This is a genomic window from Devosia nitrariae (assembly GCF_030160115.1).
Lineage (GTDB): Bacteria > Pseudomonadota > Alphaproteobacteria > Rhizobiales > Devosiaceae > Devosia > Devosia nitrariae.
The window spans coordinates 1-56,780 of the sequence record NZ_BSNS01000022.1 but is presented as its reverse complement, the minus strand read 5'-3'; the positions used below and the strand labels follow the sequence as shown (position 1 = coordinate 56,780).

Sequence of the window (56,780 nt, the reverse complement as noted above, 5' to 3'; positions counted from 1 at the left end):
CCCGTTCCTGTCGCCGGAGCGGGCGGTCGAGATCGGCGTCGAGAAGGTCGAGCTCGACGAGCTCCTGGCGCGCGCGGACTTCATCACCCTGCACACCCCCCTGACCGAGCAGACCCGCAATGTGCTGTCGGCCGACGCCATCGCCAAGACCAAGAAGGGCGTCAGGATCATCAACTGCGCGCGCGGCGGCCTCGTCGACGAGGCGGCGCTCGCCGAGGCGCTGAAATCGGGGCAGGTGGCCGGGGCGGCGCTCGACGTCTTCCTCGACGAACCGGCGACCGACAATCCGCTGTTTGCGCTGCCCAACGTCATCTGCACGCCGCATCTGGGCGCTTCGACGACGGAGGCGCAGGAAAACGTTGCCCTGCAGGTGGCCGAGCAGATCTCGGCCTACCTCATGACCGGCGAGATCACCAACGCGCTGAACTTTCCTTCGATCTCGGCCGAGGAGGCGCCACGCCTCACCCCGTTCGTCAGGCTCGCCGAAATGCTGGGTTCGTTCGCCGGCCAGCTCACCGAGACCTCGATTCACGGCATCAGGATCGAGTTCGAGGGCAATGTTGCCGAAATGAACACCCGCCCGATGGTCGCCGCGGCGCTGACCGGCGTCCTCAAGCCCCTGCTCGCCGACGTCAACATGGTCTCGGCCCCGCAGATCGCCAAGGAGCGCGGCGTGCAGGTCGAGACCGTGACCCGCGAGCAGCAGGGCGCCTACGAGAACTACATCCGCCTGACCGTCATCACCGAGCGGCAGGAGCGCGGGGTGGCGGGCACGGTCTTTGCCAACGGCAAGCCGCGCATCATCCAGGTCAAGGGCATCAATATGGAGGCCGAACTGTCGCCCTCGATGCTCTATGTCACCAACGAGGACAAGCCCGGTCATATCGGCCGCCTCGGCACGCTTTTGGGTGACCTCGGCATCAACATCGCCAACTTCAACCTCGGCCGCATGGATGTCGGGGGCGACGCCATCGCCCTCGTCTCCATCGATGCCGAGCTGACCGAAGAACAGCTCGGCCGCATCGTCGCCCTCGAAGGGGTCAAGCAGGCCAAGGCGCTGAAGTTCAACGCCTGAGGCAGCCGTACCGAAGCGATTGGGGAAGGCCGGCAGCGATGCCGGCCTTCTTTCATGTCAAGGACGCTTTACATGCTTCGCGCTGATGGATAGTGTCAAGGACACTTTACACTGCCCATGGAGGTCGAGATGACCAACGAACAGGCTACGCGGCGCTACTTCACCGTCCTGGTCCCTGCAACCATCATGTTCCTGGGGTCGAGCTTGGCGGTCAAGCTGTTGGACGAAGCCGGTGTATTGCCCTTGCCAGGTCTTTATGCCGTCGCCGTCATACCTATCGTCGCAATGCTTGTGCCGTTCTGGGCACATTGGCGATACATGAGCGAGATCGACGAGTTCCTGCGTTCTGTCCAACTCAAGGCCATGTTCGCTGGCCTTGCCCTGGTGATGAGTCTCGCGTCTTCCTGGGGATATCTCGAGTTTTACGCCGGGGCACCCGAACTCTCCGTGTTCTGGCTCAATCCGATTTACTGGATAGCCTATGCAGTTGCGGCGGCGGCCCTTACGCTTCGCTACGGTGCGCCTTGAGGAACCGGATCAAGCATTTGCGCGGCGAACGGGGATGGTCCCAGGCAGTTCTCGCTGAAAAGCTCGAAATTTCCCGGCAATCGGTCAACGCCATAGAGACGGGTCGGTACGATCCGTCACTACCGCTTGCCTTCAGGATTGCCCGGCTGTTCGATCTGCCGATCGAGGCGATCTTCGAGGACGAGACCTGACCGCGTGTCCCCGGGGTGCTTGCTCCACGCCTGCCTAGAGAGCGCTCAGGCTACCGCGCCTGGCCCGGCAGGCCCTCGGCCTCGGCATGCTTTGCCGAGGCACGCCGCGCCGTCCATTCGGCGAGAACGATGCCGGCAACGATCAGGGCGCCGGCAATGAGATGAAAGGTCTCGAGGCGCTCGCCGAGTACGACGACCGAGCCCAGCGTGCCAAAGAGCGGAATGAGGTTGATGAAGAGGCTGGCGCGGTTGGGGCCGATGAGTTCGACGCCGCGCACATAGAGCATCTGCGAGCAGACCGACGGGAAGATCAAAACGTAGAGGACGATGATCCAGCCGCGTGGCGTGATCTCGGGCAGCGTCGCGACGAAATTGCCGATGCCGCCATCGAGCAGGGATTGATAAACGATCGCGGCAAGGATGGCGCCCAGGAACGTGCCGACGAGAAAGCTCATCCAGCCCATGGGCGGACGGTAGCGCAGGGTGAGCGAATAGGTCGCGTAGGCGGCGCTTGCCAGGAGCACCAGGGCGTCGCCGAAATTGATGTCGAGATCGAGCAACCGCTTCAGGTCGCCATGCGTGGCGGTCATGGCAACGCCGACGATGGTCATCACAACGCCGACGACCTGCAGCGCCTTCACCCGCACGCGGAACACCACGAAATTGCCGATCATCACGAAGATGTTGACCGCAACCTGCTCGATGGACGCGTTCACGCCCGAGGTGAAGTAGACCGAAACGTAGAGCAGGATGTTGAAGGTCGTGTAGCCGAGAGCGCCGTAGAAGAGCAGCAGCGGAAGATAGCGGCGAAACGTCACGCCGTCGCGCTTGAGCTGGCCAATAGCGAAGGGCAGGACGAAGAGCAGGGCACCGGTCCAGCGCAGGATCGTCAGCGAATAGGGGTCGATATGCCCGACCGCAAGCTTGCCGGCAACGACATTGCCGCCCCAGAAGGCGGTGGTGAGGACGAGGATCAGGACGGGCTGATCCAGGAGCCATGCCGAGATGCCGCGGTGCTCCTGGGAAGGCGGCTTGGTCATCGTTACTCCGGCAAATCTCCAAAGGGCGCCTGGGTTTTGCGCTGAAGAGTTTGCGTCAAGCAAAAGGGGTGATGTAAGGAACGTTGCACTTACCAGCAAATCAGCCGGCGTCAAATCGCAAGAGCGGCTGAGGGGGATCAATTCCATTGCCGGATCGGTGCGGTGGCAGGTCCACCGGATCTGATCGGGCGCGCCTTAAATCAAGGGATACGCAATGGCAAACGTGGTTGTCGTCGGCTCGCAATGGGGTGACGAGGGCAAGGGCAAGATCGTCGACTGGCTCTCGGAGCGCGCCGATGTGGTGGTGCGCTATCACGGCGGCCACAATGCCGGCCACACACTGGTCATCGACGGGGTGAGCTACAAGCTGGCGCTGCTGCCGTCGGGGCTCGTCCAGGGCAAACTTTCGGTCATCGGCAACGGCGTCGTGGTCGATCCTCACCACTTCGTTGCCGAGATGGCAAAGCTGCGCGGGCAGGGGGTCGAGATCACCCCCGACGTGCTCCGCGTCGCCGACAATGCGCCGCTGATCCTGTCGCTCCACCGTGAGCTCGATGGTGTTCGAGAGGACGCCAATACCGGCCTCAGGATCGGCACCACGCGCCGCGGCATCGGTCCGGCCTACGAGGACAAGGTCGGCCGCCGCGCCATCCGCCTGGTCGATCTCTCCGAACCCGAAACGCTCATGCCCAAGATCGAGCGGCTGCTCACGCACCACAATGCGCTGCGCCGCGGCATGGGCCTCACCGAAATCGAGCCGCAGGCGATCCATGACGAACTGATGGCGGTGGCCGCCGATATCCTGCCCTTCATGGACCAGGTCTGGCGCGTCCTCGAGAACAAGCGCAAGCAAGGCGCACGCATCCTCTTCGAAGGCGCGCAGGGCGCGCTGCTCGACAACGATCACGGCACCTATCCGTTCGTCACCTCGTCCAACACGGTGGCAGGGCAGGCCGCGGCCGGTTCGGGCCTCGGTCCTACCGCGATCGGCTATGTGCTTGGCATCACCAAGGCCTATACGACGCGGGTGGGCGAGGGGCCCTTCCCCTGCGAGCTCGACGACGACATCGGCCGGCATCTGGCCCGGGTCGGCCGCGAAGTCGGCGTCAATACGGGCCGTCCGCGCCGCTGCGGCTGGTTCGACGCGGTCCTGGTGCGCCAGACGGTCAAGACGTCGGGCATCACCGGCATCGCGCTCACCAAGCTGGACGTGCTCGACGGTCTCGACGAGATCAAGGTGTGCGTCGGCTACGAACTCGACGGCTCACGCATTGATTATCTGCCTGCCTCAATGGGGGCACAAGCACGGGTTAAGCCCATCTATGAAACGCTCGAGGGCTGGACGGAAACCACCGCCGGGGCCCGCAGTTGGGCTGAGCTGCCCGCCCAGGCCGTCAAGTATGTCCGTTACATAGAAGAGTTGATCGGTGCCCCGGTGGCGATGCTGTCCACAAGCCCGGAACGGCTGGACACGATACTGGTGCATGACCCGTTCCAAGACTGAGTTTTTTTGTTACAAGTTGACGGCAAGCGTGAGTACCAAGTAGCCGATGGCCGATTACAGAGAGCTGTTGCGCAGGGCGATCGGCGCCCTGCCGGAGAACAACGGGGCTGCGCGTCGCGCCGTCTACGAGAAGGCGCGTACGGCCCTTGTCGGTCAACTGCGCGCCATCACTCCACCGCTCCCGGCCCGCGAGATCACCCAGCACCGCCTGCAGCTCGAAGATTGCATCCGAGAGGTCGAGCAGGAGGCGAGCGAGGCGGTCATCAAGCTCAGCCGCAGCCAGCATGTGGCCGCGACGCCCCGGCAACAGGAGGCTCCGGTAGGCGAGGCTTTGCCGCCGACCCCGCCCGAGCCTGAGCCGCCGATCCCGCCCGAGCCCACACGGGAACCGGAGCCAGAAGCCGGATACACACCCGAGCCTGAGCCTGAGTCCGAACAGCAGCTTGAGCCTGAGCCCGCGTTCGCGCAGGAGGTGCAGGAGACCGAGCCTGCGCCCGAGCCCGCGCAGGAGCTCGAGCCTGAGCCTGAGCCTGAGCCTGAGGGTGTGGCGGCAGGGCCTTCCGCCGAATCGCATCAGGCCGAAGGCCAGTCGATTGAGGACATCATCGCGCAGGCCGAGGAGGCATCGCAGGACAAAGCGGAGCCCGACGAGCCCGCAGCGTTGCATGATGAAGAAGAAGCCGAGGTCGAGGCGGAAGTGGCTGCCGCGGACGGCGAGCCGACGGCGGATGCCGAGGGTGAGAGTGGCGACGAGACCGGCGAAGCAGGCGAGCCGGACGACGAACTCCCGAAGCCCGCGGCGCGGCCGGATCTGCGTGTCTTCACCTCTCCAGGCAACCGTGAGGCACCGGAGGCTGCCCCGCGCGCGCCGGTGGGCGAGATGCGTGGGGAACCGTTCCGCATCACCGCCGTAGCCGGCAACGATCAGCCCAAGAGCGCGCGTATGGAAGCGGCGATCGGCGGCCAGGCGGCGGCGCGCAAGCCGGTACCGGCGTTCGAGCCCTTTGTCGTCATCGAAGACCAGCCTGTCGAGGCGGCGCTCTCGAGTGTGCGAGAAGTCGAGGTCGAGGCGGCTGGCAGCACCGAGGCGCGCGAGGCGGAAGGCGCCATCGAGCGCGCTATCGAAACGCTGGACCGAGAGGCGCGCGGCGAGATCTCTCCCGAGCCCGAGCCCGAGCCCGAGCCCGAGCCCGAGCCGGCGTCCGAGGCGGGCACGCCTGCGGTCCCGCTGACCCTCGCCAGGGGCGAAGAGGCGAGCGCCGCTGATGCTTTGCCGGACAAGGATTTCGAGCCGGCGACCGAGGAGCGTTCGAGCAGCGGCCTCACGATCTTCCTCGTGGTCTTCGCTCTGCTGCTGGCCGGTGTCGGAGGCGGTGCATACTGGGCCTGGCAGGAAGGCTATGTGGATCTCGACCAGATGTTCGGCCGCAGCACCGCCACGGCAACCAACGAGCCGCCGGCCACGCCGACGCAGACGACACCTGAAGTTTCGACCGCCGATGCCGGGGGCAATCCGTCACAGCCGGCCCCGGAACTGACGGGACCGGGCAATACCGCGACCGAGACGACGGCTAACGAGCCGGCGACGGCTCTCCAGGGCATCGAGACCCAGGAACGCCTGGCGCCGACGCCCGAGCCGGCACCGCCGGAGGTGGCTGCGGTCGAGGAAGGAAACGCGACCGACAACCCACTCGCCGAGGAGCGGTTGCCGAGTTCATCGGGCGAGCTGGCGCTTGCCGACGATCCGTCGGCCTCCGTCGATCCGGCTGTGCTGGCCGGCAGCCAGTCGCTTCTGCTCGAAGCCTCCGACAGCGGCACAGGCGCCGTGCCCTTCTCGGGAACGGTCGAATGGAGCCGGGGTGTCGACGAAGTCGGCCTGCCCACGCTCGTGGCCCAGGCCGACATCCCGGCGCGTAATCTTGGTGTCGAGCTCACGATCCGTCGCAACGCTGACCCAAGCCTGCCAGCCAGCCATCTGGTGGAAATCGTCTTCGACGTTTCCGATACGTTCGTCGGCGGCGCGATTGCGAGCGTGCCGGGTATCCTGCTCAAGAACGAGGAACTGGCCCAGGGTGGACCGCTCGCCGGCGCCTCCGTGCGTGTGGTGGAGAACTCCTTCCTTTTCGCACTGAGCGCTACCGAGCAGGATGTCAGCGCCAACCGCAACCTCATCACCTCGCGCAAGTGGATGGATCTGACGATGGTCTATGCCACGGGCAAGCGGGCGATCATCACGCTCGAGAAGGACGACGAAGCGCAAACGCTGTTTACCGAGGTACTCGCCGAGTGGGATGAGGCGAGTAGCGAGTAGCTCTCATTTCGCCTGCAGCGTCTTGCCGACGATGACGTAGCGCCGGTTAGCCAGGGCCTCCACATCATCGCGGTGATGGCTGACGAGCAGCGTGATCCAGCCATGCCGCTTGGTCAGGTTGCCCACCAGGGCGCGGATGACTTTGCGTGTATCGTCGTCGAGCGCCGAGAACGGCTCGTCGAGCAGCAGGACCTTACGGTCGCGCAGGAGCGTGCGGGCCAGCGCCACCCGCTGCTTCTGACCCCCCGACAATGTCGATGCCCGTTGCTTGCCCACGCCGGAAAGGCCCGCTTCCTTGAGCGCTCGAGCGATGCGGGGGGCCGCATCTGGCGTCCCTGACGGCAGGCCAAGGGCAACGTTGCGCTCGGCCGACAGATGCTCGAAAAGGCTTTCCGACTGCAGCAGCAGGGAGACAGGGCGGTGCTCCGGGTCGAGCGGGATGAGGTCTTCTGCGTCGAGGGTGAGGGTGCCGGCGGTCGGCGCGAGGAAGCCGGCGACGAGATCGAGCAGCGTCGACTTGCCGGAACCGCTGGGGCCGGAGACTGACGTCACCTCGCCGGGCAGAGCCTCCATCGAAAAGACATAGGGCTCCCTTTGACCGGGGTGGGCGAAGGTCAGGCGGTCAAGCGCGAGCATTGGAGAGCCTTTCCACCAGGCGCGGCAGGCCGACGAACGCGACGATGGTGAGAACGAGGAGGATGGCGGCAATGGCCGCCGCGTCGTTGGAGCGGTAGGAACCGAGGGCACGGTACATCATCAGGGGCAGGGTCTGGAAATCCTGGGTGCCGAAGAGCGCGATGACGCCGAGGTCGCCCAGTGAGAAGCAGAAGGCGAGGGCAAGAGCAATGCCGATGTCGCGGCCGATGAGCGGGTATTCGACGGCCAGGAACTGGCGCAATCCGGAAATCCCGAGGGAGCGGATCAGCTTGCCGCGCGTGCGCGCGATCGCCTCGATCGGTGGGCCGAGCGTTGCAGCGGCGAAGGGAAGCGACAGCAGTGCGTTGGCGATGACGACGACATAGGGTGCGGCGCTTCCCGGCGCCACGCCCAATGCGCGCACCAGGAGGAAAAAGCCAAGGGAGAGGACGACTGCGGGTACGGCGAGATAGGCAAAGACCGGCAGGCTGAGACCCGTGCGCAGCAGCGGTTGGCTGCTGGCGGCGCGACCCATGCCGAGGGTGAGGGCGAGGGTGACGGCGAGCAGCGCCGAAAGTGTCCCGATGACGAGGCTGGCAGCGGCAGCGCGCCAGAAGTTAGCTTGGGCGAGAACGCTCAGTCCGGCGCTCACTCCGTCGGCCAGCACGGCAAGGAGCGGCGCGAGGAAGCCGACGAGGCAGACCGCCAGCACCAGCCATTGAACCAGCTGCGCGACCGGCCGGTCACGCCAGCGCTGGCCGGCAGTCGGGCCGAGGCTGGTCGGCACCGGCGGCAGTGCGGAGGCGGCAAGGATAACGAAGGAGCAGGCGGCGATCTGGACCAGGGCCAGCAGGACTGCGCCGTTGAGGTCGAAATCCTGCCGCACCGCGGCATAAATGGCGACCTCCAGCGTTTGGTTGGCCGGCCCACCCCCGAGCAGCAGGACAATCGGAAAGCTGGTGAACGCCAGGAGAAAGATGATCGCCGCGAGGCCCGGAAGCGCGCCGCTGATCGCAGGCCAGTCGATGAGGGCGAAGCGCCGGAACGGGCCGAGGCCGAGGCTCTGGCCGATCTTGAGGCGTGCGTCCGGCACCGCATCGAGCCTTGCCAGCAGCACTCGCGCGGCAAAGGCGGCATCGAGCACCACATGGGCAAAGAGAATGCCGCCGAGGCCGAAGGCGATGTTGCCGATGGGCGCACCCAAGAGCGTTTCAGCCGTGCGGTTGATCCAGCCATTGCGGCCCCAGACCGACAGAAGCCCGAAGGCGACGACGATTCCCGGGGTAACGATGGCGGCCGAGAACAGCCCGATGACGAGGCCACGCCCGGGAAAGCGAAGCCGGTTGAGACACCATGCGAGCGCGACGCCGACGGCGAGCGACAGCACCGTCGTCAGCCCGGCCTGCAGCGCCGTCATGCGCACGAGGTGGGCGATGTCGAGACGCGATCCGGCCGCTGCCGGTTGTCCGGCGGCGGCCGAGACGATCGCCCAGAGCACGGCGGCGATGAGCAGGCCCACCGCGGCCGCAAGGAGAGCGGCCGCGCGAACCCGCCACGGGCGGGGCGGCAGGATGTGACGAACCGCCTTGGGCGACACGGCGCTAGAGCGCGACACGATTTGACGGAATCAAATCGTGTCGCGTCTCAATCTTTTGTTGTCGCGGTATTTTTCGCGAAAAACCGTTTCGCACTTTTTCGCATCCCGCTCTATTGCATCGCAGCCAGCATCTCGGCGATCCAGGCGCGCGAGTCGGCGGCGATCTCCTCCTCGGCAAGGCTCAGGGACTTTTCCGGCTGGGGGAGCGTTGCGAAGACCGGGTTCAGCTTGCCACCGAGGTCGACGACCGGAAACATCCAGTTGGTGGTCGGGATCACTGCCTGACCTTCCTGCGAGGTGAGATATGCAAGGAAGTCGCGCGCCAGATCCTGCTGCTCGGACGATTTGAGGATGCCGGCGACTTCGATCTGGGGCAGGTGTCCCTCCTCGAAAAGGGCCGCCTTGATCGTCTCGTCGTCCTCCTCGAGGATATGGTAGGCGGGCGACGTGGTGTAGGAAAGCACCATGTCGACCTCGCCTTCGAGGAAGAGCGAATAGCTCTCCGACCATTCGCGGGTGACCGTCAGGATATGCGGCGCCAGTCCTTGCCAGATCTCGCCGGCGCGGTCGCCATAGGCGGCTTTCACCCAGAGCACGAGACCGAGGCCGGGGGTGGCCGAGCGCGGGTCCTGTATGGCGATCTTGACGTTCTCGGGCAGCGCGATCAGCTCCTCGAAGGACGTCGGCGGCTCCGGCATCGAGTCGGTGTCGTGCATGAAGGCGAAGTGGGAATAGTCGAACGGCACGAACTGCGCATCCGTCCATTGACCGGGAAGCACGAGGTTGTCGAGGGCAAGGCCATGCTCGGCAAAAAGCCCGGTCGCACGCGCCTCTCCGGCAATGGCGGTATCGAGGCCGACGATGATGTCGGCCTCTGTGGTTTCCCCTTCGAGCTGCACGCGGCGGAGCGTGCCGATGGACGAGTCGGCGGCGACCCAGTTGACGGTGCAGCCGCAGGTCTTCTCGAAGCCCTCCTTCAGAGGAACGCCCGGCCCCCATTCGGAGGCGAAGCCATCATAGGTATAGATGGTGAGGGTGGGCTTATCCTGCGCGAGGGCCGCCGAAGAGGCGAGCCCGGCAAGGACCGCAAGCGCCAGACGGGTGAATGTGACCATCGGTCAGTCCCTTTCGTGGCGGAACGCCAGGAGCAGCGTTCCAGTTGCGGTCACACGGGAAGGGGGACGCGTCAAATGGACGGGGCGGGGGAGCGCCCTTGCCATCTCGAACTTCCTCCGCCAGCATGACCTGGTTCAGGTTCAATGGGTAATTCTCAGCTCCGGCTATGGAGCACCCCAGCGAGACGCCAAGAGACATAAAGAGAGTTGTGGCACCGTGCAAGATGCAAACCTGAACACCATCCCGCTGGTCTTTCCCGACATCCTGGTGATCGTGGGCGGCGGCGAAGTCGACGTCCCGCTGCTCGAGCAACTGTCGCACGAGGGGGCGCGGCTCATCGGTGCCGACGGCGGGGCCGACGCAATCATGGCGGCCGGCCTGGTGCCCGACGCTATCGTGGGGGACATGGATTCGGTCTCCGACCCAGAAGGCTGGCCGGAACCGGTCCGGGTCATCCACATCGGCGAACAGATCACTACGGATTTCGAGAAGTGCCTCTATTCGACCCGCGCGCCGATCACCATCGCGCTCGGCATGACCGGCAGGCGCTTCGACCATACGCTTTCGGCGATCAGTGCGGCGACGCGCTTTGCCCGTGAGCGCCATATCATCCTTGCCGATGAGCACGACGTGGCGCTGGCCATCAGCGGTCCTTTCCATTTCAGCGTGGCGCGCGGGGAGCGGGTTTCGGTCTATCCATTGGCGCCGATCCGGTTCCTGTCGTCGAAAGGACTGCTCTATCCGCTCGACGGGCTGCACCTGGAACAGGGCGGACTGATCGGCACCTCGAACCAGGCGGTCGAAGGTGCGGTGGATATCGTTCCCGAGGGCGATACGCCCTGGCTTCTCGTTGTCGAGAAATCGCATCTGCCGGCCCTGACGGCCGCTTTGCGGGAGCAGCCGGCAGGTCTATGATGCATGAGCTGTCTCGTTCTGTCAGAACGAGACAGCTTAAAGTTCCTGAGTTATCGCGCTTTCGAACCGCAAAAGTGGTGTCCATCCTGGATCAAGTCCAGGACAGGCTTTTTGCTGAAAACGCTCTAGGATCGGGCGGAACGGCCATGGATGTGGACGTCAGCAACGAGATCGTAATCGATAGGCCCGTCGAGGCGGTGGCGCGCTATGCCATGGAGCCTGACAATGCGCCGGCCTGGTACAAGAACATCGAGTCGATCGTCTGGCGTACGCCGCGGCCGCTGGCCGTCGGCACGCAGCTCGATTTCGTCGCGTGGTTCCTCGGCCGGCGTCTCGCCTATACCTATGAGATTATCGAACTTGTCGAGAACGAGCGAATGGTGATGCGCACGGCGCAAGGGCCGTTTCCGATGGAAACGACCTATGCGTTCAAACCGGTGTCACCGGACAAGACGCGTATGCGCCTGCGTAATCGCGGGCGCCCCCAGGGCTTTGCCGGAGTGCTCGCACCGGTGATGGCCGGGGCGATCAACGCCGCCAACCGCAAGGATCTCGAGGCGATCAAGACAATAATGGAAAGCGGGGCCTGATGGCCCCGCTAGCGGTGATTGTGAGCGTGTTCAGAAAGCTCTAGGCCGCTTCGCCGGCCCGATCACGGGCCGCATGCTGGACGGCGTCCTGCACCTTCTCGAAGGCGCGCACCTCGATCTGGCGGATGCGCTCGCGGCTGACGTCATATTGCTGGGCCAGCTCTTCGAGGGTTGAAGGATTGTCCTGCAACCGGCGGGCCTGGAAGATGGCGCGCTCTCGGTCGTTGAGCACGTCGAGGGCGCCGGTCAGAAGACCCATGCGCTCATCATACTCCTGGCTCTCGCCGAGGATCGTTTCCTGGTCCGGCGTATCGTCGACGAGCCAGTCCTGCCATTCGGACGAGCCTTCGTCCGCCCGCATGGGCGAGTTGAGCGATGCATCGCCCGACAGGCGCGAGTTCATCGAGACGACCTCGTCCTCGGTGACGTTGAGGGTCGTGGCGATCTGCTTGATCTGGTCAGGATGGAGTGAACCATCCTCGAGCGCAGCGATCTGTCCCTTGACCTTCCTGAGGTTGAAGAACAGGCGCTTTTGCGCAGCGGTGGTGCCGATCTTGACCAGCGACCAGGAGCGCAGGACGTATTCCTGGATCGCGGCGCGGATCCACCACATCGCATAGGTAGCAAGGCGGAAGCCCTTGTCGGGCTCGAAGCGCTTGACGGCATGCATCAAGCCCACGTTACCCTCGGAAATGACTTCCGAGATCGGCAGGCCATAGCCGCGATACCCCATCGCGATCTTGGCGACCAGACGCAAGTGAGACGTGATCAGCCGCTGCGCTGCTGCCGGGTCTCCGTGTTCTTTGTATCGCTTGGCCAGCATGAATTCTTCATCCGGCTCCAGCATCGGAAATTTGCGGATTTCCTGAAGATAGCGGCTCAAGCCTCCGTCCGAGGACAGGACGGGCAGATTGGACTGGGCCATTGGCGCACCCCTTTCATTGTCCCCCGCATGACGCGGGCAGATCATCGCGCTTTCATCCTTAACGGCATGAAGGCGGATATCGATGCTTTATATAGGTGGGAAGTTGCCGTTTATAAGGGTCGACAACCTTACAAAACGTTCATGCTGCGGAAGGGTTCCAATACTTTCCGCGGTCAGCCGGCAAACGCACGATCATATGCGTGCAGCGCATCATCGAGCATTTGCAGGTCAGGCGGCAAGGGGCTTTGGAAAAACATTTCCTTGCCTGTACGCGGGTGCTCGAAGCCCAACTCGGCTGCATGCAGGGCCTGCCGCCCCAGGGCCTCGATCGCTGCACGCGGTTCGGCCGGCAGTCGGTTAACCTTGGTTGCAAACCCGGGTGCATAGACGGGGTCGGCCACGAGCGGATGGCCGATATGGGTCATGTGGACGCGTATCTGGTGGGTCCGCCCGGTCTCGAGTTCGCATGAGAGGCGGGTGATGTCCCAGCCCTCGCCGCCGAAGCGCGCCTCGACCGCGTAGTGGGTGATGGCCTCGCGTCCCTCGCGGCGCACGGCTTGCTTGAGCCTGTTGTGCTGGTCCCGCCCGAGCGGGGCATCGATGGTGCCGGCCGCGGTCTGGGTCGAGCCCCAGGCATAGGCGATATAGGCGCGGTGCAGCGGACCGGTGCGGCCGTGGTCGGCGAACTGGGCGGCAAGGTGCCGCATAGCTCTTTCGGTCTTGGCGACGACCATGACGCCGGAAGTGTCCTTGTCGAGCCGATGGACGATGCCGGGGCGCTTGACGCCGCCGATGCCGGGCAGGCTCTCACCGCAATGGTGGAGCAGCGCATTGACGAGGGTGCCGCCGGGGCTGCCGGGCGCCGGGTGCACAACCATCCCCGCGGGCTTGTCGATGACGATGAGATGCTCGTCCTCATGGAGGATGTCGAGGGGGATCGGCTCGGGCTTGGGCTCAGGGTCTTCCGGGGGCGGAGCGACGAGAACGATTGTCTCGCCGGCCTTGACGCGATAATTGGGCTCGGCGACGGTTTCGCCAGCGATAGTGACGGCGCCTTCGAGGATCAGGTCCTTGATCCGATTGCGACTGAAGGCGTCATGAGCCTTGGCCAGAACGGCGTCGAGGCGGCCGCCGGCAATCTCGCCGTCGACCACGACCACGACTTCCATTTCTTCAACGGGCACATCCTGCATGAGCGATCCTTCTACCGACGAAGCCAAGCCAGAGGCACTCACTCCCGAGGCACAGACGGTGCTGAGGCGCGCGCGGCGCTCCTTCGGGGTGTCGGTCGGCATCTTGTTGCTGGGCTTTATGGCGATTGCCTTTGCCCTTGTCTATCGTGTCATGCGCGACGCGCCGCCGCCGGCGGTGGCCGAAAGCGTCGCGGTGCCGGCCGGTGCCGAGGTCGTTTCCGCACTCGTCATGGATGGGACGGTCAACGTCACCTATGTGCTCGATGGACTGACCGTGCTCGCGCTCTACGACGCGGCCAACGGGGAATTCGTCCGCCGGATCGACATCGAGAGCGAGTAGGTCAGCTACCCAGGATTTCGCTCAGGGCCGTCATGCGGTCGGAGAGCTTACCCGCCGGCTTGCCGGTTCTGGGCGGACGCGCGGCCTTGGCCGGCAGCGTCTCGACGCCGACCCCGTCGTCGGCGAACCGCTGAACGCGCTCGAAGAGGCTTTCCTCGTCCTGTCCGGTTTGCGTGCCGCTTTCGGCCGTGTAGACGATCCGGCTGACGTCGGAGGCAATTTCGGAGAGGAGGCTGCGCAGGCCATCCTTGTCGGTGCCGGCACCGTTCCAGCCGGAGAGGATCGCGCCTTCGACGGCGTCGATCCTGGCACGCAGCGCCGCCAGTTGCTCCTCGAGGCCCAGTTCCTCGGCCAGCGCGCGCTCGGCGCGGCCTGCCGGCGCACCTTCGGTCGCGCCCGTCTCGGCGAGGATGGCATTGAGGCGGGTTTCGGCGCTGGCGATGGTGGCTTCGGCGGCGATCAACTCCTGTTCGTCCGGGTCTGCTGCGCCATTGCGGGAGTCGAGCGCCTGGCGCATGCGGGTGATGGCGGCGGCCCGCTCGCTGCGGCGGCTGGTTGCCTCGAGCCGGTCGACGAGCGTCTTGGCCTCGGTCTCCAGGAACCTCGAGCGCTTGCGCTCGATGGCGAGGGCGGTGGTCAGCCGGGCAGTATCCTCGTCATAGTCACCGGTCAGGGCATCGCGCTGAAGTTGACCGCCCTCGGGCAGGCCCGCCTCCAGCGCCTGGCGCAGTTCGGCTATCTCGGCAACTTTGGCGGCCAGTTCGCGCTCTCGCATGCGCAGGCGCTGGGAGATGTCAGTGTACTCGCGTTCAAGGGCGCTCACCTCCTCGCGCAGCTCCGCCTGGCGTTCCTCGAGCTGGCGCGTGACCGCCAGGTGCGTTTCGCGTTCGGACTTGATGCTGGCGAGGTCCGCCTGGCGGGTGCCGGCATCCGAGAGTTCTTCGGTGAGGCGCGCCCGCAACTGCTCGATCTGCATTTCGAGCCGGCGGGTCGACAGCGCGAACTGGGCGCGCAACTGATCCTTGTCGGCACGGAATTCGGCCATGGTCATGGGCGTCGCCGCTTCGATGCGGCGCTTGGTCAGCCGTACCGCCCGCCGCCAGACCGCCGGGAGCACGATCAGCGCCAGCAGCGCCGATATCAGCGCACCGAGGGCGAAATACATGACGTTCTCGATAGGCATCGATCCCAGTTCCGGCGGGCCAGTGCCAGCCCAGCGTCCAACCATCCGACATCGGACTCGCCTTTCAGACGCCGTCCATGTCGACACATATCCGTAAACCGGTCGTCTGCAAAGCTTGCGCGACGGAGCGGGGTCCGCCGACGAGGCCGGTCGCGTTGAACAAATGGTGATCGCTTAGAACGGGTTCCAGGTCGGTTCCTGCGTGAACTTCAAATAGCCGACATTGATGCCGAGGCGGGCGCCGACGCCGGAACGGATTGGCACCATCACCACATGGCGGTCCTTGAGCACGGTCATGCCGAAGCCGCCGATGATGTAGGCGGAGCCGTCGACGCCGGGGAAGCGCCCGAAGACGTCCTGAGTGGTCGAGAGGTTATAGACCAGCATCATCACCTTCGAGCCGGCCCCGCCGACGTCGAGCCCGAGGCTCGGGCCCTGCCAGTAGACCGGGAATTCGCCGGCATTGCGCGTATAGACAATGCCCTCGCCGTAGCGGGCGCCGGCAAAGAGGGCGCCGCCGGCCTCTTCGCCCAGGATATAGCCGTTGGGCAGCCCGAACTGGCTGACCGCTTGCTCGACGACGGTGGCCAGACCCTGCGCCGCCGAGCCGAAGAACTCTCCGCCCTCGCGCACCAGATCCTCGCCGGAATAGGTATCGCTGAGCGATCCGTTCTGAGCGACGGCGGGCAGGGGCGCAACAAGGGCCGCAAGGAGCAGCAGGAGAGGAGCGAAGCGCTTGAGCATGGTTCAGTCTCCGGTCAATCGGATGGACACGTTGGCGTCTACGTTACGACGAACTTAAGGTTGTCGCGCTAGCCTCGGGATGCCCCAAACCGATTCCGGCGCGCCGATTATTGCTCACATCATGAAGCAAATCTCTAAACAATTCTTAACCATGCTTGCCTTGGTTCTGCCCCTTTTGGCTCCGGTGAACGCCGCGCATGCCGCCTCGATCGTCAGCATCGTCAGCACCGATCCGCTCACCGGCATCGCCATCGGCGGGTGGGATCCGGTCTCCTATTTCACCGAGGGCGAGCCGCAGATAGGGCGGGGTGATTTCGAGCTCGTCTGGTCGGGGGTTCCCTGGCACTTTGCCAGCGCCGGCAATATGGAGGTCTTCCGCCGGGCGCCGGAAATCTACGCGCCCCAATATGGCGGGCACGGGGCCATGGGCGTGGCGCGCGGCTACGTCTCTGACGGCAACCCCCGCATCTACACAGTCTTCAAGCAGCGCCTCTACTTTTTCTATTCACCAGCCAACCGTGAGGCGTTCCTTGCGGCGCCCGACACGGCTGCAAGCGAAGGCGCGGAGCAGTGGCAAACGCTCTCGCAACAGCTTTCGGTGCGCTAGCTCGATTGTGCGACCGTGCGATCCGGCTAATGTTGGCCAATTGATTCTGGACCCAAGCGGAGAAAACTCATGGCCGACGTCATCGAGCTCAACGCAACCGATCTCGCCGCTATGCTCTGCTCGCGGGTGTGTCACGACCTCATCAATCCGATCGGTGCGATCGGCAACGGGCTCGAGGTCCTCAGCGATCCGAGCCAGGCCGAGATGGCCGAGGGGGCGCGCGACCTCATTGCCAGCGCCGCCAAGCAGTCGCGGGCAAAGCTCGAGTTCGCCCGGCTCGCCTACGGCGCGTCCTCGACCGCCGGCACCGACATCGATACGCGCGAATGCGAACGCGTGGCACGGTTGTTCTTCGAGATCGAGAAGGCTGACCTCGACTGGCAGGTGCCGCTGATCCTGTTGCCCAAGCTCAAGGCCAAGCTCTTCATGAACATGCTGCTGATCGCGGCAGGTTCGGTGCCGCGTGGCGGCACGGTCATGGCCCGGATCTCCGGGGAGGCTGGCAGGGAGAGCTTCGAGTTCAATTCAAGCAGCGATCCGGAGAAGCGCCAGAAGACACTGGTGCCATCCGGAGCGGCCGAGCTTTTGTCCGGCGCTCCGCCCGAAGGGGTCGACGCGCGTGGCATCCAGCCGTTCTATACGGGGCTCCTGTCGCGGATGACGGGCATGGATGTCAAGATCGGCCTGGAGGACGAGCGCTTCGTCTTCACCGCCAAGCCACAGGCGAATGACTGAAGTTTTGCTAACCATTCCGTAGCCGTTTGCCCGGATAATCCTGCGCGAACGCAAACCCGTGGTGCGGCCATGAAATCCTGCCTCATCGTCGACGACTCCAGCGTGGTGCGCAAGGTTGCGCGCCGCATTCTCGAGGATCTCGACTACGTGGTCGAAGAGGCCGAGGACGGGCAGGAGGCTTACGACAAGTGCCGGCAGGAAATGCCGGATGCCATCCTTCTCGACTGGAACATGCCGATAATGAGCGGGCTGGAGTTCCTGAAGCTCCTGCGCGCCTATGTCGGCGGGGAAAAGCCCAGGGTCGTCTACTGCACGATCGAGAACGAGGTCGGCCATATCGCCATGGCGCTCAAGGCCGGCGCCAACGACTACATGTTCAAGCCCTTTGACCGGGCGCTCCTCGAGGCAAAGTTCGAGGAAGCGGCCTGACCAAGATCACCGTCGCTCGAAGGTGCTCCCGGAAAGAACGCATCCCTCGGCGTCACCCACGGCGAACGAGCCCTGCTGCTGCTCGAGCGGACAGGTCATCGGGAAACGGGCGTTGCCCACGCTTCCCGAGACGTCTGCCAGGGTTAGGCTGCCATCCACAAGCGTATAGCTTCCCGTGACTTCGCGATTGTTGGCACCCGTCATGGAAAAGGTGCCATCTTCGTTGAAGACTGCTCGGAGGCCATTTCCCTTTGCCTCGTAGGTTCCCGAAAAGCCTTCGTCTGCCTGAGCGTTGCTATCCTGGCCGCCTGCGGCAGCGACCTGCTCCTCGATCTGGGCGAGTTCCCCACCACGCTGAGAGATCGTTTCCGCCAATTCGGTGACTTGCTGCTGAAGCTGGTCGCGCTGGGTGCGGTATTCGGTGACCTCACTCTGGAGGCCAGATTTCTGAGCTTCGAGATCGGCGACAGTCTGCTCGAGTTCGGATTGCTGAGCTGTGAGCTCGGACTGCGTCGCCTCAGCATCCTCCATTTGCGCAAGGGTGGCAGTTTCCTGTTCTCGGGCAGAGCGTAACGCCTGCTCGGCCTGAGAAAGGGCCTCGGCATTCTGCGCCGCTTCTTCAGTCAGCTCGGCGATAGTCTCCCGTGTCGTTGCTTCCTCGGCTCGTGCGGCCTCGAGCCGCTCGGTAACCGCCTGCAGTTGATCGCGCGCTTCGGTGAGCCGCAACTGCGCCTCCTGGGCAGCGGACTGGGCCTGCGTCTGCTGCTCGAGCGTTGCCGCCAGATCCTGCTCTGCCTGACCCAAGGCTTCGTTGCGGGCTGTCAGGGCCTCTGTAACTGACTGCAACTGAGCCTGCGCCGCCTCGACTTCGTCGGCGAGAGCCTGACGCTCGGTGTTCAATTGCTCCATTTCCTGACGGGTGCCGGCCAATTCCTCGTTCAGCGTCTGCAATTCGCCCGACGCCGCCTGCTGCTCCGTCAGCTGATTTTCCAGATTCATGCGCTGGGTCTCGGCCTCAGCAAGGCGAGCCTCCAGGTCGGCGGATTGGCCTGCGGAGTTGGCCCACATAATAATTAACGCGAGCCAGCCAAGGGTTGCAGCTATGGCCAATCCGAGGACCAGCGGGTCCCGGAAACGGCGAGCCATCACATTGGCGTCGCGATCTGCGACCGTGTTGGTGTCGTGATCTGTCATGCGTCGCCCCCAAAACTTCGTTCCCCGTGCAACGCGGCGGGCCAAGGGCGAGTTCCGAGCAAGAGCACAGCCCCGTTCGAAATGCTGCACGGGGCTGTGATGTTGGCAATGTGGCCGGCTGGCTACATACCCATGAACGATGCGGGCGTCTCGCCCTCAAGGAAAGGCTCGATGAGGGCCTTGAGCAGGTCGGGCTGGCTGATGACGGCCGTATGGGAGGTTGCCGGCAGGATGGCAAGTCGGGAGGCCGGAAGGGGCTCGCCCATGTCCCCCATGACGCCGCCGCCGAGGAGGCGGAAGAGGGCAACGTTGTGCTCGAGCGTTGAGACATCGGCGTCTCCGGCGATGATGAGGACGGGCGTTTCGAGCTTCCTGACGTCCTCTTCCCAGGCCATCGGCTCGTGCTCAAGGGCGATGAGTTTCTCGGCCAAGGCCTGGAACCCGTCCGGATTAACGGCCAATTTCCGGTATTCGTCTTCCATCGGCCCGCCGTTGAACATCTCGGGGCTCATCTGCGGGATGAATTCGCGGAACGCGGGTTGCCAGCCTTCGATGTCGTAGGCGACAGAGGCGGCCACGAGCTGATCGACCTTCTCGGGATGGCGGATGGCGAGCTGCAGGCCGGCTATGGAGCCCATGGAATAGCCGAAGACGTCGGCGCGCTCGAGGCCGATGGCGTTCATGAAGGCGGCAACGTCGTCGGCAAGGTTTGGATAGGTGATGGGGCGGTCGATGTCGTTGGTGCGCCCGTGCCCCTGGAATTCAATGGCGATGACCTGCCGGCTTTCGGCGAGTTTGGGGATGATTTCGCCCATGGCCGGAATGGTCATATAGGCGCCGTGCAGGACGATCAGCGGTTCGCCTTCGCCATGGGTCTCGTAATACATCTGCATGCCGTTGACCTCGACGGTCCGGCCAGCATTATCGGACTGGGCGAAGGCGGCGGTGGTCATCAGCATGGTTGCGGCCATGACAATCGTACGGATCATCGTTTGTCTCCTCGGTTACGTGCAGGCTGACCCGCCCGCATCTCGCCTTCGCAACGAGCGGCGGTCGGCCGTTTCGACATTTGCCCGCACTTTTTTCGCTCACTCTCAGTCGTCGCGGGATTTTCGCGAAAAACCGGTTCCCCTACCGTATCAAGTCCGGGACAGGCTCTTTTGGATCCCGCCCATAGCAAAAGCCCCATGCGGTGGTCGCACGGGGCTTCGTGTAGGTCGACAGGAAGAGGCGGCGGTCAGGCGCTTTCGGAATAGACTTCCTCGTCGGGCTCGCGCAGCACATAGCCGCGTCCCCAGACGGTCTCGATGTAGTTCTTGCCGCCGGTTGCGACCGAAAGCTTCTTTCTCAGCTTGCAGATGAAGACGTCGATGATCTTGAGCTCAGGTTCGTCCATGCCGCCGTAGAGATGATTAAGGAACATCTCCTTGGTGAGGGTCGTGCCCTTCCTCAGCGAGAGGAGCTCGAGCATCTGGTATTCCTTGCCGGTCAGGTGCACGCGCTGGCCCATGACCTCGACGGTTTTGGTGTCGAGGTTGACGTTGAGGTCGCCGGTCTGGATGACCGACTGGGCGTGGCCCTTGGAGCGGCGCACGATCGCATGGATGCGGGCGACCAGCTCGTCCTTGTGGAAGGGCTTGGTCATGTAGTCGTCGGCGCCGAACCCGAGGCCGCGCACCTTGTCTTCTATGCCTGCGAGACCGGACAGGATGAGGATCGGGGTCTGGACCTTGGCGACGCGGAGCGTGCGCAGCACCTCATACCCGCTCATATCGGGCAGGTTCAGATCGAGAAGGATGATATCGTAGTCATAGAGCTTGCCGAGATCGACACCTTCCTCGCCGAGGTCGGTGGTGTAGACGTTGAAGCTCTCGGACTTGAGCATCAGTTCGATGCTCTGCGCGGTGGCGCTGTCGTCCTCAATAAGGAGTACCCGCATTATTTTCCCCTTGCCAAACCGTTCCTGCTGGAACTTGCGAGGCGGGGCATCCGGGACGCCGCCTCGATCCAACCCTACTGGGTATGACTGAACCCTAAGCCCAAATAGTTAACAAAGTTTAATTCTGATCCGCAATACGCAATCGTCGGTAACCTCAATTAAGTCTAAGCCACTGATATCAAACAGCTTCACCGGCTGAACTTTCTTAAGAAAATAGTTTAAGAGACAGGGTTAACCGACTCTCTGGACTCAAGCAATTGTGGCTGGATCGGAAATGGCGCGGCCGACGGTTACCAGCGGCTGGAATATCGCCAAATCTGCCATTAACCCTTTTTGCCTTAACGTTCGGTTACCGAAGTGATTCGCAATTTTTCGATTCGCGAACGGAGCGGTCGGCGGCCCGTTCCAATCGCCTGCCTGGAGCGGATACGCCCATGAAAGCCCTTATCTCTGCGATAGAGGCCATTGACGACGTCGAGGTGTTCGGGCGCGTCAAGTCGGTGCAGGGCCTGCTCATCGAGATCGTCGGGCCCGTGCGCGAGCTCAAGGTCGGCGGGCGGGTCCTGGTCGAGACCTCGAGCGGCTGGATGCTTGCCTGCGAGATCATTGGGTTCCGAGACGGACATGCACTCTGCCTGCCCTTTGGTCAGCTCTCGGGGGTCCGGCTTGGTTGCAAGGCGGTGTTCCAAAGGCATGCCGGTGAGGTCTACCCTTCCGAAGGCTGGCTCGGCCGGGTGATCGATGCCAATGGCGAGCCCATCGACGGCAAAGGGCCGCTGCCGGGCGGCTCAATGGCATATGTCCTGCGCGCCGACCCGCTTGCCGCGCACGATCGCATGCGGGTCGGGGATCCGGTCGACCTCGGCGTGCGCGCGCTCAACACCTTCACGACCGTCTGCGAAGGGCAGCGCATGGGGATTTTCGCGGGCTCGGGCGTCGGCAAGTCCGTGCTGATGTCGATGCTGGCGCGCAATACCGATGTCGACGTGGCGGTGATCGGGCTCATCGGCGAGCGCGGGCGCGAAGTGCAGGAGTTCGTACAGGAATATCTGGGCGAGGAGGGGCTGAAGCGGGCCGTGGTCATCGTCGCCACGTCCGATGAAGCGGCGCTGATGCGCCGCCAGGCGGCCTATCTGACCCTGACGCTTTCCGAATATTTCCGCGACCGGGGGCAACGGGTTCTGTGCATGATGGACAGTCTCACCCGCTTTGCCATGGCCCAGCGCGAGATCGGTCTTGCCATCGGCGAACCGCCGACGGCCAAGGGGTATCCGCCGACAGTCTTTACCGAATTGCCGCGCCTGCTCGAACGTGCCGGCCCTGGAACGCAGTCTACCGGTTCCGTTACCGGCTTGTTTACCGTTTTGGTGGAAGGTGATGATCACAATGAGCCCATAGCGGATGCCGTGCGCGGTATTCTCGACGGGCACATCGTGATGGAGCGCGCCATTGCCGAACGGGGTCGCTACCCGGCCGTCAACGTGCTCCGGTCCATTTCGCGCACCATGCCTGGCTGCGTGCCACCGCACATGCGGCCGGTCCTGGCCAGGGCGCGCGAGTTCATGTCGGTGTTTGCCGACATGGAGGAGCTGATCCGGCTTGGGGCTTACCGGAAAGGGTCAGATCCGAAGGTGGACCGCGCGATCGCCCTCTACCCGGCATTCGAGGCCTTTCTGGGCCAGGAGCGGGAAGAGACGACGACGATAGCCGAGAGCCATGCGATGCTCGAGGCGATCGTCACCGAGCCGGCGGACGCGCAGGTCTGATGGGGCGCCGCGGTGCAGGCGTCCCGGGTTTGACTTGATGTGTAGGGAGTACAGGTCGTGAAGTCGCGCAGCGAGAGCCTGATCAGGCTCAAGAAATTCCAGGTCGACGAGAAGCGCCGCCAGGTCACGCAGATCGAGATGATGGTCGCCGACTTCGAGCGGATGGCCGCAGAGCTCGACCAGCAGATCGAGATCGAGCATCAGCGGACCGGCATCTCCGACGTGGCCCATTTTGCCTACTCGACTTTTGCCAAGGCAGCCTCCCAACGCCGCGATAACCTGCTGGCGTCAGCCCATGACATGCGTGAGAAGCTGGAAAGCGCCCAGGACGCATTGGCCGAGGCCATCGAGGAGCTGAAGAAGGTCGAACTGCTCGACCAGCGCGAACATGTGCGCGAGGCGGCCGAAGAGGCCAAGACCGAGCAATCCGAATACGACGAGATCGGCCGGCTGCGCCTGCGTCGCTAGAGCGGTTTGCCGTTCGAAATACGCGATCAATAATTCAGAGGCTCTCGTTCTGATTCAGTCAGAACGGGGCTCTAACATCGAGGGCCGTCTGGTCAGTTCGCTGCGGCTTCGTCGGGCCGGCGGAAGACGGGGGCAAGCGTGAGCGCCTCCCGTGTCGTCTCGAGCACCCAGCGCGTCTCCCCGTCGGTCCTGGGCACAGGCACGAGCGCCTGGAAGTCGACAGCGATGCTCTTGCCGGGGGTATCGAGGAAGCTGCCGACGTCGAGGATGACGCTCGATACCGTGCCGGACGGCGCGATCACCAGATCCTCGACGGTGCCGATCATCTCGGCGTTTTCGGCGTCGCTGGCAAAGATGCTGCGGCCGAAGAAATCGAGCGCCAGGATTTCGCCCGAGGCCATGGTGTGACCTTCCGACAGGATCGTGGGGGGCGTCAGGCCCACCGCCTCCAGCTCGCTTGTTTCACCCGAACGCGGTGCGGACGGCAGCGGAGCTTCCTGGGCAGCGGGCGACGAAGAGATTGCCGCCAACAAGGCCAAGGCACAGAGAATTCTTGGGGTCATACTCACCTCTCGACAAGCATCCGGCTGCCCATTGGGCAGCCGGATGGCACCATTTGTGCGCGCTGCATCCGTACCGGACGAACCGGTCGGACTGGGCTATTACTGCGTGGCCGGAGCGGCGGGTGCCGCCCCATCGGCCGGCGCAGCCGGTGCCATGCCGTCGGCCGGGAGCGCGGGATCGACCGGTTCGTCCTCGGCCCACACGAATTCGGGGGCCGCCTCGAGAGCCTCGGAGGTGGTCGGAAGAACCCAGCGTTCGGTGTTGTCGGCGGCGACGGTGAACTCGAGCGCGCTGAAATCAGCCGCGACCCGCTTTTCGCCGATGCCGAGGAAACCACCCACACCGATGATCACCGCCTCGATCTGACCGTTCTCGGAAAAGACCAGGTCGCTGACATTGCCGATGTTCTCGGCATCTTCGCCCGAGGAGGAATAGACGGGCTGACCGATCAGTTCGGTTGCCAGGTTGTCGCTATCGGCAGCGGTATAACCTTCCGAGATATCCCAAGGTTCGTCGACCTCGGTGGTCTCGGCGGCGCCGGTGTCGACTTCCTCGCCTTCAGTCACTTCACCGGCAGGAGCAGCCGGCTCTTCGGCTGGCGCAGCATCGGTAGCGGGAGCATCAGTAGCCGGGGCATCCGTAGCCGGAGCATCGGTAGCGGGAGCATCGGTTGCGGGTGCGTCGGTTGCCGGGGCCTCGGTCGCGGGTGCGTCGGTCGCCGGTGCCTCGGGGGTTGCCGGGGCATCCTGCGCGATCACGGCCGTGCCCATGAGCGCCGCGAGCGCGGTGGTGGTCAAAAGGGTGCGGATCATTGTAGACTCCGTTGGTTCAGTGCCTGGACAGGGCCGCGCGGCGCAACGCTTGCCGGTGGAGTGCCGTGCGGTCTGTCGTGCATCGTCAACGCCAGAACGGCGTAGATGTTCCCCAAGCGATGTTGCCCGATCGGAGCCGGGAACGCGCTGCCACGACAACATAAAAGGCCGGCGCCTGTCGGCACCGGCCCTTCCGCCTCCCCGGCGGTATCGTTGGAGCGGGCGGCGCGGCGCGCAACCCGGATCGTCGGATACCTTATCGAAGCCTTGAGGGCTGTGCACGCCGGCGATGCCCGTGCGGTTAACGGGTTGCTAAACGGTTAATCCGATCAAGCGCTTTGCGTATAGGTGCGCATAGCCAGATGCGGCATGCCGGCGTCCATGAACTGCTCGCCGAAGGCGGTAAAGCCGAGCTTTTCATAAAAGCCGAGCTTGTCGGTCTGCGCGGTAAGGTAGAAGCGATCCTCGCCCCTGGCGCGGCAATGGTCCATGGCAGCGAGCATCAACCTGCGTGCAATGCCGCGTCTGCGCCAGTCCCGGTCGACGGCGACGCGACCGATCTTGGCATGTTCGGGCTTGAAGACGACGCGCAGCGTGCCGACCACCTCGCCGGCGGCAACGGCAACGAAATGGGTTGCGGTCAGGTCGTCGGCATCGTGCTCCTCATCCTCAGGCACCTTCTGCTCGAGGACGAATACGTTCCGGCGCAACCCGAAGGCGGCGTTGCAGAGGGTGGAGAATACGGGGACGTCGAAAATCAGGATTTCGGCTGGATCGGTCATGAGAATTTGAGTGTTGGCATGCCGATCGATCCGCTTCAAGCAGTAGCGGCGGCATGCGGCAGGAATGCGAAGTGCTCTTCGTCGAGTTGCTGCAGGATCTTCATCATCAGCCCGCGAAAGACCGCCTCCTTCTCATCGACCTGGGCGACGACCTCGGGGAGGCCGGCGACCCGGCCCACCAGGGAGGCGGAAAGCGCGGTTTCGATCTCGGCGCGCATCAGGTGATATGCGCGCGCGCCGGGGCCGAGGATGCGGACGTGCGTGGCATCGACCAGCGAGATGACCCGGCTCAGCCCATAGCCGATCGCCCGACCAGCAAGATTGAACGCGTGCAGTGTGGCGCGGTCGCCGGCTTCAGCGCGCGCGATCAGTCCCTCGTATTGGCTGGCGGGGACCGATGCGGCGGGTGGCGCCGTCTCGGGTACCGAATAGGCGGTGCGGAGGACGGCATAGTCGGCGGCATAGGCTTCGATGCATCCGCGCGCGCCGCAACGGCAGAGCGCACCACCGGGCAGGTGGATCATGTGGCCGAACTCGGTGGCGCCTCCGTTGCCGCGCCCGACCGCGTCGCCGCGGAAGGTCAGGCCCATGGCGACGGTCGAGCCGACGAACACGGTTGCAACGCTCGCATCTTGCAGCTTCGGGTCGAGCCAGCGTGATCCCTCGGCGAGAAGCCGGCCGCGCTTATGCAGGGATACCGGCACTCCGAAGGCTTGCGCGATATCGTCGGCGAAGGGTCTGTCGGCCATGTGGACGATGGGCGACCATCTCAGGTGCCGCCCGTCGCGATCGAGGATGCCCTGTACCGAAACGGCGATGTACAGCAGCGCCTTCATTTCCCTGCGGTTGCGCTCCCGGAACAGGGTAAGGTGGCGAACGAGAAACTCGGCCGGTGTCGTACGCTTGAATTCGTCCGGGGCGACGGCAAGCTCGAAACGGTCGATGAGCGTCCCGCCATAATCGACAAGGGAGAACTGGGCGCGGTTGACCTCGAGCTCGACGAGCGCCACACAGCCGGCGGTCCTGTTGAAGCCGACGCGTACGGCGGGGCGTCCGCGCAGGCGAGCGGGGTCGGGCTCGTCGCGCATCTCGGCAAGGATTCCTTGCGCCAGCATGTCCTGGCCTATGGCGGTGATCGAGGCATGGCTGAGCCCGGTCTCTGCGGCCAGATTAGTGCGCGCCAGCGGGCCCTGCCGGCGCAGGGTGGACAGCACGAGAGCGCGGTTTTGCCGCCGTACGCTGTCGCTGTCGCTTACCACACGAGTCAAAGGCTGGCACCGGTAGAGGTGATTCAACGGTCTCCACCCTACAGGACGACGACATTTATTTCGAGCTTCGAAATTGGCGTTGACAGTGGTCGAGCACCATGCCAGTTCTTTTTTCGAGCATCGAAAATAATGCTCGCGCGATGATGCTTGCCCTGAAGCGGGCGAGCGGCGCAAATCGGGCGATTGGGCCCACTGGGAGGAAAAGATGAAACATATCATGACGGTCCTGCTGTGCACGACCGCGATGTTCGGCGTGGCCGGGAGTGCCGTGGGGCAGGACGAGGTGGTCGTGGGCGTCTCCTGGAACAACTTCCAGGAAGAGCGCTGGAAGACGGACGAGGCGGCGATCAAGGCCGTGCTTGAGGAGAGCGGGGTCCGCTATATTTCAGCCGACGCCCAGTCTTCCGCGTCCAAGCAACTGACCGACATCGAGAGTCTCATCGCCCAAGGCGCCGATGCGCTCATCGTCCTTGCCCAGGACAGCGACGCCATCGGCCCGGCCGTGGCTTCGGCCGTCGCCGAGGGCATTCCGGTGGTCGGCTATGACCGCCTCATCGAAAATCCCGATGCCTTTTACCTGACCTTCGACAACAAGGAAGTCGGGCGCATGCAGGCGCAAGGGGTGTTCGAGGTGCAGCCGGAAGGCAACTACGTCTTCATCAAGGGCAACTCTGCCGATCCCAATGCCGACTTCCTCTTCGAGGGTCAGATGGAGGTCCTGCAGGAGGCCATCGATTCCGGCGCCATCGTCAATGTGGGCGAAGCCTATACCGACAACTGGAACCCGGAAGTGGCCCAAGCCAATATGGAGCAGTTCCTGACGGCCAACAACAACGAGGTCGACGCGGTGGTTGCATCCAATGACGGCACGGCGGGCGGCGCCATTGCGGCGCTCGCGGCCCAGGGCCTTGCCGGATCGGTGCCGGTCTCGGGTCAGGACGGCGATCACGCCGCACTCAACCGCATCGCGCTCGGCACGCAGACCGTCTCGGTCTGGAAGGACGCGCGCGAGCTCGGCAAGAAGGCGGCGGAGATTGCCATCGTGCTGGCAGAGGGCACGGCGCTCGATGCGGTCGAAGGCGCGAACAGGTTCTCGGACGGTCCCAACGGCGTCGAGATGAACGCGGTGCTGCTGGCGCCCGTGCCGATCACCAAGGACAACCTCGATGTCGTCATCGATGCCGGCTGGGTTTCCGCGGACGTGGTCTGCCAGGGTGTGGCGGCAGGCAGCGTCGCTGCCTGCGATTGATCTGTTTTTGAGCGTATAGTCACGTCCCGAGAGGGTGTCGCGGTAATTACCGCGGCGCCCGCGGCGGCCATGCCGCACGCCGGGTGTGACGGGGGAGCCAGATGAGCGAGCAGAACGTCCTGTTGAGGGCAACGCATCCGAGCCAGGGGGCGCAGAACCCATTGAAGCGATTTCTCGCAGCGACAGAACTCGACACGCGCCTCCTCGGCATGGTCGGGGCCCTGATCTTCATCTGGGTCGGTTTCAACATCTTTTCGGGCGGGCTGTTCCTCACGCCGCGCAATCTCTGGAATCTTTCGGTGCAGACGGCCTCGGTCGCGGTGATGGTGACCGGAATGGTGCTGGTCATCGTCGCGCGCAACATCGACCTGTCCGTCGGCTCCATCCTCGGGCTCGTCGCCATGGTCATGGGGGTCTTCCAGACCGACATCCTGCCGGTGCAGCTGGGGCTCGGTTTCGGGCATCCGGCGGTCTGGGTGCTGGCGCTGGGCGTTGGCCTCTTGATGGGCGTCGGCATCGGCGCCATGCAGGGCCTTATCATTGCCTATCTGAAGGTGCCGGCCTTCATCGTCACGCTCGGCGGGTACCTTGTCTGGCGGGGTGCGGCCTGGTGGGTCACGGCGGGACGCACTGTTGCACCGCTCGACTCGCGGTTCCAGCTCATGGGCGGGGGGCCGTCCGGCGCCATCGGCGCCTTCTGGAGCTGGGTCGTCGCCGTCATCATCTGCCTCGGTATCCTTGCCATGCTCTATCTCGGGCGCCGGCAGCGCCGCCGCTTCAACTTTCCGCTGCGTCCAGTCTGGGCCGAGATCGCCCTCGGCGTTATCGGCTGCGGCATCGCGATCCTCGCCATCGCAATCGCCAATTCCTATCCGTGGCCCATACGCATTGCCGAAAATTTCGCCGAGGCTCACGGCATTCCCGTGCCCGAGGGCGGGCTCTTCATCTCACACGGCGTCGCCGTGCCGGTGCTGCTCGCGCTCGCGGTGGCCGTGACCATGACCTTCATTGCCACGCGCACGCGCTTCGGGCGGTACGTCTTTGCCATGGGCGGCAATCCGGAAGCGGCTGAGCTGGCGGGGATCAACACGCGCTGGGTCACGGTCAAGATCTTCATGCTGATGGGCGCGCTCTGCGCCATTGCCGCGGCGATCTCGTCGGCGCGGCTCAACGCGGCGACCAATGCGCTCGGCACACTCGACGAGCTCTACGTCATTGCCGCGGCAGTCATCGGCGGCACGTCGCTGTCGGGGGGTGTGGGCACTATCGCCGGCGCAGTGCTGGGCGCGGTGGTCATGCAATCGTTGCAGTCGGGCATGGTGCTGATGGGGCTCGACAGCCCCCTGCAGAGCATTGTCGTCGGCCTGGTGCTGGTCTTTGCCGTCTGGCTCGACACGCTCTATCGGCGCAACAAGGTTTAAGGAACCCGCTGATGTTGGACAGGAAGATACCGCTCGTCGAGATGAACGACATCTCGATCTCGTTTGGCGGCATCCATGCGGTCGAGAACGCGTCGATCGATCTCTACCCCGGCGAAGTGGTCGGTCTTCTCGGCCATAACGGTGCGGGCAAGTCGACGCTGATCAAGATCCTCTCGGGCGCCTACAAGCGCGATACGGGCACCATCCGCATCAACGGCGAGGAGGCCACGATCAACAACCCGCGCGATGCCAAGGCCTATGGTATCGAGACCATCTACCAGACGCTGGCGGTGGCCGATAACGTCGATGCGGCGGCTAACCTCTTCCTCGGGCGGGAACTGACCACCGCCCTCGGCACGCTCGACGATGCAGCCATGGAGTCGAAGGCCCGCGAGGTGATGGGCCGGCTCAATCCAAGTTTCCGCCGCTTCAAGGAACCGGTGAAGGCGCTTTCCGGCGGCCAGCGCCAATCGGTCGCCATCGCCCGGGCGATCCTTTTCAATGCCCGTATCCTCATCATGGACGAACCGACCGCAGCGCTCGGGCCACAGGAGACGGCGCAGGTCGGCGACCTGATCAAGCAACTGAAGTCCGAGGGCATCGGCATTTTCCTCATCAGCCATGATATCCACGACGTCTTCGATCTCGCAGACAGGGTCTGCGTGATGAAGAACGGCAAGGTCGTTGGCACCGCGCGTACCAAGGACGTCACCAAGGATGAGGTGCTCGCCATGATCATCGTCGGCAAGGTGCCGGCAGGCGCCACGCCCGGGCCCGGCGCGCTCAGCGAGCACCGGCCGGTGGGCTGATCCAGCTCCGTCGGCTACCGCTTTCTCCCGTAGGCGGCGAGGAAGACCCTAACACCTTCGGCGGCGTGCCGGCGCAATTCGCTGGTTTTGGGGATCGCGTCGTCGCCCAGCAGCATCGCCTGGTTGAGAGCTGCCGACATCACCAGCCAGTTGAAATGGGAGGCCGCCATCATCGGGTCTTCGATCTCGAGCTGGCCGCGCTCCGCCATGCGCTCGAACATTTGCGCCAGTATGCCAAGGGCGCGCTTGGGGCCGCGCTCGTAGAGCACGCGCGCCAGTTCGGGAAAGCGGGCGACTTCGCCGATCACCAGGCGGCGCAACTGCATGATGCGCGGCGTCAGGACGATAGTGAGCTGGCGATAGGCATAGGTCTCGAGATACTCGGCAACATCGCTATCGGCGATGTCGGGCATTTCGTTGTGGACCATGTCGCCGGCCTGATTGGTCATGCTGGTGACGATCTCGACGAAGAGCGCCTCCTTGCTGGCGAAGTGCTTGTAGACGGTCTGCTTGGAAACGCCGGAGAGAGCGGCGATCTCGTCCATGCTGGTGCCAAGGTAGCCATCGCGCAGAAAGACGACCGTTGCAGCGGTCAGGATCGCCTGGCGCTTGCGCGCCGAGCGGCTCGCGTCCGCCGTGTCCTCTGCTTTGGTTGAACCCGATGCCGTCATCAAACCTTCATCCCGATTCCCGTTGACACACAGTACTGGACAGTCTAGTTCGTTGCAAGATGAGAACTGGACGGTCCAGTTCTGAGGTCGAGGAGAGGTCTCCCATGCACGTTCAATTCGCAGAGCTTCCCGTTTCCGATCAGGATCGCGCCAAGGCTTTCTATGTCGAGCATTTCGACTGCGAGGTCGTCGCCGACGTGCCGATGGGACAGGACGGCTGGCGCTGGGTCGAACTGAAATTTCCGGGCGCGGAGACCAATCTCCATTTCGTCCGCCGCGCGAGCCAAGCCCCGTCCGAGGAGCCGGACATGATGCTGGTGGCGGACGATGTTTCGGCAGTGATCGAGGCGCTGCGGGCGAGGGGCGTGGAGATCCTTACCGAGCCCCAGGACGCGCCTTGGCAGCCGGGCCGGACGGTCGCCGAATTCCGCGACAGCGAGGGCAACCGCATGGATATCGGCAGCAGGTGAGCGGAGATCGGATCATGACGGGTTCAGTTACCTCAGAGACGCTCGCAGTGCCGGGCGGGCGCATCTACTATGAGCAGCGGGGCGACGGGCCCCTGCTCCTCATCATACCCGGCGGTCCGCAAGACGCCGGCATCTTCGCGGAGCTCGCCGGGCTCCTGGCCGATCGCTACACCGTCGTTGCCTACGATCCGCGCGGCAACTCGCGCAGCCCGATTGAGAGTGAATGGACCAATCAGGACCTGGACGTCCATGGCGACGACGCGGCCCGGCTCATTGAGGCACTGAGTGGTGGCGAACCCGCCCATGTCTTCGGCACCAGCGGCGGCGCTCAGATCGGCCTCAACCTGGCGGCCCGCCATCCGCAACGCGTCAAGACGCTCGTGGCGCACGAGCCGCCGACGATAATGCTGCTCGAGGACCCGTCCGAGGCGCTCGCCGCAGATAGGGCCATCTACGACACCTATCGCCGCGATGGCGTCGAAGCGGCCATGGCACAGTTCTTTGCCGATGCCGGACTCGAGACCGAGGGCCAGGGAGACGCGCCACCCGAATTCGACATGCCGCCGGAAGCTGCCGAGACCTTCGCGCGGGTCAGCGGCAATTTCGAATACTGGCTGGCGCACGGCATGATCCCGCTCTCGGTCTACATTCCCGACGTGCCGAGGCTGCGCGCGGGTGAGCCGCGGATCGTCGTGGCGATCGGCGAGAAGTCGGCGGGGCAGCCGATTGCCGCCATGGGCGCGGCACTGGCGGACAAGCTTGATATCGCGCCCGTGGCCTTTCCCGGCGACCATCTCGGCTTCGAACAGGATGCCCCAGCGTTTGCCGATGCGCTGGATGTAGCCCTAAGGCAGCCGTAGGCTTCCGGCTCTACGGCCTCAGGCTCGCGGGAACCGGGGGCGCCTGGTAGAGCACGGTGATCTTCACCCTCTCATTGGCGGCGAGATACGGGTCGCTCGGGAAGAACGGCTCGGCTGTCGCTCGGCCGGCGACGGCCAGGACATGGTCGTCGCCGAGGCCGAATTCGCCGAGGATGGTGCGCACCACGTTGGCGCGGTCGCTGGAGAGTTCCCAGGCGGTGTAGCGGGGGTTGCTGTAATTGCCGCCGGCAGCGACATGGCCGGAGATCGTCACCTGATTGGGCAGTTGCTGAAGGATCGGCGCGATGGCGGCGATGGCCTTGCGCGTCATTTCGAAGGGGTACTTCGACCCCTCCGGGAACATCGGCCGGCCTTCCTGGTCGACGATCTGGATGTCGAGCCCTTCCTCGGTTTCTTCGACCAGGAGATTGTCGGCGATCTCGGTGATCTCGGGCATTGCCTGCCAGGCCTGGCGGATGCTGGCAGCCGCGGCATGGAACGTCTCGCTATAGGTGGACCGCAAATCGACCTGGGAGGTCTTGGCCGCCTCGAACTGATTGCCGTCCTCTGCATCGGTGTCGCCGAGGCCACCGGCATGGCTACCTTGGCGATCGCTTTCGGGTGCGAGTGAGACGTCCTCGGTCACGTTGGGGGAGGAGCCGTCCATTTGCGCCCCATTGATATCGAGGGCGGTGCCGCCCATCACGCCGCCCGAGCCGCTGGTGGTCTCGCTGACATTGGGCGGGGCGAAGTAGTCGGCAAGCCCCTGCTTCTGTTCGGGCGTCGTCATGCTGATCAGCCAGAGCAGCAGGAAAAACGCCATCATGGCGGTCACGAAATCCGCATAGGCGATCTTCCAGGCGCCGCCGTGGTGTTTGTGCGCGGCCTTCTTGATCTTCTTGATGACGAAGAGCTGGTCGTCGGTCGCCATGGTGCGTCCTTAGCTTGCGGCCGGTAGGCTCGCGGTCGCTTCGTCGATCTCGGCGAAGGTCGGTCGCACTTCGGACATCAGCGCCTTGCGGGCGAATTCGATGGCCATTACCGGCGGGTAGCCCGAGATGTGGGCGAGCAGGCCGACTTTCATGGAGAGGAAGTACTTGGCCTCGGAGTCGTAGATGTTGCGCAGCGATTGCGCCATCGGACCGAAGAAGCCGTAAGCGACGAAGACGCCGAGGAATGTGCCGACGAGAGCACCGCCGATGAGGTGGCCGAGCACTTCGGGCGGTTCGGTGATCGAGCCCATGGTCTTGATGACGCCAAGCACAGCCGCGACGATGCCGAGCGCCGGCGTGGCGTCGGCGATGGCCTGGATGGCCGAGACGAGGCGTTCGCGCTCCTGGTGGTGCGTCTCGAGTTCTTCGTCCATCAGTGCATCCATCTCGTGGACATTATTGGTGCCGAGCGTCACCATGCGCAAATAGTCGCACATGAACTCGACGGCGTGGTGGTTGGAGATGAAGGTCGGGAAGCGCTGGAAGAGCGGCGACTGGTGGGGATTCTCGATGTGTTGCTCAAGGGCGAGCAGGCCCTTTGCCTGCACGAGCTTGAAGATGCTGAACTGCAGGCCGAGGAGCTCGACATAGGCGGCCTTGTTATAGCGCGGGCCGCGAAAGAGCGTGGCGAAGATGCCGAGCGACTGCTTGAGGACCGCGCCGCTGTTGCCGATGACGAACGCGCCGAGCGCGGCGCCGAGAATGATAACAGCCTCAAAGGGCTGCCACAGTACTTCGAGATGTCCGCCCATGGCGGCATAGCCACCGAACACGGAGAGCACAACGACAACAATGCCAACAATAAGGCGCATGCGATCCCAAACTTCTTTTGAAACGCGCGTTTGAAGCGGCGGTGTTCAGTCTGCGGTCCGGCGCCCTGGCTCCTGCCAGGTCCGTCCCGTCACCTGTCCTTCAAACGATTAGTGACTCCCAGCATCACGCGCGATTGCACCAAACGAAACTACAAACCGGCCCCGTCGTCCGCGGTGCGAAAAACGCAAGCCCCCAACAGCGGCGGCAGGCCGCCGATCCTGCGGGAACTGAATATTGGACCCGCGTGCTCATGGTTAGATGCTGCGACTTAACGTGCGGTTTATTCAGGCCGACTTTTGCGGGCCGGAAAGCCTTCAGGCAGAGGAAGACCAAACCTGGCTCACAGCCGGTGGACGTCGGCGATGTCGGTATCGCGAGGCGTGTAGCCGGTATGGAAACGCACCAGGTCTTCGGGCGCGATGCAGCGGACACCATGGCCGCCGATGCTGCCGCGCCCGGTCAACGCGCTCGCCGGGTAGAAGACGCCGTTCTCGGGCGGGCCGTAGATGCCGCGACCTTCTTCGTCGAGCTCGATCACGTGGATGTCAACGAGGCGGCCCTCGTCGTCGCCGAGCACGAAGTTCCAGGGGCTGGTGTCGTCGCGAGGGCGGTCGGTGTAGCCGCGGCCCGCCAGCAGTGCGGTGAGTGCCGGCAGGTGCCGCTTTTCGACGGCGACATCGAGGTCCGAATGCGGCCGCGTTTTTTGGCCGAGGAGCGCGTCGACGCCCCAGCCGCCGTCGATCCAGATGCCGACGCCCATGGTTTCGAGGGTCTGGTAGAGTTCGAGGACGTCCTCCTGCTGCATCAACCTTTCCAGACTAGACGCTGCCGATCGTTTTCAGCCGCACGCGCGGGTGCACCTCGTTCTGGCTCATCACCGTCGTTTGTGGGCGGAAGCGCTCGATGATGGCGCGCACATGCGGGCGGATCGAAGGCGAGGTGATCAGCACGGGGATCTCGCCCTGCTGGGCGGCGTTCTCGAAGCCGTTCTGGATAGCGTGGATGAACTGCTGCAGGCGCGAGGGCGCCATGGCCAGGTGCCGGTTCTCGCCGTCGCCCGCCATCGCCTCGGCGAAATCGCGTTCCCATTGCGGCGACAGGGTCAGGAGCGGCAGGTTGCCGTCGGCGTTGAGGCTGGCGGCGCAGAGCTGGCGCGCCAGGCGCGTGCGCACATGCTCGGCGATGGTCTGCGGCGAGCGGCCGCCCCCGGCGATCTCGGCGATGCCTTCGAGGATGGTCGGCAGGTCGCGGATCGAGACGCGCTCCGTCAGGAGCGACTGCAGCACGCGCTGGATGCCCGAGACGGTGATCTGGCCCGGCACGATGTCCTCGACGAGCTTCTGCTGCTCCTTGGAGAGGCCGGAAAGCAGGGACTGCACGTTGGCGTAGCTGAGGAGGTCAGCGACATTGGCCTTGAGCACCTCGGTCAGGTGCGTCGAGATCACCGTCGAGGGATCGATGATGGAGAGGCCGCGCATCTCTGCCTCGTCGCGCAGCGCCGGATCGATCCAGGTGGCGGGCAGGCCGAAGGTCGGTTCGGTGGTGTGGACGCCGGGCAGGGAGATCTCCCGACCCATGGGGTCCATGACCATCAGCTGGCTGGCGAAGATCTGGCCAGTGCCGGCCTCGACCTCCTTGATGCGCACCTTATACTCGTTGGGCTCGAGCTGCATGTTGTCGAGGATGCGCACCGGCGGCATGACGAAGCCGAGTTCGGCGGCCAGCTGGCGGCGCAGCGCCTTGATCTGCTCGGTCAGCCGATCGGTGCCGGTCTCGTCCTCCTTGACGAGCGCGAGAAGGCCGTAACCGAGCTCGAGCTTCAAGTCGTCGATCTTGAGGCTGTCGCTGATCGGTGCCTCCTGGGAGGGCGCCGGTGCGGTCTGCTGCTGCTGCTCGACCTCGGCGACGGCGCGGGCCGCCGCGTTACCGCGCGCGGAGCGCCAGGCGAGATAGCCCACGCCGCCCGAAAGCGCGATGAACGGCAGGAAAGGCATGCCGGGCAGGAAGGCGAGGACGCCCATGGCGGCCGATGACATGCCCAACGCCTTGGGATAGCCGGTGAACTGGCGCCCCAGGGTCTTGTCGGCCGAGCCGATGACGCCGGACTTGGAAACGAGGATGCCGGCGGCGGTCGACACGATAAGGGCCGGAATCTGGGAAACGAGGCCGTCGCCGATGGTCAGGAGCGTGTAGAGGTTGGCGGCCTCCTGGAAGGTCAGGCCCTCCTGCATCGTGCCGATGACCATGCCGGCAACGACGTTGATGAAGGTGATGATGAGGCCGGCGATGGCATCGCCACGCACGAACTTGGACGCACCATCCATGTTGCCGAAGAAGGCGCTCTCGCCTTCGAGCTCGGCGCGGCGGGCCCTGGCGCCCGCTTCGTCGATGAGGCCGGCCGAAAGGTCGGCATCGATGGCCATCTGCTTGCCGGGCATGGCATCGAGGTTGAAGCGGGCGGCCACCTCGGCGATGCGGCCGGAGCCCTTGGTGATGACGATGAAGTTGACGATGATGAGGATGGCAAAGACCACCACGCCGATGATGAAGCTGCCGCGCATGATGAAGTTGCCGAAGGCTTCGATCACGTGGCCGGCCGCGTCCGTGCCGTTGTGCCCGTCCGAGAGGATGAGGCGGGTGGTGGCGAGGTTGAGCCCCAGGCGCAGCATGGTGGCGATCAGCAGCACCGTCGGGAACGACGAGAATTCCAGCGGCTTCTGGATAAAGAGCGCCGTCATCAGGATCATCACCGAAAAGACGATGGAGATGGCCAGCAGCATGTCGAGCAGCACCGGCGGCATTGGCAGGATGAGGATGACGATGATCCCCATGACGCCGGTGGCAAGGGCGATGTCGCCCGAACGCAGGATGTCGAGGATACTGCCGAAGCTCGGCAGGCTCGGACGGGGAGTGCCGGCGGGGGTGTCGGTCATGCGTATGGCTCGGAATTCGCGTTAGTGCCAGTTGGGAGCGCGGTACCCCCCTCCCAACCTCCCCCACAAGGGGGGAGGTGCCGTATCGTGGCTGTGGCACTTTTCTGCCCAAATGCGCAAAGCCGCACCTCCCCGCTTGTGGGGGAGGCTGGGAGGGGGGTGAAAGCTGAGGATCGTGTCACGTTCACGCCACCGACCGGCGCTCGGCCGGCTCAGGCACGAGCGTGCCTTCATCGGCATATTGATTGAGCTTGTTGCGCAGCGTGCGGATCGAGATGCCGAGGATGTTGGCGGCATGGGTGCGGTTGCCGAGGGTATGGCCGAGCGTGTCGATGATCAGCTCGCGTTCGACATCGGCGACCGTGCGCCCGACAAGGCCCTGCGTTGCGGCAGCCGCCTTTTCGGCCGCGACGGCCGAAATCGAGCGGGTAATCTCCGACAGGCCCGTACCGTCGGGCATCAAGATGGCCTCGGGGCCGATCTCGTCGCCGCTCGAGAGCAGCACGGCGCGGTGGAGGGTGTTCTCGAGCTCGCGGACATTGCCCGGCCAGGGCGCGCGCAACAGCTCGTCGCGGGCCGCGTCAGTAAGCGTGCGCGGCGGCAGGCCGTTGGCCTTGGCGTATTTGACGACGAAGTGCTCGGCGAGCGCCGCGATGTCGGCAGGGCGCTGGCGCAGCGGCGGCAACTTCAGGTTGACAACGTTGAGGCGGAACATGAGGTCTTCGCGGAACGTGCCCTCGCGCACCGCCTCGGACAGGTTGCGGTTGGAGGTGGCAAGGATGCGGATGTCGACCGGCACCGGCCGCGCGCCGCCGACGCGGTCGATCAGCCGTTCCTGGATGGCGCGCAGGAGCTTGGCCTGCAGGCGGATGTCCATCTCGGAAATTTCGTCGAGCAGGAGCGTGCCGCCCGAGGCTTCCTCGAACTTGCCGACGCGGCGGGCGACAGCGCCGGTAAAGGCGCCTTTCTCGTGACCGAAGAGCTCGCTCTCGAGGAGGGCTTCGGGAATGGCGGCGCAGTTGATGGAGATGAACGGGCGGCCGGCACGTTTGGAGTGGGCGTGGATGTATTTGGCCATCACCTCCTTGCCGGTGCCGCTCTCGCCGGTGATGAGAACGCTGGCCTCGGATGCCGCGATCTGGCTGGCCATCTGCACGACGCGGGCCATGGCCGGATCGCGGAAAAGGAACTCGGTGGATTCGCGCGCGACTGCCGCGATCACGGCGGCGATCAGCTCGGCATCGGGCGGCAGGGGGATATATTCCTTGGCGCCGGCGCGGATGGCGTTGACCGCGGCCGCCGCATTGGTCTCGGTGCCGCAGGCAACGACCGGCGCGACGATGCGCTCGGCATCCATGGCGGCGATGAGGCCGGCGATGTCGGCCATCACGTCGACCAGCAGCAGATCGGCGCCGCGTCCGGCGCGGAGCGACGCGAGCGCGATCTCGACCGAGGGCGCATGAGCGACCTTGGCACCGCCTTGCATCGCAAGCTTGGTGGCTTCGCTCAACTGGCCTTCGAGGGCTCCTACGATCAGAAGTCGCATCTTCGGCTCCCTTACTGTGGCTTGATGATTTCGGTCATGGTCACGCCCAGCCGGTTCTCGACCAGCACGATCTCGCCGCGCGCGACCAGGCGGCCGTTGATATAGATCTCGACCGCCTCGCCGACTTGTCGGTCGAGTTCGATGACGGTGCCGACGTCCATGCGCAACAGGTCGGAGACAGGCATCTTCGTGCGGCCCAGTACGACCGAGATCCGCACCGGCACGTCGAAGACGGCCTCGAGATCGGCGGCGGACTTTTCCGCATAGGGTTCGGGGCCGCCCCTGACCATGTTCGCGGCCATTTCCTCGAGGCTCATGTCCTCGCGGGCTGTGACATCGCCTTCGATGTCGGTGGGATCGCCAGCGCTCATGCCTCGGTCTCCTCTTCTGTTCCGATCCCACGTGCGGCGAGATAGGCGGAAATGCGTTGATCGATCTCGCGCGAGATCGTGTTGATGTCGCGGCTCAAGCCCCCGTCGACCCATTCGAGCCGGCCGTCGCCAAGGCGCTGGTCGGGGTCGCCCATGACGACGAGTCGTCCGGCAAAGCCGGAGGTGGACATGTGCCCGGTGGCAACGTCGCGCACCGCTTCGGCGATGTCGGGATGGCAGCGGATGACGAGGTGGGGCACGCCGTCGAGCGAGGCCATGCATTCGGCAACGAGCGCCTCGATTTCGCCGACGGGGTAACGGGCGATGAGGTGCGCGGCGAGCTTGCGGCCGATGGCGGCGGCCAGCTCCACCGCTTCGGCAACGGCCGCCTTGCGGGCGTCGTCGAGCGCGGCGGTCATTTCGACGGAGCCAGTGGCGAGCGTGGCGGCGGCTGACGCGATGGTCTGGGCAGCCATGGCGGTGGCATTCCTCTCGCCGTCCCTGACGCCTTCGGCATAAGCCTCCTCACGCGCCTGGCGCAGCAGTTGCGCCACCAGGTCCTCCGGCATGACCGGCGGTTGGCTCTGGGGGCGCTGGCCGAGATCGAGGTCGAAGGTGAAGCGTGCGGGGCTCGCCATCTATCACGCCACCATCTGGTCGTCGGACTTGGTCTTGAGGATGATGATCTCGCCGCGTGCGGCCAGGTCCTTGGCGGTGGCGACCACGCGCGCCTGCGCTTCGTCTACGTCCTTCAGGCGCACCGAACCCATCGCCTCCATGTCGTCGCGCAAAAGCTTGGCGGCGCGCGCCGACATATTGGCGAAAAAGAAGGTCTTGATCGGCTCGCTGGCGCCCTTGAGGGCCAGGGCCGTGTCGCGCTTGTCCATCCGCTGGAGGAGGGTCTGCATGGCGGAAGCTTCGAGCCGGGTCAGGTCCTCGAAGGTGAACATCAGCGCCTTGATGCGCTCGGCGTCGTCCCGGTTCATGTCCTCGAGGTTGGTCATGAACCGCGCCTCGGTCTGGCGATCGAAGGAGTTGAAGATCTCCGCCATCTGCTCATGGCTGTCGCGGCGCTTGGTGTGGGAGAGCGTCGACATGAATTCGGTGCGCAGCGTCACCTCGATCTTTTCGAGGATCTCCTTTTGCACCGGATCGAGCCCCAGCATGCGCTGGACGACATTCATGGCCAACTCTTCGGGGAGGACAGCGAGCACCTTGCTCGCATGGTCGGGGGCGATCTTGGAGAGGACGACGGCGATGGTCTGCGGGTATTCGTTCTTGAGATAGGCGGCCAGCACGTCCTCCTGGACGTTGGAGAGCTTCTCCCAGATGTTGCGCCCGGCAGGCCCGCGGATTTCCTCCATGATGGAATCGACGCGGTCCGCCGGCAGGAAAGAAAGCAACAGGCGCTCGGTCGTGTCGGTATTGCCCGAGATCGTGCCGGTGGAGGAGATGGTGGTGACGAACTCGATCATCAGATCGTCGAGCATCTCCTGGGTGATGGGGCCGAGCTGCACCATGGCGCGCGAAAGCGCCTTGATCTCGAGTTCATCGAGTTCTTCGAAAATCGGTTTGCCGTAGTCCGGCCCGAGCGCAAGCAACAGCACCGCGGCCTTCTCGGCGCCGCGCAGGGCACGCTGCGTCGCGTCCTGTCCGACAATGAGCTGTCGGCCGGGTTCGGCTGCGATGGCACCGTTGGGGGTGCGGTTGTCATATTCGACCTGCGCCGGGGCTGCCACTAGTCTCGTCCTTACGCTGCGTCATTCAGCCAGCCACGCACGATGAGCGCGGCTTGCTTGGGGTTTTCCTCGACCAGCGTGCCGACGGTCTTGAGCGTCTGCAGCTGGGTTTCGCCCATCGACCTGGCGTTGGCGACCCATGCAGGCGTCTTGTCCCTGGGCTCTTCCGGGATCTCAGGCAGCAATTCGCCATTGGCGCCGGCCATGTGGTTGTGGCCGAGCTCGGCTCCGGGCGGCAGGGCGAGCGGCTGCGGCTCGGGCGCCAGCACGCGCTTCAACAGCGGGCGCATGATGAAGAGGACGAGAGCGAGCGCGATGAGGAGGGTTACCGCCATCTCGGCGAAGCGCACCAGGTCATCGCGGGTGAAATCGAGAAGGCCCGGCTCGCTGGTGCCGACTTCGAGATCACGACGCTCGGCGAACTGCATGTTGATGACTTCGACCGTGTCGCCGCGGGTTTCGCTGTAGCCGATGGCCGAGCGCACGAGGGTGGCGATGCGTTCGATGTCCTCGTTCGATCGCGGCTGATAGGTGCTGACCCCATTGCCGTTGTCGGCATAGACGCCGTCGACGACCACTGCGACCGACAGCCGCTTGATGCCGCCCGCTTCGGTGACGGCGGTCTCGGTGGTCCTGGAGATTTCGTAGTTGGTGACTTCCTCGGTGGTCGAACCCTGCTCGCTGGTCGCGCCATCGGCGGTGGCGTTCTCGCTGGCGCCGGGCAGCTCGTCGGCGACGGACACCTGCTGGCTGCCGGGGCCGGTCGCCGAGTTCGCCTCCTCGCGCAGCTGGCTCGAGCGAACCACCTGGCTTTCCGGATCGAAGATTTCCGAAGTGGTGGTCGAACGGTTCATGTCGAGTTCGGCGGTCACCTCGACGCGGGCGCGGCCGGGGCCGACGACGTTGGCCAGCATGTCCTCGAGGCGCGTGCGCAGCCGGTTCTCGTGGGCGAGCGTCAGCTCGGCCGCCTCGCCGGCGATGACGCCGTTCCGGTCGTCGCCCGTTCCGGCGGCCAGGAGCCGGCCGGCGCCGTCGACGATGGCGACGCGGTTCGGCGTCAGGCCCTCGATGGCCGAGGCGACGAGATGCTGGACGGCACGGATTTCGCCGGCCGTCAGCTCGCCACGCACGGTCAGCACGATCGAAGCCGAAGGATCCTTGCGCTCGCGGCGGAAGAGCTCGCGTTCGGGCAGCACGAGGTGCACGCGAGCCGCCTGGATGCGGGCGAGCGAGGTGATGGTGCGGGCAAGCTCGCCTTCGAGCGCACGCACGTTGTTGATGCCCTGGACGAAGCTGGTCGCGCCCAGCGTATTCTGATCATCGAAGATCTCGTAGCCGACCTGACCGCGCGTCGGCAGGCCTTCCCCGGCCAACTGCATCCTCAGCGTCGTGATCTGGTCACGCGGCACGAGGATGGTATCGCCCGTTCCGCGCAGCTCGTAGGGGATGTTCTGGGCCTGCAATTCGGCAACGATGGCCGAGGAATCCTCGATCGAGAGCTCCGAATAGAGCGGTGCGAGGCTCGGTGTCGAGGCGCGCATGACAAGGAAGGCGAAGAAGCCGAGCATCAGAACGGCTACCGTGGCCATCGCCGCTACTCGGGCAAGCCCAAAGCGGGTCAGAAACTGAAGGAGATGATTCACGCGAACACTCGAATTTCCTAAGACTGAGCGATCGCGAGCCCCCGCAACCGTTAGGCAAAAATTACCTAGCGGATGGTAAACAACCAGTTAACCAACTGTTGCAGGCTGCAAAAATCGGCAGAAACTGCCGGGTGGTGTGAATGAGTCGTTAAAGTGTTGCGCGCCGGCGCCGGTTTCCATACGAGCGGCACGACATCCGAGGACAGAGGCGAATATGCTCAAGATTCTGGGGAGGGTGACCTCCATCAACGTACGCAAGGTGCTGTGGCTCGCCGACGAGATGGGACTGACCTATGAGCGGGAGGACTGGGGCATGCCGCTGCGCGATCCCAAGGTTCCCGAGTTCCTGGCGCTCAACCCCAACGGCTTGGTGCCCGTGCTGATCGACGAGGATTTCGTTCTCTGGGAAAGCCCCGCGATCATGGGCTATTTCGCCCGCAAATACGGGCCGACGCTCCTGGCGCCCGAGGAGCCGCGGGCGCGGGCACTCTGCGATCAGTGGTTGTCCTGGCAGGGCGTCGAACTCGCCGGCAGCTGGGGCTATGCGGCGATGGCCCTCGCTCGCAAGGTGCCCGGCTATGACGACGACGCCAAGATCGACGAGTCACTTACGCGCTGGACGGCCAAAATGCGTATCCTCGAGGCGCAGTTGGGGAAAACGGCGTTCATTGCCGGCGAGGCGATGACCATGGCGGATATCGCCGTGGGTCTTGCTGTGCACCGCTGGTTCAGTGTTGAGCGGGAGACGGAGCCGATGCCGCAGGCGCGGGCTTATCTCGAGCGGCTGCGCGGTGAGAGCAAGGGTGGGCAGTATCTTACGGAGAAGACGCCTTGATGCAGGTCCATCAGGGTGTGCCCTGAGGTGATGTTGGCCATTTTCGGGGGTCGGGAGCGGACTGACGGATTCTAGCGTTAGCCGCAGGCTGACGCAAAGGCCTGGCGATTGGGGTGTGAAGTCCTGCCCCCATCGACCGTTCTGTATTCGGAAATGACCGGGGAGGGGCTGAGTGGCCGGCAATTTTGGCCATCATGCCGCGCAGGAACGGGCGCCACACCAAGAGTTACTAACTATTCTCAAGCAGATTTCTTGAACTGTCCCGCCTTCCGGCAGAAAACGCTATGGGGGGACCGTTGCATGTTTCGACTTACCCGAATTCTCCGAGCGGCTCTGATCTGCACATTTGTTGCTGCTGCGCCCCTCACGGCGCGCGCTGATTTTGCGGATAGCCAGCGCTGGTTTAACAGCATGACCGAAGAAGACCGGAGCTTGCTGCAATCGCAGCTAATGCTTCTGGGGCACTATCAGTCACTGGCAGATAGCACCTTTGGCAACTTCACCTACAGAGCCATTCAATCATTCCAGTCCTCCATCGGTGACAGCCCGACAGGCGTCCTGACGCCACGACAAAAGGATGCCCTGGGGGGTGCAGCGAATGACGTATTCCGCGACTTGGGTTTCGACATTGTAGAGGACACGCGGGGCAACATGGTCCTGTTGCTGCCCTTGCACTTGCTTCCATCTGTCAGTGAGACGCGGCGTGGGACAGCCTACACCAGCGCAGACGGCTCCATTCGGTTGGAGACCATCAGGAAGCCGTTTTCTGAGGAGGGATACGAAAGCCTTTATCGCTCGCTATCTGCATCGGGTGCAGACAGGAGCATCACCTATCAGGTGCTGAACGCTGACAAGTTCGTGGTATCGGGCACCCGCCGAGGAAAGGTATTCTACATACTCATCAACCACACACCCGGCGAGAGTGCAGGCTTCTCTATCGAGTGGGACCGTACGCGGAACGAAGTGGGCTCAATGGTGGCAACCTTCATGGCCTCCTACTCCTACCCCTTGGCCTTTGGGGCTCCTGAGGGCCGTTCAGCGGGAAGCCCCGACCCTGTGACACCTCAACCCGAAATCTCCCAAGGGTCGTCTGGCACAGGGTTCTTCGTGGCCGACAGGGGTGTCCTCGTGACCAACCACCACGTTATCGACGGATGTTCGGTAATTGACGTGATCGGTTATGGACCCGCCCGAGTTGTCACAAGTGATGAAGACGTGGATCTCGCTGTCCTTCAACTTCGGACGCCGAGGACACATTCGGTAGCTGAGATACGCGCCGAGCCTGTGCAGTTAGGCGAAACTGTGGTGGCCCTCGGATTCCCTCTATCGTCTATCCTCAACTCCTCGCTGAACGTGGGGACAGGTATCGTCTCGTCCGAGACGGGCTTAATGGGCGAGAATCGCTGGTTCACTACCAACGTCGGCATTCAGCCCGGCAACAGTGGCGGCCCCATTTTGGACGACATGGGGCGAGTGTTGGGCGTAGCGGTAGCAAAGATTGATGATGAGGCGTTGCTCGCCTCGATGGGCACCACAGCGCCGAACATTGGCTTTGCCATCAAGGGGAGTGTGGTTGCCGAGTATTTGAGCATTTTCCGCCTGCCAAAGCCCTCCCCGGTCCCGCCAAAGCCGTTCAGTGCCAGGGAACTAGCCGACAAAGGTCGGAACTTCACCGTGCAGGTAATATGTGATGCGCAGCAATCAGCCGTCGTCTCCGCGCCCGCCGATGTGGCGTCGCCAGCGCTCCCTTCAGGATACCGCTGGGTTGTTTTCGCCAGCGCCCGCAATATAGGCAATCTGCCGGATCTCAGCCGGTTTCTGGCACCCCATGAGACTCGTATAGTGCTCTCCGAAAATGGCAACTATGGTCTGGTGGCCGGCCCGTACACGGAAGTGGTAGCAGCAAGCCTTCTGACTGACTGGAAACGTAGTCCATCAGTTCCGAGTGATGCGTATCTGAGTTCCGGAAATCGCTTCATTGGGTTCATTGACCCACATTAGGGCAGCGCCTGCCGTTCCCACACCCGCTACCATTCGGCTTAGGCGGGGCCGAAAGCAGACTGACCGCTTCGGGCAGTCACAAGCGCATAGCAGACGCTGATATGACGGCGCAGGGTATCCGGCCTTGGCGGAGGAACTAGCTCGCTACAACGAAAAGACGGCTCGTGGGCAAGTATGCGCTGCGAAGGTGCCCAATGTCAGTCAACCTCCTAGAAACGCCAGCATAATTCATCACAACCGCTCGCCCCGCCAGATGGTTTCGACCGCCCCATGCGATCATCGGCCGGTGGAGAGGTGGTCGCGCCGCAACGATGCCTGCATGTCGAGCAGCTCGGCGCGCTGGCGGGGGTTGATCCCTCCCGCGAGCGCCGCCTCGACCTCGGCTGTTGGATCCTGCCCGATCGCAAGGAGCGTCTTGGCGCGTTGCAGCAGGAAGCTCGCCCGGTAGATCTCGTTGCGCCCCGTGGCCCCCGCGATCGCTTCGTCGGCAAGTGCGAGCGCCTCACCGGTCTTGCCCAATCCTAACTTGGTCTGCGACAGGCTGTTGGCGACCCATATGCGGCCATCTGGGTCGTCAATGTCCTGCAGCACGCTCTCGGCGTCCTCGAAACGGCCCAGCATGTTCAGGACCTCCCCCCACCGGCGCCGCTGGAATGCGTCGGTCGAACGCAGGCTCTCGTAGGCCTCGAGAGCGCGGCGCGCGCTGCTGCCGCAGGTCTCCATCAGCGCCGCGTGGTAGAGGATCTCGGCATAGCCTGCACGGCTCCTTTCGTCGCTCAGCATGAAAGGCGTGGGTTCTGGCAACTGCGAAAGCAGCTGCTGAAGTCGCTCGGGTGCATTCCAGGCCCAGGATCGGGCGAACGCGGAAAGCGCATCGTATCCTTGGGCGACCCCCGAAGCGGCGCTGAACAATGCTTGCGACATGAGGTGTTTGTCATGCGCGGCGAGTATCTCGCCCGACCATCGCGCACGACCGCCGTTCAGGGTGTCCGACAGCCCCATGAGCACGGAGGCCGAAACCCCCTCGCCCGATCGATGCGCCTCTATGATCTCCAGCGCCAGCGTGGTCGCTCGTTCGTACCTGCCGCGGCTGGCGTGCAGGCGGACCAGCTGCAGCTTGGCCTCGTTGAGGGGGAAGCTTGCCACCACTTCCTCGAACAGCGCCAGCGCCTCATCCTCCCGTCTGAGAAGCCTGAGCGTCTTGGCATGGTGATGCTTGATCTCCGCTGTCTGACGGGGGCTCAGGCCGGGAGTGCCGCCTAGCACCGCGTAGACCGGCAGTACATCGCGGAGCATCGCTTGCGCGCTCGCGTACCCGTTGACGTGCTTCTCGTATCTATTCAAGGCCTCGATGGTCTCGAGGACAAGAAGGATTTCAGCGTCGGAACCGGTGGCGCCGCGGTCCGCGATCTCGGCTGCCGTGGCGGCAGGCACAGGCAACAGTGCAGGGTCGATCTCGTGAGGGGACCAGGCGGCGAGCAGTGCATGCAGGAAGGCTGGCCTCCGGTCGCCCGCCGCCGCCAGCTCCCGGACACGATTGCGGAGCTGCGCCGCCGTAGTTTGCAGACCATGCCCGTCGCCTCGCATCTGAGTTGCCAAATACCGCTCGAGCGCGTCGTCGAGCTCTCTGGACTGCTGTGGAGAGAGCCAGTCGCCGGTGCGCAACGACGAATAGACGATGTCATGCAGGCGAACCGAGGAGGGGCTGTCGGGTGCGGTCAGCCCGAACTCCTGGAGCTTTCGTATTCCCAATGTACCGACCACTGATTTGAGGAACTCGCGATCGCAGTTGGGTTGTCCTGCCCAGACGAAAACCGACAGCTCCCCGGAGAGGATTGGCCTCAATCGCCCAAGGACTCTTTCCGCAAGAAGCACTTCGCCATCGGCCATGCTGCCCAAGCGGGGGCAATCCTCGATCATCTCATCCCATGACGCGCCGGATCGTACAGCGGCGTTCACAAGCCGCAGGCTCAACGGATGGCCGCCGATGGCAGCGATGATGGCTTCGAAGGCGGGATCCGGGACGGGCGAGGCGAGACCCGCATCGAGTAGCTGGCGTGCCTCCTCGCCACTCATGAGGGGAAGATCGTAGCTTCCCGGCATCCTCCGCCGACGCGTGACCACGATCCTCGATTCCGGTCCGCACACCTCCAACAAAGCTTCAGACGTCAATTCCTCGCTCGCATCGTCAAGCACGACGAGGCATCGGTGCCTCTTGAGCAAACCCAGCACGTTGCGGTCGGCCCCACCCCGGCGCAGCGGTATAGCCGAAAGCTGCTCGACACCTCGAATGGTGCGGGCGTCGACCCAAAACGGGTATTCAAATTCGCTACCATGCCGACGGAGGAACGCCGCTGCTGCCATCGACTTGCCCAGGCCGCCGAGGCCCGCGACTTCCACACAGGTGCTGTCGGCCAGCCTAAGACTCAATTCCCGGTCGACCTCCTCCCGAGGAACGAACCGGCTGTCCAGCACGGGCGCGGCGAGATTGTAGGGATGCAGGTCCCGGACCTCGTCCAACGCCGGGAGCAGCTCGGACAGGGCGTCCATCGCATTGTCCTTGACCACCAGCTCGTCGACTATCGCTTCTGCAATTCGCCGGCTGTCGAGGACGGCGATTTCCCGGTCGGCCGTGGCGGGATCGCGCGCCGCATCCTGCACGAAATCCTCGATCGTTCCGACAGGCGCCCGCTGCGACGACACCAAGAGGATCCGCTCGGCACCCGGGGCGAGTTCCAGGGCATGCAGGAGATCGTTGCGCGCCTTCGCCATCTGTTGCCCGAAGTAGGTCTGGAGCGCCGAGGCCTCAACAACCACGCGCTGGTCCGCCGACGTCGCGTCGAGCGTACCAGCGACTGGGTTCCCGGATATGGAGGACCCACTCTGGAAAAGTTCGATGTTTAGAAGGTGCTCTACCAGCACGACCGCGAAGCGTTCGAACACCGGTGCAGGCCCCATGGCCTCGACCGCCTCGGCAATGCGCTTCACCAGAAGGTTGCGGGTTTGCGGATTCAAGATAGGACGGGCCTTTCTCTCTGCGGCGGGGTCCGGTCGAAGCTGGAAGTCAGGGCGGCGCCGAAGTCATTCGAGCCGGAACGCGGTCGCAACCTCCCGCCACACCCGATCGGCGACCTCATCCAAAGGCGCGTCGGCGTCAACGACCTTGCAACGGTCGGGAGCGCGAGCGGCGGCTACCAGGAGACCTTGCCTGATTTCGCCGAAGTTCCTGGAGACTTCCGTAGGGTCGACCTTGTCGTCCTGCCTCTTGGAGCGACGTTCCAGGGCGGCCTCGGCAGGCAAATCGAGGACGATGGTGAGTTCAGGCATCGTGCCCCCCACCACCACGTCCCTGATCGCGTCGAACATCATTCCGAGACGATCTTCTTGCCCGTGGACCTGGAACGCGAAGGTAGAATCGATAAATCGGTCGGAGACGACCCAGTCGCCCGCAGCCAGTGCCGGGCGGATTACCGTCCTGACGTGCGCGTATCGGGAGGCGCTCACCAGAAGCATCTGCTCGACGGGGGAGAGCGTGCGATCCGGCACGACCATCATCGCCCTGACCTCGCTCCCTAGGTGACCTCCATCTGGCTCCTTGGTGCGGATCACGCTTTTCCCGGCAGCAACCAGCCGGTCGGCCAGGATACTGGTCTGCTCGGTTTTTCCGCTACCATCGATCCCCTCGATACTTACAAAAGGCAATAGCCGCTCCTATATGACGTCCCCACGCCGGCACGGGAGGACATCTTCTATGGAAAGATCGGATGTAATTCCATTTGTTTCGGCGGGTTTGCTTGCTCCCAAGAAGCGCGACCATCAGTTGGCCCGTCGCCAGCTCTATCTCAACTATGGCGCCTTGTCCCTGGCCACCATGCTGGACCTAGGCGGGCGGAACACACTTCTGATCCACGGCGACCACGAAACGCCCGAAATCCTTCTGGAACGATTGGCCTCTATGGGAGCCTTCCCGACTCGGCACCCTGTGATGCTCTCCATCCCGAGCTTCTACTCGCTGCCCTGGGCACAAGCCTTCTGTCGTCTCGTGAAGGCAACGGACCCGGGTGCACGCCTCGTCGTTGGCGGCCGATGGGTGGTCGGTCCCGACGTGGCCTGGCTGCGGACCAAGCTGCCCGAGGCACACGTGCTCGTGCCCGGGTTGGGCGAACCCGTCATCAGGAGCCTCCTGACAACTGACCCGGACCTGCGTCGTCTCGCGGCCCCGACTCCGGCGTTTACCCTCAACCACCTGCTGGTGGCCGATCACCTGCGCTTCCAACCGAGCATTGAAGCATCGAGGGGCTGCGGCATGGGATGCAAGTTCTGCGAAGAGCGCGACATCCCCTTGGAAAAGCTGAGGGAGCCCGAGGAGATCGCACGCTCGATGGCCCTGGTGCGGGATCAGTACGGCGGATCGGACATTCATCCGTACATGCAGGCATCGATGTTCGTGCCCAATCCGCGTTGGAGCGCGCGGCTGGCGGCAGCGGTTCAAGAGCTAGGCCTCGATATCGGGTGGCGAACTGAGAGTCGCGTCGACGCGCTGCTGCCCGAGTCAATTGCCCATTTGGCACGTGCCGGTCTCAAGGTACTTGATCTGGGCTTGGAAACTGCGTCGCCCACCCAGATCTTGGCGATGAAGAAGGCGAACAATCCCGAGCGCTACCTCACCAAGGCGTCCGCGCTGCTTCAGGCCTGCCGCGACAACGGCGTGATGGCCAAGGTCAATGTGCTGCTCTACGCAGGCGAGACCCAAAATACGCTGGCGGAGACCACGCAATGGCTGGATGCCCACGCGTCCTGCATCGCCGGGGTCTCTGTCGGTCCGGTCATCGCCTATGGCCCGCCTGCCACTGCCGATATCCTGCTGGACGAGTGGTCGCGTGCGGGTGCTCGTCCGGTCGATGCTACCAGCGCGATCGAGACCGGAATCACGCGCATGCATCTCAGCGACGAGTTCGACGCGGAGGCAGCCGAACTCGCGAGCCTCCAGGTGTCGAGGCGCTTCATGAGCATGGATGCCTATTTCACCCTGAAGAGCTTCTCCTACTACCCGCGGGACTACAACCGGGCGGATTTCGATCGCGACGTGACCGAATCGGCAGGTGAAAGACTGCCGTTTGCCGTCGACCCAGCACCTGTCGTCTGAGAGTTGCCGTCGCTGGCGATGCAGCCAGCATCCGTATCAACGTCGGCGGGGCACGGCCTTGACCCATTGCTCACCTGTTGCCGCTACGTCCCACCCGTGGACAGCCTGGAACGCCATCAGGGCTTGCCGCAGCGTTGATCCGGGAGCCGGGAAGGCATGGAAGTTCGTTGACCGCCCCGCAGGCTCGACCAGGAAGATGGTCAGCAATTCCTCGTCCCACGTCCCGATGTATCGCTGACCGGAGATCCCGACGATCTCCTCTGTCCCGTGGCGGAGCAGGTCGATCGAACCGCTGCCGGAATTCCCTCCGGGAAAGGCCGGATGACGACCATCCAGGGTGAGGCACTGGCTGTCGCTTCGCATATCGAAAGCCCGAGTGGTATCGGCAGCACCCTTGAGTTCCTTGTTGGCTTGGGGCGGATGCCAAAGGGTGACATGCAGTCCCTCGCTCACGAGCGCGCGCAGCAAGGGCACGAAGTCAGCGTCTCCAGCGAACAGCGTTGCGCGAGATATCTTCCCCCGGAAGGCATGGGTCATCATGTCGACGGCGAGCCGGACGTCCACGCCCTTCTGCCGCCGATCGTTGCCCACGATGTGACCAAGAGCGACGTGGACCCGGTCGAGCGCCTGTACCTGCGCAAAACGCTCGTGCTCAGGTTCGACACGGGCAGCGTAGTCCTCCTGGCCTTCACCATGGTTCCGGCCCGACACCGCATCGTAGTAGAACACCTTGTCGAAGCTTCCGACGAGACCCTGGACCAATGGCTGGTAGGCATTCTCGTCTTCGAAGACCTCCTTGGACATGGTTCGGACGGCGCTGCGCAGGCAGCCACCGTCGATGAACAGGTATTCCCGCTCACGCGCCCCGCCATTGCCCCCGTAGATCAACATATCGCTGCTTCGTCCTCCCGCACTCAACGAGTTGCACCGCAACCGTGTGCCCGCTGCAATGCGCTGGGCCGCCTTGCTGGAGTTATCCACAGCCGTTGCGTGTGGATCGACGTGCCAGTGGTTGCGACTGGATCAGATTCCGGAACCTTCGCCGTCCAGCGGCGCGCGCCTCCGCTTCGGAGCAGAAGTATCGTTCTCCGTATTTAGGGCCGGATCGAAGCCACATGACTACATTAATCGGCCCCGGCCGCGTTGAGGACGACGCGGAATCTGGCGTCCGTGTTCTTCTTCAAGAAGAGCTCCGTAGTCGCCAGCAACTGAAGGATGGGATCGGTCACGCTATCGGCGTTGGCGCCCGGCTATACGAGGACGACCTCGAACTCGACACCCGTTTCCGAGCCTTCTTCTTGAAGATGTCTCGGGATGGCTGCGTCACGTGCCAGGCCGGCCGTGAGCACAGGCAGATCCGTCTTAAGGCGCTTCGAGCCTTTGTGGCGGATATAGAGGTGGTGGTAGGGCGGCTTCAGTTCGGTCTTGACGAGGTCGTGACCGGCATATCGTTGAGGAAGACGCGGGCGCGTGATCTGCCGGACGACATTGCGGCCGACCTTCGCCCGAAACTCCGGCAAGGGCGGCTGCGTGAATCTGCCCCTCCAGTCCTCGAACATGCTCATCATCACCCCAGTGTGACGGCAGAGATTTCGTGCGCTGCTCCTTGTTGGGACTGAGAAAATCTAGACACTTGCGGTCAAGCCTTCGACCAGTGCGAGAGGCGGTGAACAATCTACCGCCAAGCTCGGCGTGGCTTTGCCTCGCACCGCGCAAGCGTATCTTGGCGCCTCGCAGCAGTCCCTAGACGGTAGGAGCTGCAAAGTCCGCTTTGCGGCCGGGTCTGAACATCCGCTGCTGGCGGTGCCGATCGGGCTCACGACCCCTGCGTTCGTAGTGCTTCGGCCGTCGCCCAAAACCTAATGTTGTATGGTCCAACCCTCTCGAACTACTATCAGCGAGGGGGAATCGGGGATGTATCTTTCGGACGTATCAATAAAGAATTTTCGCGTCCTGACGGACTTCAGAGTGCGTTTGAATCCTAGCATCAACTTGATAGTCGGCGAGAATAACAGCGGAAAGTCGGCACTTGTTGATGCCGTGCGCTATGCACTTTCCGTGAACTCCGGCGAGTGGATACGGATTCAGGACCGCGATTTCAGCCGCGGGGCCACGTCGTTCTCCATCCAGTTGAAGTTCGAGGATATTACCGCTCGGCAGGCGGCAGCGTTTGTTGAGCATCTGACGCACGAAACGATCCCAGGTACCGAAGACCGCCGCTCGGTCCTCTATCTCAACTATCAGGCGGAACAGACAACACATCTCATACGCGGTGCTCGGCAGATCCGGACTGAACTGCGGTCCGGCGCGAATGCAGAAGGCCCATCGGTGGAACGTGAGGCCAGAGATTTTCTCGCGACCACCTACCTCCGCCCCTTGCGCGATGCTGATGCCGAACTGATGGGCGGTCGCGGATCGCGACTGGCGCAGATTCTCGGCTCCTCCGACAGGTTCGGAGAAGCTGCCGTCATCGAAAATCTGCTGACGACGATCGTGGCGGCCAACGCGGCGATCATCGAGAATGATGGAGTGAGCGCAACCCGCGAACGCATTGAAGAGCAGCTTCGCAGGTTGGATTTTCGCACGAAACCCTTAAGCCCGCTGATCAGCATCATGGGCGGAACCGATCTCGAACAACTCGATGCGACCGAGCGCAAACAGATGTTCCGCGCAATTCTCGAACGCTTGCAGCTGCTCATCGATTCACAGGAGCGCTACCAAGGCCTCGGATACAGCAATCTGCTGTTCATGGCGGCGGAGCTCCTGCTTCTTGAGCAGGAACAGCATGATTTTCCGCTTCTGCTGATCGAGGAGCCGGAGGCGCATCTCCATCCGCAGCTTCAAATGAAATTTCTGCGGGCACTCAGAGAGGGTTTTGGCGGCCAGAATTCCTCGTTGCAGAGCATCCTTACAACCCACAGCCCGAACCTGGCGTCGAAAGCGCCGCTTGAAAACGTAATCATCATGGCGGAGGGCAAGGCTTTTTCCCTGCGCAAAGATGAAACACGGCTGGATGCGCAGAACTATGTGCACCTGGAGAAATTTTTGGATGTAACAAAATCCAACCTCTTCTTCGCCAAGGGCGTCATGATCGTCGAGGGCGATGGTGAGAACATCCTCCTTTCGACATTTGCTGACCTTCTCGGGACGCCATTCGAGGATTTCGGCGTATCTGTCGTCAACGTCGGCAGCATCGCTTTTGCGCCCTTCGCTCGTATCTTCCAAAGGGCGGGAATGGACGATCCTGCGAATAGCGCCGCATGGCTTGGCACGCGCGTGGTTTGCCTGCGCGATCTCGATCTGTGGCCCGAACCCGCTCGCATCTCGGAAGGCAACATTTACGGCTTTTTGCAAACAAAGCTCGGCAACCAACAATATTGGGAAAGCCACTACGCCGATAATGCTCAAGGCCGATTGAATTGGGTCGAAAGCCGCAAGTCACTTTCCGGGCAGAATGTGCGGGTCGAAGTATCGGACCATTGGACGTTCGAGTATGCGCTATTGCGGGCCGGGCTGGCGGCGGAGGTATATCAGGCGCTGAAAGGTACACTCGAGGGCTATGACGAGCTGCCGGCTGACCCGGAACTGCGGGCGGTTGCCATCTACAAGGATATCGCGACGCAATCCGGTGCGAAGACAAAACTGGCCTACGCGCTCTCAAGCGTGCTGATGGAAGAGTTCGGCCCGATCATAACGCCTGCTCCCGAGAATGAAATGCCCGAGCAAGCCGACGCGAGACGACAAGCTGATCAGGCGCAAACCGCAGAACGGAGAGCCGTATTTCGGGCAGCGCTGCCAGTATATATCGTGCGGGCCATAGATTATGTGACGGGGCATGAAGCTCCTGCGGCAGCGGCATAGGTGGGCCTGCTGATGCCGCTAACTGCCATAGATGATGCAGACATTGACGCGCTGCTTGAGGAGGTCAATGCCGCGTCGATGGACGAAGCGCTGACTCTTGACGAGGCAAGACGCGCGGCCATTCGGGAGCACCACCATGTCCATGCCTGCCCAGGTGCCGGCAAGACGACGCTCATCGGCTTGAAGCTGGTCCTCCTTGCCCGCAAATGGCGCTGGCACCATCGCGGATTATGCGTCTTGACCCATACGAATGTGGCAAAGGACGAGATTCTAAAACGTGTCGGCACAGACGCTGCGGCGAGATCGCTGATCAGCTACCCGCACTTCATCGGGACGATCCAGGATTTCGTACAAACCTTTCTCGCGCTGCCGGCCTGCCGCTCCAAAGGATACCCGATCCGTCAGATCGATGACTTCACTACGGCGGCCTACATGCATCGCCACCTGACCCCCGGCACGCGCACATATCTGCACAACAAGAACGCCAACACTTCCGGATTGCGCCTAAATTGGGCTCAAGACCAGCTATCCGTCGACGTGCCGGGAGCGCCAGGCACCCATACCGCCTCCTATCAGAACATGATCGTCGTAAAAAATCAGGCTCTGGAGAATGGCTATTTTTTCTTCTCCGAGATGTACGCGCTCGCAAGCGAGCTGATCTCAGCCAATCCATCTGTCATCGATGCCCTGCGACATCGCTTCCCGCTCGTACTGATCGACGAGATGCAGGATACGCTGAGATTCCAGGACGAGTTGATCAATCATCTGTTTGGCGATGCTGCAGAGTGCACACTGCAGAAGATTGGCGATCCCGATCAGGCGATTTTCGACGGCATGGCGGGCGAGCCGCCAAACGAAACATTCAACGCGGCGATAGACCTCGCCCCCATCCCGGACAGCGGTCGGTTTACCGCGACCATTGCTGACAAATTCTGCGGGCTCAGCACACGACGGATTGCTTTGACGGGCTCTCGCCCTACTGCCGCGAATGCCCCCTCCTGTACATTCATTCTCTATGGCAACGACACGATCGGATCTGTACTGGATCAGTTCGGCGCCATAGTCGCCGGTCTTCCAGAAGCCGAGCGCAGGGTCGTGAAAGCAATCGGTGGGCGTGCCGAGGGCGGAGTACTCAGCATACAATCTTACTGGCAGGCATTCGACCGGTACCAAGCCAACAAGGGGAGGACTGCCGATACTTTCTGCGAATGCGTTCGGCGTGCGGTAGTATTGAAAGAAGGGCCGGTTCACACTCACTACCAGCATCTGAGGCAGGGGCTGGTCGAGCTTCTGCGCCTGGGCGGCAAGACGGTCATTGGACGATCTGGAGGCGCAGTGCCAATCACGCGCTCGAACTTAAGGCGGTACTTTAATGTTTCGGAGAAGACGCCGCTCATCAGCGCACTGATGGCCGATCTGATGCTTCGCCCCGCGCTCACGGCGGCCGAATGGGCAGACATTACGCCGGTGCTATGCGACATTTGCGATGTCGACATCGGCAATGCCGCCATAGCCGAATATCTGGCCTATGCGGACCACGCGCCGGGATTGCTGGATGAGGCAGTGTTGCCCGGCAACGTGTATCTGAGCCCGGGAGGCATCCAGATGGAGGTTTCCACTATCCACGGCGTCAAAGGAGAAACGCATGACGCCACCCTCGTCCTCGAAACCAAGTTCGGGACTCTCTTTGACGTGAAGGAAATGCTACCCTTCTTGATCAATCCGGCGTTGGAGCGACCGGCGTTCGACCCAGCCCATGCTACCACCCACGCATCCATCCGGGCTTCCTTTATGAAAAAGATGTATGTGGCGACCACCAGGGCGCGGCAATTGGTCTGCATAGCGATGCACCGCGATCGCATCTCTCAGCAGGAGAGGGCAGCGCTTACGGACCAAAGGGGATGGTCGTTTGTCGATCTGTAGCCTTGCTACCATGTCGTCGGCTGGGAAGCTGTCGGGAGGACAAGGATACGGCAGGCTCGTCTAAAGTGATAATGGTTCAGGGACGCTACGGGCGCCGATTGCTGGAACCATGATGAGGTCTTCCTGTCAGTCCGAAGAAGCACGTCCGTTGCAGGGCGCGCAACCATTCGCCAGACGAACGAGATGTAGGTCGCGGTGCTGAAGGCAGCTTGCTTTAGATGATTGACCGCTTCTGCTGGCACCTAACCAAAAGCTGCCCGTCCGCGTTCCCCCCATCATGCACGTCGTGGCGACCTGAGCGGACCGTCAACTTTCAAGAATTCGCCGAATCGGTCGGAATGACCGGAATGGGGCGGTGAGTTCAACCGGTCATCGCAACACCTCTAATCTGAGAGGATGGGGAGGTGTCGCATGGTGACGTCACGGGTTTGGTTTACGTCGGAACAGAAGGCCGAGCTTTGGGAGCGATGGAAGCAAGGCCAGAGCATTTCGTCGATCTCGCGGGCACTGGAGCGCCGGAACAAGACCGGCGTTCAGCGGATCGTATCCCTGCACGGCGGGATTGCACCGTCAGCAAGGCGTAGAGCGGCCTCGGCGCTCGAGCTGGGGGAGCGCGAAGAGATCTCTCGCGGGATTGCGGCGGGTCTTGCCATCCGCGCTATTGCACGAAGTCTGGGGCGATCGCCATCAACGATAAGTCGCGAGATCTCGCGCAATGGCGGTGTACAAACGTATCGCGCAACCCGAGCCGACAAGCAGGCTTGGCAGCGATCGCTTCGACCCAAGCAGTGTCGCCTGGCATGCTCTGAACGGCTACGGTGGCGGGTGGCGCAAAAGCTGGCGCTGCAATGGTCGCCGGAGCAGATAGCGGGCTGGCTGAGGCGAGAGTACCCAGGCGATCCAAGCATGCGGATATCTCATGAAGCGATCTATCGCAGCCTGTTCATCCAGTCGCGAGGGGTGCTCAAGAAGGAACTGACGGCGCATCTGCGCACCAAACGACAGATGCGCCTTGCCAAGGGTGCACAGAGCCGGACGGGGCAAG

Annotated in this window: 53 protein-coding genes and 1 riboswitch (1 of these 54 running past the window's edge); of the genes, 24 read left to right on the top strand and 29 right to left on the bottom strand. The window is 63.6% G+C overall.

What is annotated here, in order from left to right; genetic code table 11:
* The 3 genes from serA to QQK18_RS19945 form a co-directional block, all read left to right on the top strand.
* Window positions 1-1,075, top strand: the 3' portion of a protein-coding gene (gene serA / locus QQK18_RS19955) for a phosphoglycerate dehydrogenase (protein ID WP_284342141.1). The gene continues 515 nt to the left of window position 1, outside the view; 1,075 of the gene's 1,590 nt are visible here — the last part of the coding sequence; its start codon lies off the left edge, out of view; the stop codon is at window positions 1,073-1,075.
* Between the two features lie 129 nt (window positions 1,076-1,204).
* Window positions 1,205-1,603: a hypothetical protein gene (locus QQK18_RS19950; protein WP_284342140.1), complete on the top strand. Its 399-nt coding sequence runs from the start codon at window positions 1,205-1,207 to the stop codon at window positions 1,601-1,603.
* Complete coding sequence (locus QQK18_RS19945; protein ID WP_348523244.1) at window positions 1,600-1,794, top strand: helix-turn-helix transcriptional regulator; 195 nt, start codon at window positions 1,600-1,602, stop codon at window positions 1,792-1,794. Before QQK18_RS19950 ends, QQK18_RS19945 begins: the two co-directional genes overlap by 4 nt.
* 50 nt (window positions 1,795-1,844) lie before the next feature.
* On the opposite strand, the gene QQK18_RS19940 is transcribed toward QQK18_RS19945, so the two are convergent.
* Window positions 1,845-2,834, bottom strand: coding sequence for a DMT family transporter (locus tag QQK18_RS19940; protein ID WP_284342138.1), 990 nt, complete (start codon window positions 2,832-2,834; stop codon window positions 1,845-1,847).
* A 214-nt stretch (window positions 2,835-3,048) separates the two neighbouring features.
* Here QQK18_RS19940 and QQK18_RS19935 point away from each other — a divergent pair, with 214 nt between their 5' ends.
* Complete coding sequence (locus QQK18_RS19935) at window positions 3,049-4,338, top strand: adenylosuccinate synthase (RefSeq protein WP_284342137.1); 1,290 nt, start codon at window positions 3,049-3,051, stop codon at window positions 4,336-4,338.
* A 46-nt stretch (window positions 4,339-4,384) separates the two neighbouring features.
* Window positions 4,385-6,649 carry a hypothetical protein gene (locus tag QQK18_RS19930; protein WP_284342136.1) on the top strand — a complete coding sequence of 755 codons (2,265 nt, stop codon included), beginning with the start codon at window positions 4,385-4,387 and terminating at the stop codon, window positions 6,647-6,649.
* 3 nt (window positions 6,650-6,652) lie between these two features.
* Here the strand turns inward: QQK18_RS19930 and QQK18_RS19925 are convergent, their stop codons facing one another.
* From QQK18_RS19925 to thiB, 3 genes are all read right to left on the bottom strand, one after another.
* Window positions 6,653-7,285, bottom strand: a complete 633-nt coding sequence (locus QQK18_RS19925; RefSeq protein WP_284342135.1) for an ATP-binding cassette domain-containing protein — start codon at window positions 7,283-7,285, stop codon at window positions 6,653-6,655.
* Complete coding sequence (locus QQK18_RS19920; protein WP_284342134.1) at window positions 7,272-8,900, bottom strand: ABC transporter permease family protein; 1,629 nt, start codon at window positions 8,898-8,900, stop codon at window positions 7,272-7,274. Before QQK18_RS19920 ends, QQK18_RS19925 begins: the two co-directional genes overlap by 14 nt.
* Window positions 8,901-8,992: 92 nt before the next feature.
* Window positions 8,993-9,997, bottom strand: coding sequence for a thiamine ABC transporter substrate binding subunit (thiB, locus tag QQK18_RS19915; protein ID WP_284342133.1), 1,005 nt, complete (start codon window positions 9,995-9,997; stop codon window positions 8,993-8,995).
* A 95-nt stretch (window positions 9,998-10,092) separates the two neighbouring features.
* Window positions 10,093-10,187, bottom strand: a riboswitch (TPP riboswitch).
* Between the two features lie 27 nt (window positions 10,188-10,214).
* On the opposite strand from thiB, the gene QQK18_RS19910 reads away from it, so the two are divergent.
* The gene (locus tag QQK18_RS19910) at window positions 10,215-10,913 is read left to right on the top strand and encodes a thiamine diphosphokinase (protein ID WP_284342132.1); all 699 of its coding nucleotides are present in this window, start codon (window positions 10,215-10,217) and stop codon (window positions 10,911-10,913) included.
* A gap of 146 nt (window positions 10,914-11,059) precedes the next feature.
* Complete coding sequence (locus QQK18_RS19905; protein ID WP_284342131.1) at window positions 11,060-11,503, top strand: SRPBCC family protein; 444 nt, start codon at window positions 11,060-11,062, stop codon at window positions 11,501-11,503.
* A 40-nt stretch (window positions 11,504-11,543) separates the two neighbouring features.
* Here QQK18_RS19905 and rpoH read toward each other — a convergent pair whose 3' ends face one another.
* Window positions 11,544-12,428, bottom strand: coding sequence for an RNA polymerase sigma factor RpoH (gene rpoH, locus QQK18_RS19900; protein ID WP_284342130.1), 885 nt, complete (start codon window positions 12,426-12,428; stop codon window positions 11,544-11,546).
* Between the two features lie 173 nt (window positions 12,429-12,601).
* A complete protein-coding gene (locus QQK18_RS19895; protein ID WP_284342129.1) occupies window positions 12,602-13,621 on the bottom strand; it encodes an RluA family pseudouridine synthase in 1,020 nt (339 codons plus the stop codon).
* Here QQK18_RS19895 and QQK18_RS19890 point away from each other — a divergent pair.
* Window positions 13,620-13,961, top strand: a complete 342-nt coding sequence (locus QQK18_RS19890) for a DUF6476 family protein (RefSeq protein WP_284342128.1) — start codon at window positions 13,620-13,622, stop codon at window positions 13,959-13,961. The two genes, QQK18_RS19895 and QQK18_RS19890, sit on opposite strands and share 2 nt — an antisense overlap.
* A gap of 1 nt (window position 13,962) precedes the next feature.
* Here QQK18_RS19890 and QQK18_RS19885 read toward each other — a convergent pair whose 3' ends face one another.
* Window positions 13,963-15,144, bottom strand: coding sequence for a coiled-coil domain-containing protein (locus QQK18_RS19885; protein WP_284342127.1), 1,182 nt, complete (start codon window positions 15,142-15,144; stop codon window positions 13,963-13,965).
* A 174-nt stretch (window positions 15,145-15,318) separates the two neighbouring features.
* The gene (locus tag QQK18_RS19880; protein WP_284342126.1) at window positions 15,319-15,888 is read right to left on the bottom strand and encodes a DUF1134 domain-containing protein; all 570 of its coding nucleotides are present in this window, start codon (window positions 15,886-15,888) and stop codon (window positions 15,319-15,321) included.
* Between the two features lie 151 nt (window positions 15,889-16,039).
* Here QQK18_RS19880 and QQK18_RS19875 point away from each other — a divergent pair, with 151 nt between their 5' ends.
* The 3 genes from QQK18_RS19875 to QQK18_RS19865 all read left to right on the top strand — a co-directional run bounded on the left by QQK18_RS19875 (window position 16,040) and on the right by QQK18_RS19865 (window position 17,659).
* Complete coding sequence (locus tag QQK18_RS19875; protein ID WP_284342125.1) at window positions 16,040-16,495, top strand: YHS domain-containing (seleno)protein; 456 nt, start codon at window positions 16,040-16,042, stop codon at window positions 16,493-16,495.
* 69 nt (window positions 16,496-16,564) lie between these two features.
* Window positions 16,565-17,230: a histidine phosphotransferase ChpT gene (gene chpT, locus QQK18_RS19870; protein ID WP_284342124.1), complete on the top strand. Its 666-nt coding sequence runs from the start codon at window positions 16,565-16,567 to the stop codon at window positions 17,228-17,230.
* Between the two features lie 69 nt (window positions 17,231-17,299).
* Window positions 17,300-17,659 carry a response regulator gene (locus QQK18_RS19865; RefSeq protein WP_284342123.1) on the top strand — a complete coding sequence of 120 codons (360 nt, stop codon included), beginning with the start codon at window positions 17,300-17,302 and terminating at the stop codon, window positions 17,657-17,659.
* Window positions 17,660-17,665: 6 nt separating this feature from the next.
* Here the strand turns inward: QQK18_RS19865 and QQK18_RS19860 are convergent, their stop codons facing one another.
* The 3 genes from QQK18_RS19860 to ctrA all read right to left on the bottom strand — a co-directional run bounded on the left by QQK18_RS19860 (window position 17,666) and on the right by ctrA (window position 20,792).
* Window positions 17,666-18,853, bottom strand: a complete 1,188-nt coding sequence (locus tag QQK18_RS19860) for a coiled-coil domain-containing protein (protein ID WP_284342122.1) — start codon at window positions 18,851-18,853, stop codon at window positions 17,666-17,668.
* Between the two features lie 122 nt (window positions 18,854-18,975).
* The gene (locus tag QQK18_RS19855; RefSeq protein ID WP_284342121.1) at window positions 18,976-19,842 is read right to left on the bottom strand and encodes an alpha/beta fold hydrolase; all 867 of its coding nucleotides are present in this window, start codon (window positions 19,840-19,842) and stop codon (window positions 18,976-18,978) included.
* A 248-nt stretch (window positions 19,843-20,090) separates the two neighbouring features.
* Entirely contained in the window at window positions 20,091-20,792 is a 702-nt protein-coding gene (ctrA, locus tag QQK18_RS19850) for a response regulator transcription factor CtrA (RefSeq protein ID WP_284342120.1), read from the bottom strand.
* Window positions 20,793-21,226: 434 nt separating this feature from the next.
* On the opposite strand from ctrA, the gene fliI reads away from it, so the two are divergent.
* Window positions 21,227-22,558, top strand: a complete 1,332-nt coding sequence (gene fliI, locus QQK18_RS19845; protein ID WP_284342119.1) for a flagellar protein export ATPase FliI — start codon at window positions 21,227-21,229, stop codon at window positions 22,556-22,558.
* 57 nt (window positions 22,559-22,615) lie between these two features.
* A complete protein-coding gene (gene fliJ / locus QQK18_RS19840; protein ID WP_284342118.1) occupies window positions 22,616-23,026 on the top strand; it encodes a flagellar export protein FliJ in 411 nt (136 codons plus the stop codon).
* A 92-nt stretch (window positions 23,027-23,118) separates the two neighbouring features.
* On the opposite strand, the gene QQK18_RS19835 is transcribed toward fliJ, so the two are convergent.
* From QQK18_RS19835 to QQK18_RS19820, 4 genes are all read right to left on the bottom strand, one after another.
* Window positions 23,119-23,589 carry a PRC-barrel domain-containing protein gene (locus QQK18_RS19835; RefSeq protein ID WP_284342117.1) on the bottom strand — a complete coding sequence of 157 codons (471 nt, stop codon included), beginning with the start codon at window positions 23,587-23,589 and terminating at the stop codon, window positions 23,119-23,121.
* Window positions 23,590-23,688: 99 nt separating this feature from the next.
* The gene (locus QQK18_RS19830; protein ID WP_284342116.1) at window positions 23,689-24,402 is read right to left on the bottom strand and encodes a PRC-barrel domain-containing protein; all 714 of its coding nucleotides are present in this window, start codon (window positions 24,400-24,402) and stop codon (window positions 23,689-23,691) included.
* 329 nt (window positions 24,403-24,731) lie between these two features.
* The gene (locus QQK18_RS19825) at window positions 24,732-25,184 is read right to left on the bottom strand and encodes a GNAT family N-acetyltransferase (RefSeq protein WP_284342115.1); all 453 of its coding nucleotides are present in this window, start codon (window positions 25,182-25,184) and stop codon (window positions 24,732-24,734) included.
* Between the two features lie 35 nt (window positions 25,185-25,219).
* A complete protein-coding gene (locus QQK18_RS19820) occupies window positions 25,220-26,443 on the bottom strand; it encodes an ROK family protein (RefSeq protein WP_284342520.1) in 1,224 nt (407 codons plus the stop codon).
* 253 nt (window positions 26,444-26,696) lie between these two features.
* Here QQK18_RS19820 and xylF point away from each other — a divergent pair, with 253 nt between their 5' ends.
* The 3 genes from xylF to QQK18_RS19805 all read left to right on the top strand — a co-directional run bounded on the left by xylF (window position 26,697) and on the right by QQK18_RS19805 (window position 29,931).
* Window positions 26,697-27,701, top strand: a complete 1,005-nt coding sequence (gene xylF / locus QQK18_RS19815) for a D-xylose ABC transporter substrate-binding protein (protein ID WP_379993912.1) — start codon at window positions 26,697-26,699, stop codon at window positions 27,699-27,701.
* A gap of 101 nt (window positions 27,702-27,802) precedes the next feature.
* Window positions 27,803-29,122, top strand: a complete 1,320-nt coding sequence (locus QQK18_RS19810; protein WP_284342113.1) for a sugar ABC transporter permease — start codon at window positions 27,803-27,805, stop codon at window positions 29,120-29,122.
* 11 nt (window positions 29,123-29,133) lie between these two features.
* Window positions 29,134-29,931 carry an ATP-binding cassette domain-containing protein gene (locus QQK18_RS19805; protein ID WP_284342112.1) on the top strand — a complete coding sequence of 266 codons (798 nt, stop codon included), beginning with the start codon at window positions 29,134-29,136 and terminating at the stop codon, window positions 29,929-29,931.
* A gap of 14 nt (window positions 29,932-29,945) precedes the next feature.
* Here the strand turns inward: QQK18_RS19805 and QQK18_RS19800 are convergent, their stop codons facing one another.
* Window positions 29,946-30,602, bottom strand: coding sequence for a TetR/AcrR family transcriptional regulator (locus tag QQK18_RS19800; RefSeq protein ID WP_284342111.1), 657 nt, complete (start codon window positions 30,600-30,602; stop codon window positions 29,946-29,948).
* Window positions 30,603-30,706: 104 nt separating this feature from the next.
* Between QQK18_RS19800 and QQK18_RS19795 the strand changes: the two genes are divergently transcribed.
* Both QQK18_RS19795 and QQK18_RS19790 read left to right on the top strand, forming a co-directional pair.
* Window positions 30,707-31,072, top strand: a complete 366-nt coding sequence (locus QQK18_RS19795) for a VOC family protein (protein ID WP_284342110.1) — start codon at window positions 30,707-30,709, stop codon at window positions 31,070-31,072.
* Between the two features lie 14 nt (window positions 31,073-31,086).
* Window positions 31,087-31,932, top strand: coding sequence for an alpha/beta fold hydrolase (locus tag QQK18_RS19790; RefSeq protein ID WP_284342109.1), 846 nt, complete (start codon window positions 31,087-31,089; stop codon window positions 31,930-31,932).
* A gap of 10 nt (window positions 31,933-31,942) precedes the next feature.
* On the opposite strand, the gene QQK18_RS19785 is transcribed toward QQK18_RS19790, so the two are convergent.
* The 9 genes from QQK18_RS19785 to fliF all read right to left on the bottom strand — a co-directional run bounded on the left by QQK18_RS19785 (window position 31,943) and on the right by fliF (window position 41,915).
* Window positions 31,943-32,863, bottom strand: a complete 921-nt coding sequence (locus QQK18_RS19785) for a flagellar motor protein MotB (protein ID WP_284342108.1) — start codon at window positions 32,861-32,863, stop codon at window positions 31,943-31,945.
* 9 nt (window positions 32,864-32,872) lie between these two features.
* Window positions 32,873-33,736 (bottom strand): flagellar motor stator protein MotA, encoded by an 864-nt coding sequence (gene motA, locus QQK18_RS19780; protein WP_284342107.1) that lies wholly within the window; start codon window positions 33,734-33,736, stop codon window positions 32,873-32,875.
* Between the two features lie 341 nt (window positions 33,737-34,077).
* Window positions 34,078-34,542 (bottom strand): nucleotidyltransferase domain-containing protein, encoded by a 465-nt coding sequence (locus tag QQK18_RS19775; RefSeq protein ID WP_284342106.1) that lies wholly within the window; start codon window positions 34,540-34,542, stop codon window positions 34,078-34,080.
* Between the two features lie 13 nt (window positions 34,543-34,555).
* Window positions 34,556-36,670 carry a flagellar biosynthesis protein FlhA gene (gene flhA, locus QQK18_RS19770; RefSeq protein WP_284342105.1) on the bottom strand — a complete coding sequence of 705 codons (2,115 nt, stop codon included), beginning with the start codon at window positions 36,668-36,670 and terminating at the stop codon, window positions 34,556-34,558.
* A gap of 184 nt (window positions 36,671-36,854) precedes the next feature.
* Window positions 36,855-38,216, bottom strand: a complete 1,362-nt coding sequence (gene flbD, locus QQK18_RS19765; RefSeq protein WP_284342104.1) for a sigma-54-dependent transcriptional regulator FlbD — start codon at window positions 38,214-38,216, stop codon at window positions 36,855-36,857.
* Window positions 38,217-38,227: 11 nt separating this feature from the next.
* Window positions 38,228-38,518, bottom strand: a complete 291-nt coding sequence (gene fliN, locus QQK18_RS19760; protein WP_284342519.1) for a flagellar motor switch protein FliN — start codon at window positions 38,516-38,518, stop codon at window positions 38,228-38,230.
* A gap of 65 nt (window positions 38,519-38,583) precedes the next feature.
* Complete coding sequence (locus QQK18_RS19755) at window positions 38,584-39,225, bottom strand: FliH/SctL family protein (RefSeq protein ID WP_284342103.1); 642 nt, start codon at window positions 39,223-39,225, stop codon at window positions 38,584-38,586.
* 3 nt (window positions 39,226-39,228) lie between these two features.
* Window positions 39,229-40,275, bottom strand: coding sequence for a flagellar motor switch protein FliG (fliG, locus tag QQK18_RS19750; protein ID WP_284342518.1), 1,047 nt, complete (start codon window positions 40,273-40,275; stop codon window positions 39,229-39,231).
* A 62-nt stretch (window positions 40,276-40,337) separates the two neighbouring features.
* Window positions 40,338-41,915, bottom strand: a complete 1,578-nt coding sequence (gene fliF / locus QQK18_RS19745; protein ID WP_284342102.1) for a flagellar basal-body MS-ring/collar protein FliF — start codon at window positions 41,913-41,915, stop codon at window positions 40,338-40,340.
* A gap of 268 nt (window positions 41,916-42,183) precedes the next feature.
* On the opposite strand from fliF, the gene QQK18_RS19740 reads away from it, so the two are divergent.
* A complete protein-coding gene (locus tag QQK18_RS19740) occupies window positions 42,184-42,804 on the top strand; it encodes a glutathione S-transferase family protein (RefSeq protein ID WP_284342101.1) in 621 nt (206 codons plus the stop codon).
* 300 nt (window positions 42,805-43,104) lie between these two features.
* Window positions 43,105-44,805 carry a serine protease gene (locus tag QQK18_RS19735; RefSeq protein ID WP_284342100.1) on the top strand — a complete coding sequence of 567 codons (1,701 nt, stop codon included), beginning with the start codon at window positions 43,105-43,107 and terminating at the stop codon, window positions 44,803-44,805.
* 276 nt (window positions 44,806-45,081) lie between these two features.
* On the opposite strand, the gene QQK18_RS19730 is transcribed toward QQK18_RS19735, so the two are convergent.
* Entirely contained in the window at window positions 45,082-47,793 is a 2,712-nt protein-coding gene (locus QQK18_RS19730) for an NB-ARC domain-containing protein (protein ID WP_284342099.1), read from the bottom strand.
* 93 nt (window positions 47,794-47,886) lie between these two features.
* On the bottom strand, window positions 47,887-48,507 hold the full coding sequence (gene tmk, locus QQK18_RS19725) for a dTMP kinase (RefSeq protein ID WP_284342098.1): 621 nt from the start codon (window positions 48,505-48,507) through the stop codon (window positions 47,887-47,889).
* A gap of 49 nt (window positions 48,508-48,556) precedes the next feature.
* On the opposite strand from tmk, the gene QQK18_RS19720 reads away from it, so the two are divergent.
* A complete protein-coding gene (locus QQK18_RS19720) occupies window positions 48,557-49,951 on the top strand; it encodes a B12-binding domain-containing radical SAM protein (RefSeq protein WP_284342097.1) in 1,395 nt (464 codons plus the stop codon).
* Between the two features lie 36 nt (window positions 49,952-49,987).
* Here QQK18_RS19720 and QQK18_RS19715 read toward each other — a convergent pair whose 3' ends face one another.
* The gene (locus tag QQK18_RS19715) at window positions 49,988-50,842 is read right to left on the bottom strand and encodes an NYN domain-containing protein (RefSeq protein ID WP_284342096.1); all 855 of its coding nucleotides are present in this window, start codon (window positions 50,840-50,842) and stop codon (window positions 49,988-49,990) included.
* A 359-nt stretch (window positions 50,843-51,201) separates the two neighbouring features.
* Window positions 51,202-51,516 carry a hypothetical protein gene (locus QQK18_RS19710; protein ID WP_284342095.1) on the bottom strand — a complete coding sequence of 105 codons (315 nt, stop codon included), beginning with the start codon at window positions 51,514-51,516 and terminating at the stop codon, window positions 51,202-51,204.
* A gap of 349 nt (window positions 51,517-51,865) precedes the next feature.
* Between QQK18_RS19710 and QQK18_RS19705 the strand changes: the two genes are divergently transcribed.
* From QQK18_RS19705 to QQK18_RS19695, 3 genes are all read left to right on the top strand, one after another.
* Complete coding sequence (locus QQK18_RS19705) at window positions 51,866-53,812, top strand: ATP-dependent nuclease (protein WP_284342094.1); 1,947 nt, start codon at window positions 51,866-51,868, stop codon at window positions 53,810-53,812.
* Window positions 53,813-55,735 carry a UvrD-helicase domain-containing protein gene (locus QQK18_RS19700; protein WP_284342093.1) on the top strand — a complete coding sequence of 641 codons (1,923 nt, stop codon included), beginning with the start codon at window positions 53,813-53,815 and terminating at the stop codon, window positions 55,733-55,735.
* A gap of 411 nt (window positions 55,736-56,146) precedes the next feature.
* The coding region (locus QQK18_RS19695) for a helix-turn-helix domain-containing protein (RefSeq protein ID WP_284342092.1) at window positions 56,147-56,780 on the top strand (634 nt) is incomplete at its 3' end.

Coding starts and splice junctions, on each gene's coding strand:
- QQK18_RS19950 (WP_284342140.1), top strand. CDS start 1,205: ATGACCAACGAACAGGCTACGCGGCGCTACTTCACCGTCCTGGTCCCT.
- QQK18_RS19940 (WP_284342138.1), bottom strand. CDS start 2,834: ATGACCAAGCCGCCTTCCCAGGAGCACCGCGGCATCTCGGCATGGCTC.
- QQK18_RS19935 (WP_284342137.1), top strand. CDS start 3,049: ATGGCAAACGTGGTTGTCGTCGGCTCGCAATGGGGTGACGAGGGCAAG.
- QQK18_RS19930 (WP_284342136.1), top strand. CDS start 4,385: ATGGCCGATTACAGAGAGCTGTTGCGCAGGGCGATCGGCGCCCTGCCG.
- QQK18_RS19925 (WP_284342135.1), bottom strand. CDS start 7,285: ATGCTCGCGCTTGACCGCCTGACCTTCGCCCACCCCGGTCAAAGGGAG.
- thiB (WP_284342133.1), bottom strand. CDS start 9,997: ATGGTCACATTCACCCGTCTGGCGCTTGCGGTCCTTGCCGGGCTCGCC.
- QQK18_RS19905 (WP_284342131.1), top strand. CDS start 11,060: ATGGATGTGGACGTCAGCAACGAGATCGTAATCGATAGGCCCGTCGAG.
- rpoH (WP_284342130.1), bottom strand. CDS start 12,428: ATGGCCCAGTCCAATCTGCCCGTCCTGTCCTCGGACGGAGGCTTGAGC.
- QQK18_RS19890 (WP_284342128.1), top strand. CDS start 13,620: ATGAGCGATCCTTCTACCGACGAAGCCAAGCCAGAGGCACTCACTCCC.
- QQK18_RS19895 (WP_284342129.1), bottom strand. CDS start 13,621: ATGCAGGATGTGCCCGTTGAAGAAATGGAAGTCGTGGTCGTGGTCGAC.
- QQK18_RS19885 (WP_284342127.1), bottom strand. CDS start 15,144: ATGCCTATCGAGAACGTCATGTATTTCGCCCTCGGTGCGCTGATATCG.
- QQK18_RS19880 (WP_284342126.1), bottom strand. CDS start 15,888: ATGCTCAAGCGCTTCGCTCCTCTCCTGCTGCTCCTTGCGGCCCTTGTT.
- QQK18_RS19875 (WP_284342125.1), top strand. CDS start 16,040: ATGCTTGCCTTGGTTCTGCCCCTTTTGGCTCCGGTGAACGCCGCGCAT.
- chpT (WP_284342124.1), top strand. CDS start 16,565: ATGGCCGACGTCATCGAGCTCAACGCAACCGATCTCGCCGCTATGCTC.
- QQK18_RS19865 (WP_284342123.1), top strand. CDS start 17,300: ATGAAATCCTGCCTCATCGTCGACGACTCCAGCGTGGTGCGCAAGGTT.
- QQK18_RS19860 (WP_284342122.1), bottom strand. CDS start 18,853: ATGACAGATCACGACACCAACACGGTCGCAGATCGCGACGCCAATGTG.
- QQK18_RS19855 (WP_284342121.1), bottom strand. CDS start 19,842: ATGATCCGTACGATTGTCATGGCCGCAACCATGCTGATGACCACCGCC.
- ctrA (WP_284342120.1), bottom strand. CDS start 20,792: ATGCGGGTACTCCTTATTGAGGACGACAGCGCCACCGCGCAGAGCATC.
- fliI (WP_284342119.1), top strand. CDS start 21,227: ATGAAAGCCCTTATCTCTGCGATAGAGGCCATTGACGACGTCGAGGTG.
- QQK18_RS19835 (WP_284342117.1), bottom strand. CDS start 23,589: ATGACCCCAAGAATTCTCTGTGCCTTGGCCTTGTTGGCGGCAATCTCT.
- QQK18_RS19830 (WP_284342116.1), bottom strand. CDS start 24,402: ATGATCCGCACCCTTTTGACCACCACCGCGCTCGCGGCGCTCATGGGC.
- QQK18_RS19825 (WP_284342115.1), bottom strand. CDS start 25,184: ATGACCGATCCAGCCGAAATCCTGATTTTCGACGTCCCCGTATTCTCC.
- xylF (WP_379993912.1), top strand. CDS start 26,697: ATGTTCGGCGTGGCCGGGAGTGCCGTGGGGCAGGACGAGGTGGTCGTG.
- QQK18_RS19810 (WP_284342113.1), top strand. CDS start 27,803: ATGAGCGAGCAGAACGTCCTGTTGAGGGCAACGCATCCGAGCCAGGGG.
- QQK18_RS19805 (WP_284342112.1), top strand. CDS start 29,134: ATGTTGGACAGGAAGATACCGCTCGTCGAGATGAACGACATCTCGATC.
- QQK18_RS19800 (WP_284342111.1), bottom strand. CDS start 30,602: ATGACGGCATCGGGTTCAACCAAAGCAGAGGACACGGCGGACGCGAGC.
- QQK18_RS19795 (WP_284342110.1), top strand. CDS start 30,707: ATGCACGTTCAATTCGCAGAGCTTCCCGTTTCCGATCAGGATCGCGCC.
- QQK18_RS19790 (WP_284342109.1), top strand. CDS start 31,087: ATGACGGGTTCAGTTACCTCAGAGACGCTCGCAGTGCCGGGCGGGCGC.
- QQK18_RS19785 (WP_284342108.1), bottom strand. CDS start 32,863: ATGGCGACCGACGACCAGCTCTTCGTCATCAAGAAGATCAAGAAGGCC.
- motA (WP_284342107.1), bottom strand. CDS start 33,736: ATGCGCCTTATTGTTGGCATTGTTGTCGTTGTGCTCTCCGTGTTCGGT.
- QQK18_RS19775 (WP_284342106.1), bottom strand. CDS start 34,542: ATGCAGCAGGAGGACGTCCTCGAACTCTACCAGACCCTCGAAACCATG.
- flhA (WP_284342105.1), bottom strand. CDS start 36,670: ATGACCGACACCCCCGCCGGCACTCCCCGTCCGAGCCTGCCGAGCTTC.
- flbD (WP_284342104.1), bottom strand. CDS start 38,216: ATGCGACTTCTGATCGTAGGAGCCCTCGAAGGCCAGTTGAGCGAAGCC.
- fliN (WP_284342519.1), bottom strand. CDS start 38,518: ATGGCCGCGAACATGGTCAGGGGCGGCCCCGAACCCTATGCGGAAAAG.
- QQK18_RS19755 (WP_284342103.1), bottom strand. CDS start 39,225: ATGGCGAGCCCCGCACGCTTCACCTTCGACCTCGATCTCGGCCAGCGC.
- fliF (WP_284342102.1), bottom strand. CDS start 41,915: ATGGCCACGGTAGCCGTTCTGATGCTCGGCTTCTTCGCCTTCCTTGTC.
- QQK18_RS19740 (WP_284342101.1), top strand. CDS start 42,184: ATGCTCAAGATTCTGGGGAGGGTGACCTCCATCAACGTACGCAAGGTG.
- QQK18_RS19735 (WP_284342100.1), top strand. CDS start 43,105: ATGTTTCGACTTACCCGAATTCTCCGAGCGGCTCTGATCTGCACATTT.
- QQK18_RS19720 (WP_284342097.1), top strand. CDS start 48,557: ATGGAAAGATCGGATGTAATTCCATTTGTTTCGGCGGGTTTGCTTGCT.
- QQK18_RS19715 (WP_284342096.1), bottom strand. CDS start 50,842: ATGTTGATCTACGGGGGCAATGGCGGGGCGCGTGAGCGGGAATACCTG.
- QQK18_RS19710 (WP_284342095.1), bottom strand. CDS start 51,516: ATGAGCATGTTCGAGGACTGGAGGGGCAGATTCACGCAGCCGCCCTTG.
- QQK18_RS19705 (WP_284342094.1), top strand. CDS start 51,866: ATGTATCTTTCGGACGTATCAATAAAGAATTTTCGCGTCCTGACGGAC.